This window comes from Nocardioides zhouii, from assembly GCF_004137345.1.
Classification (GTDB): domain Bacteria; phylum Actinomycetota; class Actinomycetes; order Propionibacteriales; family Nocardioidaceae; genus Nocardioides; species Nocardioides zhouii.
This window is the reverse complement of sequence record NZ_SDWV01000015.1, coordinates 56,739-111,968: the sequence shown is the minus strand read 5'-3', so window position 1 is coordinate 111,968 and position 55,230 is coordinate 56,739. Positions and strand designations below refer to the sequence as shown.

49 protein-coding genes and 1 pseudogene (1 of these 50 cut by a window edge) are annotated in these 55,230 nt (G+C 71.9%); 25 read left to right on the top strand and 25 right to left on the bottom strand.

Features of this window, described 5'->3' with window-relative positions; all coding sequences use genetic code 11:
• Positions 1–73 precede the first annotated feature (73 nt).
• The gene (locus tag EUA94_RS15025) at positions 74–607 is read right to left on the bottom strand and encodes a hypothetical protein (RefSeq protein ID WP_129427697.1); all 534 of its coding nucleotides are present in this window, start codon (positions 605–607) and stop codon (positions 74–76) included.
• A gap of 114 nt (positions 608–721) precedes the next feature.
• On the opposite strand from EUA94_RS15025, the gene EUA94_RS15020 reads away from it, so the two are divergent.
• From EUA94_RS15020 to EUA94_RS15010, 3 genes are all read left to right on the top strand, one after another.
• Positions 722–1,516 carry a hypothetical protein gene (locus EUA94_RS15020; protein ID WP_129427696.1) on the top strand — a complete coding sequence of 265 codons (795 nt, stop codon included), beginning with the start codon at positions 722–724 and terminating at the stop codon, positions 1,514–1,516.
• 69 nt (positions 1,517–1,585) lie between these two features.
• Entirely contained in the window at positions 1,586–1,888 is a 303-nt protein-coding gene (locus EUA94_RS15015; protein ID WP_129427695.1) for a hypothetical protein, read from the top strand.
• Positions 1,885–2,889: a hypothetical protein gene (locus EUA94_RS15010; protein ID WP_129427694.1), complete on the top strand. Its 1,005-nt coding sequence runs from the start codon at positions 1,885–1,887 to the stop codon at positions 2,887–2,889. The genes EUA94_RS15015 and EUA94_RS15010 overlap by 4 nt, the downstream gene beginning before the upstream one ends.
• Here EUA94_RS15010 and EUA94_RS15005 read toward each other — a convergent pair.
• From EUA94_RS15005 to EUA94_RS14990, 4 genes are all read right to left on the bottom strand, one after another.
• On the bottom strand, positions 2,886–3,788 hold the full coding sequence (locus EUA94_RS15005; protein ID WP_129427693.1) for a sucrase ferredoxin: 903 nt from the start codon (positions 3,786–3,788) through the stop codon (positions 2,886–2,888). The genes EUA94_RS15010 and EUA94_RS15005 overlap by 4 nt on opposite strands.
• Positions 3,785–4,801, bottom strand: coding sequence for a cupin domain-containing protein (locus EUA94_RS15000; protein ID WP_340640862.1), 1,017 nt, complete (start codon positions 4,799–4,801; stop codon positions 3,785–3,787). The genes EUA94_RS15005 and EUA94_RS15000 overlap by 4 nt, the downstream gene beginning before the upstream one ends.
• Before the next feature lie 101 nt (positions 4,802–4,902).
• On the bottom strand, positions 4,903–5,124 hold the full coding sequence (locus EUA94_RS14995) for a hypothetical protein (RefSeq protein WP_129427691.1): 222 nt from the start codon (positions 5,122–5,124) through the stop codon (positions 4,903–4,905).
• Between the two features lie 95 nt (positions 5,125–5,219).
• Positions 5,220–7,364, bottom strand: a complete 2,145-nt coding sequence (locus tag EUA94_RS14990; RefSeq protein WP_129427690.1) for an amylo-alpha-1,6-glucosidase — start codon at positions 7,362–7,364, stop codon at positions 5,220–5,222.
• Positions 7,365–7,520: 156 nt separating this feature from the next.
• Here EUA94_RS14990 and EUA94_RS14985 point away from each other — a divergent pair, with 156 nt between their 5' ends.
• The 4 genes from EUA94_RS14985 to EUA94_RS14970 are packed head-to-tail and all read left to right on the top strand — an operon-like array spanning position 7,521 to position 11,792.
• On the top strand, positions 7,521–8,534 hold the full coding sequence (locus tag EUA94_RS14985) for a LacI family DNA-binding transcriptional regulator (protein WP_129427689.1): 1,014 nt from the start codon (positions 7,521–7,523) through the stop codon (positions 8,532–8,534).
• Positions 8,535–8,575: 41 nt separating this feature from the next.
• Positions 8,576–9,832, top strand: coding sequence for a sugar ABC transporter substrate-binding protein (locus EUA94_RS14980; RefSeq protein ID WP_129427688.1), 1,257 nt, complete (start codon positions 8,576–8,578; stop codon positions 9,830–9,832).
• Positions 9,829–10,932 carry a carbohydrate ABC transporter permease gene (locus EUA94_RS14975; protein WP_207210564.1) on the top strand — a complete coding sequence of 368 codons (1,104 nt, stop codon included), beginning with the start codon at positions 9,829–9,831 and terminating at the stop codon, positions 10,930–10,932. Before EUA94_RS14980 ends, EUA94_RS14975 begins: the two co-directional genes overlap by 4 nt.
• Complete coding sequence (locus tag EUA94_RS14970; protein WP_129427687.1) at positions 10,929–11,792, top strand: carbohydrate ABC transporter permease; 864 nt, start codon at positions 10,929–10,931, stop codon at positions 11,790–11,792. Before EUA94_RS14975 ends, EUA94_RS14970 begins: the two co-directional genes overlap by 4 nt.
• Positions 11,793–11,876: 84 nt before the next feature.
• Here EUA94_RS14970 and EUA94_RS22965 read toward each other — a convergent pair whose 3' ends face one another.
• The 7 genes from EUA94_RS22965 to EUA94_RS14940 all read right to left on the bottom strand — a co-directional run bounded on the left by EUA94_RS22965 (position 11,877) and on the right by EUA94_RS14940 (position 20,417).
• Entirely contained in the window at positions 11,877–12,632 is a 756-nt protein-coding gene (locus tag EUA94_RS22965; protein ID WP_129427686.1) for a sucrase ferredoxin, read from the bottom strand.
• Between the two features lie 23 nt (positions 12,633–12,655).
• Complete coding sequence (locus EUA94_RS14960) at positions 12,656–13,429, bottom strand: PASTA domain-containing protein (protein ID WP_165356911.1); 774 nt, start codon at positions 13,427–13,429, stop codon at positions 12,656–12,658.
• A 37-nt stretch (positions 13,430–13,466) separates the two neighbouring features.
• Positions 13,467–16,406, bottom strand: a complete 2,940-nt coding sequence (locus EUA94_RS22960) for a helix-turn-helix transcriptional regulator (RefSeq protein ID WP_165356910.1) — start codon at positions 16,404–16,406, stop codon at positions 13,467–13,469.
• A 53-nt stretch (positions 16,407–16,459) separates the two neighbouring features.
• A complete protein-coding gene (locus EUA94_RS22955) occupies positions 16,460–16,591 on the bottom strand; it encodes a hypothetical protein (RefSeq protein WP_277986118.1) in 132 nt (43 codons plus the stop codon).
• Positions 16,592–16,744: 153 nt separating this feature from the next.
• A complete protein-coding gene (gene hutI / locus EUA94_RS14950) occupies positions 16,745–17,920 on the bottom strand; it encodes an imidazolonepropionase (RefSeq protein ID WP_129427683.1) in 1,176 nt (391 codons plus the stop codon).
• Positions 17,917–19,212 carry a formimidoylglutamate deiminase gene (locus EUA94_RS14945; protein WP_129427682.1) on the bottom strand — a complete coding sequence of 432 codons (1,296 nt, stop codon included), beginning with the start codon at positions 19,210–19,212 and terminating at the stop codon, positions 17,917–17,919. The genes hutI and EUA94_RS14945 overlap by 4 nt, the downstream gene beginning before the upstream one ends.
• Positions 19,209–20,417: an allantoate amidohydrolase gene (locus tag EUA94_RS14940; protein ID WP_242494896.1), complete on the bottom strand. Its 1,209-nt coding sequence runs from the start codon at positions 20,415–20,417 to the stop codon at positions 19,209–19,211. The genes EUA94_RS14945 and EUA94_RS14940 overlap by 4 nt, the downstream gene beginning before the upstream one ends.
• A gap of 96 nt (positions 20,418–20,513) precedes the next feature.
• Here EUA94_RS14940 and EUA94_RS14935 point away from each other — a divergent pair, with 96 nt between their 5' ends.
• The 3 genes from EUA94_RS14935 to EUA94_RS14925 are packed head-to-tail and all read left to right on the top strand — an operon-like array spanning position 20,514 to position 23,931.
• Positions 20,514–21,128 carry a nitroreductase family protein gene (locus EUA94_RS14935; RefSeq protein ID WP_129427681.1) on the top strand — a complete coding sequence of 205 codons (615 nt, stop codon included), beginning with the start codon at positions 20,514–20,516 and terminating at the stop codon, positions 21,126–21,128.
• Positions 21,125–22,474 carry a M20/M25/M40 family metallo-hydrolase gene (locus tag EUA94_RS14930; RefSeq protein WP_129427680.1) on the top strand — a complete coding sequence of 450 codons (1,350 nt, stop codon included), beginning with the start codon at positions 21,125–21,127 and terminating at the stop codon, positions 22,472–22,474. Before EUA94_RS14935 ends, EUA94_RS14930 begins: the two co-directional genes overlap by 4 nt.
• Positions 22,471–23,931, top strand: coding sequence for an MFS transporter (locus tag EUA94_RS14925; protein ID WP_129427679.1), 1,461 nt, complete (start codon positions 22,471–22,473; stop codon positions 23,929–23,931). Before EUA94_RS14930 ends, EUA94_RS14925 begins: the two co-directional genes overlap by 4 nt.
• Before the next feature lie 15 nt (positions 23,932–23,946).
• Here the strand turns inward: EUA94_RS14925 and EUA94_RS14920 are convergent, their stop codons facing one another.
• On the bottom strand, positions 23,947–24,198 hold the full coding sequence (locus tag EUA94_RS14920; RefSeq protein WP_129427678.1) for a PspC domain-containing protein: 252 nt from the start codon (positions 24,196–24,198) through the stop codon (positions 23,947–23,949).
• Positions 24,199–24,335: 137 nt separating this feature from the next.
• Between EUA94_RS14920 and EUA94_RS14915 the strand changes: the two genes are divergently transcribed.
• The 5 genes from EUA94_RS14915 to EUA94_RS22175 all read left to right on the top strand — a co-directional run bounded on the left by EUA94_RS14915 (position 24,336) and on the right by EUA94_RS22175 (position 32,513).
• On the top strand, positions 24,336–24,905 hold the full coding sequence (locus tag EUA94_RS14915; RefSeq protein WP_242494895.1) for a DnaJ family domain-containing protein: 570 nt from the start codon (positions 24,336–24,338) through the stop codon (positions 24,903–24,905).
• Positions 24,906–25,026: 121 nt separating this feature from the next.
• Positions 25,027–30,240, top strand: coding sequence for an Ig-like domain repeat protein (locus tag EUA94_RS14910; RefSeq protein ID WP_129427677.1), 5,214 nt, complete (start codon positions 25,027–25,029; stop codon positions 30,238–30,240).
• Between the two features lie 55 nt (positions 30,241–30,295).
• Positions 30,296–31,393 carry an HpcH/HpaI aldolase/citrate lyase family protein gene (locus EUA94_RS14905; RefSeq protein ID WP_129427676.1) on the top strand — a complete coding sequence of 366 codons (1,098 nt, stop codon included), beginning with the start codon at positions 30,296–30,298 and terminating at the stop codon, positions 31,391–31,393.
• Between the two features lie 3 nt (positions 31,394–31,396).
• Positions 31,397–32,266: an HpcH/HpaI aldolase/citrate lyase family protein gene (locus tag EUA94_RS14900; protein ID WP_129427675.1), complete on the top strand. Its 870-nt coding sequence runs from the start codon at positions 31,397–31,399 to the stop codon at positions 32,264–32,266.
• A gap of 103 nt (positions 32,267–32,369) precedes the next feature.
• Positions 32,370–32,513 (top strand): hypothetical protein, encoded by a 144-nt coding sequence (locus tag EUA94_RS22175; protein WP_165356909.1) that lies wholly within the window; start codon positions 32,370–32,372, stop codon positions 32,511–32,513.
• A gap of 67 nt (positions 32,514–32,580) precedes the next feature.
• On the opposite strand, the gene EUA94_RS14895 is transcribed toward EUA94_RS22175, so the two are convergent.
• Together EUA94_RS14895 and EUA94_RS14890 are read right to left on the bottom strand one after the other, a co-directional pair.
• Positions 32,581–33,612 carry a M48 family metallopeptidase gene (locus EUA94_RS14895; RefSeq protein ID WP_129427674.1) on the bottom strand — a complete coding sequence of 344 codons (1,032 nt, stop codon included), beginning with the start codon at positions 33,610–33,612 and terminating at the stop codon, positions 32,581–32,583.
• A 58-nt stretch (positions 33,613–33,670) separates the two neighbouring features.
• Positions 33,671–34,540, bottom strand: coding sequence for an aminoglycoside phosphotransferase family protein (locus EUA94_RS14890; protein ID WP_207210562.1), 870 nt, complete (start codon positions 34,538–34,540; stop codon positions 33,671–33,673).
• Positions 34,541–34,633: 93 nt separating this feature from the next.
• Between EUA94_RS14890 and EUA94_RS14885 the strand changes: the two genes are divergently transcribed.
• Together EUA94_RS14885 and EUA94_RS14880 are read left to right on the top strand one after the other, a co-directional pair.
• Positions 34,634–35,893 (top strand): sulfatase family protein, encoded by a 1,260-nt coding sequence (locus EUA94_RS14885; protein ID WP_129427672.1) that lies wholly within the window; start codon positions 34,634–34,636, stop codon positions 35,891–35,893.
• A 103-nt stretch (positions 35,894–35,996) separates the two neighbouring features.
• Entirely contained in the window at positions 35,997–37,472 is a 1,476-nt protein-coding gene (locus tag EUA94_RS14880) for a hypothetical protein (protein WP_129427671.1), read from the top strand.
• A gap of 42 nt (positions 37,473–37,514) precedes the next feature.
• Here the strand turns inward: EUA94_RS14880 and EUA94_RS14875 are convergent, their stop codons facing one another.
• The 3 genes from EUA94_RS14875 to EUA94_RS14865 all read right to left on the bottom strand — a co-directional run bounded on the left by EUA94_RS14875 (position 37,515) and on the right by EUA94_RS14865 (position 39,859).
• Entirely contained in the window at positions 37,515–38,492 is a 978-nt protein-coding gene (locus tag EUA94_RS14875) for a CPBP family intramembrane glutamic endopeptidase (protein WP_129427670.1), read from the bottom strand.
• Positions 38,493–38,684: 192 nt separating this feature from the next.
• Positions 38,685–39,347, bottom strand: coding sequence for a GAP family protein (locus tag EUA94_RS14870; RefSeq protein ID WP_165356908.1), 663 nt, complete (start codon positions 39,345–39,347; stop codon positions 38,685–38,687).
• On the bottom strand, positions 39,344–39,859 hold the full coding sequence (locus tag EUA94_RS14865; protein ID WP_129427668.1) for a hypothetical protein: 516 nt from the start codon (positions 39,857–39,859) through the stop codon (positions 39,344–39,346). Before EUA94_RS14865 ends, EUA94_RS14870 begins: the two co-directional genes overlap by 4 nt.
• A gap of 27 nt (positions 39,860–39,886) precedes the next feature.
• Here EUA94_RS14865 and EUA94_RS23140 point away from each other — a divergent pair.
• Positions 39,887–40,459: pseudogene (locus tag EUA94_RS23140) on the top strand (GNAT family N-acetyltransferase); the annotation flags it as partial.
• Between the two features lie 231 nt (positions 40,460–40,690).
• Here EUA94_RS23140 and hutU read toward each other — a convergent pair.
• Together hutU and hutH are read right to left on the bottom strand one after the other, a co-directional pair.
• On the bottom strand, positions 40,691–42,427 hold the full coding sequence (gene hutU, locus EUA94_RS14855) for a urocanate hydratase (RefSeq protein WP_129427667.1): 1,737 nt from the start codon (positions 42,425–42,427) through the stop codon (positions 40,691–40,693).
• The gene (hutH, locus tag EUA94_RS14850; RefSeq protein ID WP_242494894.1) at positions 42,424–43,992 is read right to left on the bottom strand and encodes a histidine ammonia-lyase; all 1,569 of its coding nucleotides are present in this window, start codon (positions 43,990–43,992) and stop codon (positions 42,424–42,426) included. Before hutH ends, hutU begins: the two co-directional genes overlap by 4 nt.
• Positions 43,993–44,150: 158 nt before the next feature.
• On the opposite strand from hutH, the gene EUA94_RS14845 reads away from it, so the two are divergent.
• From EUA94_RS14845 to EUA94_RS14835, 3 genes are all read left to right on the top strand, one after another.
• Positions 44,151–44,513 carry a hypothetical protein gene (locus tag EUA94_RS14845; RefSeq protein ID WP_129427666.1) on the top strand — a complete coding sequence of 121 codons (363 nt, stop codon included), beginning with the start codon at positions 44,151–44,153 and terminating at the stop codon, positions 44,511–44,513.
• Positions 44,514–44,590: 77 nt separating this feature from the next.
• On the top strand, positions 44,591–45,118 hold the full coding sequence (locus tag EUA94_RS14840) for a hypothetical protein (RefSeq protein ID WP_129427665.1): 528 nt from the start codon (positions 44,591–44,593) through the stop codon (positions 45,116–45,118).
• A gap of 28 nt (positions 45,119–45,146) precedes the next feature.
• On the top strand, positions 45,147–45,914 hold the full coding sequence (locus EUA94_RS14835) for an IclR family transcriptional regulator (RefSeq protein WP_129427664.1): 768 nt from the start codon (positions 45,147–45,149) through the stop codon (positions 45,912–45,914).
• Here the strand turns inward: EUA94_RS14835 and EUA94_RS14830 are convergent.
• Positions 45,886–46,413, bottom strand: a complete 528-nt coding sequence (locus EUA94_RS14830) for a class F sortase (protein WP_129427663.1) — start codon at positions 46,411–46,413, stop codon at positions 45,886–45,888. The genes EUA94_RS14835 and EUA94_RS14830 overlap by 29 nt on opposite strands.
• 105 nt (positions 46,414–46,518) lie before the next feature.
• Between EUA94_RS14830 and EUA94_RS14825 the strand changes: the two genes are divergently transcribed.
• Positions 46,519–49,107 (top strand): amidohydrolase family protein, encoded by a 2,589-nt coding sequence (locus tag EUA94_RS14825; RefSeq protein WP_129427662.1) that lies wholly within the window; start codon positions 46,519–46,521, stop codon positions 49,105–49,107.
• Here the strand turns inward: EUA94_RS14825 and EUA94_RS14820 are convergent.
• The 4 genes from EUA94_RS14820 to EUA94_RS14805 are packed head-to-tail and all read right to left on the bottom strand — an operon-like array spanning position 49,087 to position 52,244.
• Positions 49,087–49,944 carry a hypothetical protein gene (locus EUA94_RS14820; protein WP_129427661.1) on the bottom strand — a complete coding sequence of 286 codons (858 nt, stop codon included), beginning with the start codon at positions 49,942–49,944 and terminating at the stop codon, positions 49,087–49,089. The two genes, EUA94_RS14825 and EUA94_RS14820, sit on opposite strands and share 21 nt — an antisense overlap.
• On the bottom strand, positions 49,941–50,285 hold the full coding sequence (locus EUA94_RS14815) for a hypothetical protein (RefSeq protein WP_129427660.1): 345 nt from the start codon (positions 50,283–50,285) through the stop codon (positions 49,941–49,943). The genes EUA94_RS14820 and EUA94_RS14815 overlap by 4 nt, the downstream gene beginning before the upstream one ends.
• Positions 50,282–51,919 carry a putative T7SS-secreted protein gene (locus EUA94_RS14810; protein ID WP_129427659.1) on the bottom strand — a complete coding sequence of 546 codons (1,638 nt, stop codon included), beginning with the start codon at positions 51,917–51,919 and terminating at the stop codon, positions 50,282–50,284. The genes EUA94_RS14815 and EUA94_RS14810 overlap by 4 nt, the downstream gene beginning before the upstream one ends.
• Before the next feature lies 1 nt (position 51,920).
• Positions 51,921–52,244: a hypothetical protein gene (locus tag EUA94_RS14805; protein WP_129427658.1), complete on the bottom strand. Its 324-nt coding sequence runs from the start codon at positions 52,242–52,244 to the stop codon at positions 51,921–51,923.
• Positions 52,245–52,370: 126 nt separating this feature from the next.
• Between EUA94_RS14805 and EUA94_RS14800 the strand changes: the two genes are divergently transcribed.
• The 3 genes from EUA94_RS14800 to EUA94_RS14790 form a co-directional block, all read left to right on the top strand.
• Positions 52,371–52,691, top strand: a complete 321-nt coding sequence (locus tag EUA94_RS14800; protein ID WP_129427657.1) for a WXG100 family type VII secretion target — start codon at positions 52,371–52,373, stop codon at positions 52,689–52,691.
• Positions 52,688–52,987 (top strand): WXG100 family type VII secretion target, encoded by a 300-nt coding sequence (locus tag EUA94_RS14795; RefSeq protein ID WP_129427656.1) that lies wholly within the window; start codon positions 52,688–52,690, stop codon positions 52,985–52,987. The genes EUA94_RS14800 and EUA94_RS14795 overlap by 4 nt, the downstream gene beginning before the upstream one ends.
• Positions 52,988–53,114: 127 nt before the next feature.
• Positions 53,115–55,230, top strand: partial view of a (Fe-S)-binding protein gene (locus EUA94_RS14790; RefSeq protein WP_129427655.1) — the 5' portion only. The gene runs 1,373 nt beyond the window's last position; only the first 2,116 of its 3,489 coding nucleotides appear in the window; it begins with the start codon at positions 53,115–53,117; the stop codon falls past the right edge of the window.

Genomic DNA, 55,230 nt, shown 5'->3' with positions numbered 1-55,230 from the left:
ACCACCGGCCCCACTCAGCAATCGGGAAGCAGGCACCCATCACCAGGTTGGACAACCTGGCTGGGCATCACACCTAGCCGACGGTGACGGTGACCTCGTTGGACATGACCTGGGAGTCGGTGTCGACCACCCGGAACTGGTTGGGGCCGAGATTGCCCGTCTGGACGTACGTCGCGAACGTGCCGCCCGAGACCGACATGGTCACCGGGAAGTTCGACCAGGCGCCGCCCTCGAGCCGCTGCACCTGGAGGACCGCGCCCTCGCCGGCCGGGTAGGTGCCGGTGAGGTCGATCTGCTGCATCGGGCTGACGGACTGCTGCGTCGCCGACAGGGAGATGGCCTCGGCGGGAGCCTCGGACGTCTCCTCGCCGGTGCCCGGCTCGACCTCGTCGGAGGGCTCCGGGACCAGGCTGCTGGTGTCGGTCGGCTTCGGCAGGTTGAAGCTGGAGGGGGTGGCGCTCTCGTCGGTGGCCGTCGAGGTGCCGTCGAGGCCGGTGGCCTTCACCCCGACCATGACGGCCAGCCCGCCGAGCAGCCCGATGACGACCGCGACTCCGACGAGCGCGATCAGGCCGGTCAGGACGGGACGGTGCTGATCCTTGTCCATGAGGTCCTCTCGACGGGTGCTGGCACCGCCATTGTCCAAGACGGACGGCTGGCTTGGCGAACCGACGCCGGTCGGGGTGGTCCCCTGCACGCACCCGGCAGGCAGGATGGGGCCATGCAGTCACCGTTGCGACACGGCCGCGCGGCCCTCGGCACCACCATCGCCGGGGGTGCGCTGGCCGCCCTCTCCCAGGCCCCCGAGCGCGCCTCGCGGGTGCTCCGGCACCGCTACCCGACGGTCGCGGTCACCGGGATGACCGGCGTCGGCAAGACCCGGCTGGCCGACCGGCTGTCCCGCCGCGCGAGCTCGCAGTCGTCGGAGGAAACCGGCAAGGAGGTCGGCTCGGCGGTCATGGAGCGGCGTACGCGTCGCACCACGCGGCTGCGCGGCTACCGGTTCCGCGTGGTGCCGGGCGAGAACGCCGCGACCCGCCTCGGCGCCCTCGACGAGGTGTTCCACGACGAGCCGGTCGACGGCGTGCTGCACGTCGTCGCCCACGGCTACGCCACCCCGCGACGTACGGCCGGGACGAGCGGCGCGGCGATGGCCACCCGCGACGAGCAGCTGGCCGCCGAGCTGGAGGACTGGTCGATCACGGCGCACCGGATCGCGAGCATGGCCGTCCGCCGCGAGCGACCGACCTGGCTGGTCATCGCGGTGACCAAGGCCGACCTCTTCGCCGACGACATCGCCGCCGCCGTCGACTACTACTCCCCCGGCAGCGGCTCGCCCTTCGGCGACAAGCTCGACGAGCTGCGCGCGCTCGCCGGCGGCGCCAAGCTCTCCATCGACGTGCTGCCCGTCTGCGCCCAGGGCGGCGGCCGCAAGTCGCCCCTGCCGGACAAGGTGGCCACCGAGATGCTCGGCCGGCTCGAGCTGCGGCTGGCCCAGCTCAGCGGCCACGTCTGAGCCGGGCGACGTAGTTCACAACTTCTTGACTTCACGTTTCGCGGGCGTCCATCGGGGCAGAAGGTCGCCATGAGGCCGATTGCCATCAACCAGCGGGCGCTGCGCGGCGCCAAGGGAGAGCTGGACTCCGCCCGTGAGGACCTGCGGTCCGCCCTGGGCGACATCGACCACCCGGCCGATGACTTCCCCTGGCGCGACCTCATGGTCGAGGGCGTCCGCAGCCTCGTGGACGACGCCGAGCAGGTCGCCAAGCGCTGCCGCAACATCGCCCAGGCGATCGACGACTCCGTCATCGACTTCGACGAGCTCGACTCGATGGTCGAGCAGGCCGCCCTCGTCGCCACGAAGCTCGACCAGGTGAGGCCGTCGTGACCAAGGTGCTCGTCGACCGCATCGAGACCCAGCAGGACGGGCTCCGCTTCGGCGACCCGATCGGGTGCCTCTACCACTGGACCGACCCGCGGGAGGTCGACTCCTACGGCGACTCCGTGCGCCACCTCGCCAACAAGGTCGAGCTCGCCGTCGACGCCTTCGAGCGCACCGCCTCGATCTCCGAGGACGTCTTCGCCGGCGAGGCCGCCGACACGCTGCGCGAGCGGGCCGGCCGTCGCCACGAGGAGTCGGTGACGGTCCGCGACAACCTGCGCGGGCTCGGTCGCGCGATCAACGCCTACTCCGAGGTGCTGCAGCGTCACCGCAAGGGCCTCGAGCAGCTGCGCGCCTCCGCCGTCGCACAGGGCCTCGAGGTGCGCGACAACCGCATCTGGCCGCCGGTCGAGACCATCCCCGGCGACGCCCCGCAGAAGGAGATGGACGCCTGGGAGCGCGACTGGAAGTCCTACCAGGCGTGCTTCGACACCAAGATCGCGCTGCGCGACGCCCGCCGCGCCGCCACGCGCGAACTGGTCAAGGCGCTCGCGGAGTACGCCGACGTGCACCCAGACAAGGACAAGCAGAAGCTCGTCGCGGCCCACGCGAACCAGGTGAAGTTCGGCGACCTCAGGCGCGACGCAGCCGAGGAGGCGATGGAGGCGGTCAACGCCAACGACGCGTCCGACGCCGCCCGCCGCACCGTCGATGCCCTCAAGCGCCGCGAGCAGGGAGCGCTCGACGACCTCGAGAAGATGGTCATCGCGGAGAAGTCGCCTGACGAGATCCAGGCCCAGGCCACGAAGGTGCAGGCACTGCACCGCGAGCTGGTCGAGGCCCGCGTCGAGGCCCGCGAGGCGGAGGCGGTCGCCGACCGCGAGCAGGCCCAGGCCAACCGCGCCGCGCGCAACCTCGAGGCCGCCGAGGAGGGCCGTCCCCGGCTGGTCGCCGAGCAGTCGTCGTGGGAGCCCGCGCCGACCAACCTCAAGGACCGGCTCGGCTAGAGGCCGTCGAGGTCCTCGACCTCGAAGCGCGGCACCGGGTCGTCGCGCCGCGCGCCGCAGGTCAGCCGCTGCGGCGCGCCGAGCAAGCGACGCACCTGCACGGCGACGCTGCGACCCGCGGCGTCGAGGACGACGGAGGTCAGGTCGCCGTGCGTGCGCGCCGACGTCGGGCGTACGTCGTCCAGGCCGACGAGGCCGAGGCGGCGCCGCACCGCAACCTCGGCGGCCTGCACCGGCATGGCCAGGTCGGAGCGGCCGCGCAGGTGGTCGAGCTCGAGTAGGCCGGCGTCCAGTCCGTCGGCGACCGCGAGCGCCGATTCGGGGTCGAGGCGGCCGTAGTAGAGGCCGCGCGGCAGGACGAGCAGGTTGCCGGCGAACCGGTCGCCGCCGATGTGGGAGCACTCCCAGACGGCGTCGGCGTGAGAACTCGAGGCGAGCGCCGCCGCGAGGGGGCGGCCGCGCTCGGCGCAGCAGGCGTCGTGCCGGCCGTGGGTGCAGACGGCGAGGAGTGGGCCGTTGTACGCCTCCAGCCCGGCCGAGTGGCCCGCACCCAGGGCGGCCAGGTCGACGTCACGGACGTCGTCGACGCTGCTGAGGGTGGCGGCCTGGAGCCACGAGTCGGCGCCGGCGGCGCGGGCGGCGAAGACCCGGGTTCCGCCGCTGTCGTCGCCGCGGCCGTGGCGGCGTACGAGCAGCACCCGGACCCGGTTCCGTCGGCCCTGCTCGGCGAGGTGCGCGCCGAGCCCGTCGGGGAGGCGGGCGTCGCGCAGGGCATCCGCACCCCAGGGACCGGCGTGCTCGAGCAGGAGGAAGCTGCGGACCGTCGAGGCGGTGCCGACGAGGTCGTCGCCCCGGTCCTCGCTGGCTGCCGCGCACCGGAAGGCCTGGAGATCTGTCACCGCACGACCTCGAGCAGGCCCTCCCGCACCAGCCGTCGGCACAGGACGAGGGAGCTCGCGGCGTCGAGGGGCAGGTCGGCGGGCGTCAGCTCGACCTTTGCCGCGACAACGTCGATCGCCTCGCGCAGCCGGGCCGGGACACGCAGCACCCGGTCGCCGAGCAGCAGGCGGAGAGTGTCGCCGTCCGCGACGACCACGCACGGGTGGCCGGGACGACGCCGCAGCGGGGTGTCGTCCGCGAGGCCGCGGACGAGTGCCTCCCGGTCGAGCAGGGCACCGGCCATCCGCGGCGGCCGGTTGCCGAGGAAGCGCTCCGCCTCCGCCCGTGCCGCGGCAGGCGCGTCGAGACGACGTACGCCCTCGGCCACGGCGTCGAGCCGGGAGCCGAGCTCCTCGACCAGCCGAGCCGGGTCGTCGAGGTAGCCCGACGGAAGGTGCTCGTCGGGGACCTCGGCGAGGACGTCGCCGACGAGCCGGGAGACCAGCTGGCGCCAGGTGAGCTGGTTGATCCCGATCGTGAGGTGGAGCGACACCGCCTCCTGCGCCCGGGCGGCGTGTGGTGTGCCGGTGGGGAGATAGGCGACGACACCGGGCTCGAGGAGCAGCTCGCCGGGTCCGCCGTCGCCGTGGATCTCCCAGAGCTTGGTGCCGTGGGTCTGCAGGACGAAGACGTCGTGGGAGTCGGTGTGCACCGCGAAGCCCTGGGCGCCGGGAGGCGTGAGGTAGGCGTTGGCCTGGCAGGGGTGGCCGAGCTCGAGCTCGAGCTCGGCGACGAGGTCCGAGACCGGGGTCCAGTAGCGCTGGAGCCCCTGCAGAACGATGGTTGCGCCCTCGTCGTGCAGGCGCATCAGCTTCACCGGGTCGACCAGCCCGGTGAGCGGCCTGCCGGCCAGGCTGCCGCCGCGGGTGAAGGCCGACTCGGCGAGCACCGTCCCGTTGTGAGCGACCCGGACGGCCGGGGTGCGGATCGCCGTCTCGGTCAGCAGGTGGTCGACGTCCGCGAGCGAGAGCACCGCCTCGCCGAGGGCAGGGTCGGTGCGATGGACGTGGACCGACGACGCCCAGACCTTGTCGATGAAGGTCTGGGCGTCACCGGTCAGCCGGTCGAGTGCGCTCAGGACGCGCCGTCCGTGCCGTCCGCGTCAGCACCGTCGGTGCCGTCGGCGTCGGTGGAGTCACCGTCGGTCGCGTCGGTCGAGTCGCCGTCGGTGCCGTCCGCGTCAGCACCATCGGTGCCGTCGGCGTCCGCGCCGGGCGCTGCAGGGACACCCGAGGGGTCGACGCCCTCGGTGGTCATCTCGTCGTCGCCGAGCGGGGCGTCGGGAGTCGTCGTCATGGTTCCTCCTCATGGGCCGCGACGGACGATCCGTCCCGGGATGTACGTCGAGTGTGTGCCGCCACCCGACACCGTCCCACACCCCGGCGGGCGGGTCAGCGCGCGGAGATGGACCCCGCGCCGTCGGCCGTGACCTCGATGTCCACCGGGCGGCCGCGGGTGCCGAGACCGGAGACGTGGGTCGCCCCGAACGACCAGGGCTGCACCGGGGCGACCGCCAGCGAGTCCCGGTCGGGACGCAACCCCAGCACCGAGCCGACGAGCGAGACCGCCGAGGCGGCGGACCAGGCCTGGGGCCGGCACGCGGCCGGGTAGGGCAGCGGCACCGGCTGGGTCGAGCGGGCGTCACCGGCGAAGAGCTCCGGCGGCCGGCCGTCGAACGCGGTGAGCGCGGACAGCAGCGCCTCGGCGACGGGAGCGGTCTCGGAGCGTTGCTCGGCGGCGAGCCCGGCCAGGCAGATCGCGGTGTCGTGGGGCCAGACCGAACCGACGTGATAGCCGGTCGGCGAGTAGCCGGCGGCCTGCGTCGACAGCGTGCGGATGCCGAAGCCGGAGAGCATGTCGGATCCCACGAGCCGGCGGGCGACGACGTCGACGCCGTCCTGGTCGAGGATCCCGGTCCCCAGCAGGTGGCCGATGTTGCTGGTCAGCGAGACGACCGGGCGCTTGTCGCGGTCGAGCGCGATGGCGGGGAAGGCGCCGAGGGCGTCCTCGACCCAGAAGCGCCGGGCGAACTCCGCGCGCAGCTGCTCGGCCCACTCCCGCCACCGGTCGGCACCGGGCCGACCGAAGGCCTCGAGCAGGTCGGCACCGCGGGTCGCGGCGGCGTACGCATATCCCTGCACCTCGGCCAGCGCGAGCGGCGAGGTGGCGCGCGAGCCGTCGCTGCGGCGTACGGCGTCACCGGAGTCCTTCCAGCCCTGGTTGGACAGCCCGTGGCCGGAGCGGTCGACGTACTCGAGGAGCAGGTCGCCGTCTGCGTCGCCGTGCTCGACCTGCCAGGCGAGAGCGCGCTCGAGGGCCGGCAGCAGCTGCTCGACCTCGTCGGCAGGCGCCCCCCACCGCCACGCGTCGTGCAGGGTCATCGCCCAGAGCGGGGTCGCGTCGATCGTGCCGTAGTAGACGGGCGGGAGGTGGCGGTCGGCCCCGTCGTCCTCGCCGAGGCTGAAGCCGGCCGAGCGGACCTCGTGGAGGATCTTGCCGGGCTCCTCCGCGGTCACGTCGTCGGTGCGGGTGCCCTGGTGGTGGGCGAGCAGGCGGAGCGTCGACATCGCCAGGTCGGTCGTGACCGGAAGGAGCATCCGCGCGGTCCAGAGGCTGTCGCGGCCGAAGAGGGTGAGGAACCATGGCGCACCCGCGGCGACGAACTCCTCCTCGACGTCGTCCATGCCGCGCGCCGTGAGTCGCAGCAGCCGCAGGTCGTCGAGGCTGCGCTCGAGCACCGGCGCCAGCCGCCGGTCGGCGCTCTCCACCTCGACCGGGCTCCACCCGGCACGCCGGCTCGGAGCCGAGACGGCGGCACCCGTGTCGTCGACGGTGAGCAGGAGCTCGTGGCTGACCGACTGGCCGGGAGGTACGACGACGTCCCAGGTCGCGAGGGTGTGGTCGCCCTCGTCGGTGGTGCGCGCCCCCGGGAGCCGGAGCACGCCGCGCAGGCCCGCCTCCTGCCAGGTCAGGACATGGCCGCCGACGCCCTCGGGAGCGACGACCGGTCGGCCCGTGCCGCCCTTGACACCGTCCATCGGGGCAAGGTCGGCGGCCACCCGCAGGCCGAGCGTGCACGCGACCGGCTCGGCCGCCGTGCTGGAGATCGTGTAGCGCTCGCGCACCAGGCCCGGCTCGACGTCGCGTCGGCGCTCGACCCGCACCGTGGGGTCCGGGCCGGGGTCGCCGAGGTGGCGGGGGACTGCGACGAAGGTGTGCGTGTCGCCGCGTACGCCGTGTCCCGCGACGGGAGTCGGCTCACGTCCGTCGACCTCGAGCCGGAGCAGGCACAGCACGCGACGCTCGCCGTGGTGCACACCGGCCAGGCCCGACAGCGGGACCTCGCCGCGCGACGCGGGCTGCCCAATCTGGCCGTCCGGGGCCGACCACACCTGGGTGGGCGCGGCCAGCGTGAGGGACAGGTCGTGCAGCCAAGGCTGCTCCGGCTGCTCCGGTGCGTGCGCGTCGTCGTGGTCCATCGAGAGGTCCTTCTGGTCGCCGGTCGGGTCGAGGATCTGGTGCCCGGGATCTGTCACCGCCGTTCGGGGGGTGACACCCAGTGTGACGTGCGTTACGGTTTGAGCGCTCAAACATTTGAGCGCTCAAACACCCTAGTGGGCCGCAGCCCGACCCCGCCACCCGTTCCACCCAGCCAGCCCCAGACCCGTTCCGGACCGCGAAGGAGGACCCCCATGGCCCAGAACGACCCGGCCACCCTGGACTCCGTCGCCGCCCGCGCCGGCGTCTCGCGGCAGACGGTGTCCAACGTGCTGCGCCACCCGACCCGGGTCGCCGACGCCACCCGCGACCGGGTGCTCGACGCGATCCGCGAGAGCGGCTACCGCCCTTCCCTGCCCGCCCGCCAGCTCGCGACCCGACGCGCCCACGCGATCGCCGTACGCGCCGAGCGGCAGCAGGACGGCATCTCCGGGCTGGTCCTCGACGCCTTCTACCACGGGCTTGCGGAGGCGGGTCAGCACAACGGACTGCGCGTGCTGCTCTACCCGCAGCCCGAGGACGAGGCAGCCGAGGTCGCCACCATCGACGAGCTCGTCCACACCGGCGCCGCGGACGCCGTGGTGCTCACCGCGACCAGCGCGGACGACGAGCGCCCCGCCCACCTGCGCGACAACGGCACGACGTTCTGCGCCTTCGGCCGGCCCTGGGGCCACGACGATGCGCCGCACGACTGGGTGGACGTCGACGGCGCGGTCGGCACGTCGCTCGCCGTACGCCACCTCCTCGACTCCGGCCGCCGGTCCATCGCCTACCTCGGCTGGCCCGGTGACGGCGCGGAGCCCAGCACCGGGAGCGACCGGCGTCGCGGCTGGCTCGAGGTCGTCGGCCACGCAGCCCTCGGCGCCCCTGTCGAGGCGCACAGCCTCAACGACGCCGCCGCCGCCCAGGCCGCGGTGGCCGAGCTGCTCGGCCGGCCCGACGCACCGGACGCCATCGTCTGCGCGAGCGACACCCTCGCCCTCGGCGCGCACCGCGCCGCCCTGGCCGCTGCCGGCGCAGGCGCACCCGTGACCGTCGTCGGCTTCGACGCCACCCCCGTCGCGGCTGCCCTCGGCCTGGCCTCAGTCGCCCAGCCGATCGACCAGGTCGCCCACCTCTGCATCGACCTGCTGACCGGCCGCTTCGAGACGCCCGACCGGCCCGCCCGCGGGCTGCTGGTCCCGCCCGTGCTCCGCCTCCCCAGCTGACGTACCCGCCCCCGTTCCCCGCCACCACACAAGGAGTCACCATGTTGCCCACGTCCCGACGCCGTCGCGCGTCCCTCGTCGCCCTGGCCCTCGGGTCCTCGCTCGCCCTCGCCGCGTGCGGAGGCGGCGGCTTCGAGGAGGACGGCTCCGACGAGCCGGCCTCGTCCGGTGACGGCCCGGTGACGCTGGAGGTGCTCATCGGCTCCAGCGGCGACGCCGAGACCAAGGCCGTCGAGGACGCCGCAGCCGCGTGGGCGGAGGAGAGCGGCAACGAGGTGGAGGTCATCGTGGCCAACGACCTCGCGCAGCAGCTGTCCCAGGGCTTCGCCGGCGGCAACCCGCCGGACCTGTTCTACGTCGACGCCGGTGTCTTCGGCGACTACGCCGAGGCGGGCAACCTGTACCCCTACCTCGACCAGATGGCCGATGCCGACGACTTCTACCCCAACCTCGTCGACTCGTTCACCCTCGACGACGAGGCCTACTGCGCCCCCAAGGACTTCTCGACGCTGGCCCTCGAGATCAACACCGCGTCGTGGAAGAAGGCCGGCCTGACCGACGCCGACATCCCCACGACCTGGGACGAGCTGCAGGCCGTCGCGAAGAAGCTGACCACCGCTGACCAGGCCGGACTCGTGCTCGGCATCGGTCGCGACCGCGTCGGCGCGTTCCTCGTGCAGAACGGCGGCTTCTGGGTGGACGGCGAGTCCGGCGAGGCCACCGCCACCGAGTCGGCCAACGCCGAGGCGCTGGAGTACGTCCAGGGCATGCTCGAGGGCGGCGAGGCCGTGCTCGCGCCGGACGTCGACGCCGGCTGGGGCGGCGAGGCCTTCGGCACCCAGAAGGCCGCGATGACCATCGAGGGCAACTGGATCCGCGGGGCGATGGAGAACGACTACCCCGACGTCGACTACACCGTCGCCGAGCTCCCGGAGGGTCCGGCCGGCAAGGGCACGCTGCTCTTCACGCAGTGCTGGGGCATCGCGGCCGAGTCGGAGAACCAGGAAGCGGCTGTTTCCTTCGTCGAAGCGATGACGACCCCCGAGCAGCAGCTCATCAACGCCGATGCCTTCGGTGTGATGCCGAGCCGTGAGGCCGCCCAGGCCGACTACGTCGAGCAGTTCCCGGAGGACGCGCCCTTCATCGCCGGTGGTGACTACGGCCAGGGCCCCGTGAACCTGCCCGGTCTCGGCCCGGTCGTGGCCGACCTCGACTCGCAGCTCGAGCAGCTGAAGAGCGCCGACGTCACCACCATCCTCGAGTCCTTCCAGAAGAACGCCGAGGCGGAGCTGCAGTGAGCAAGCCCCGGAGCATCCGCCGGGGCCAGGCCCTCGCAGGGTGGACGTTCGTCTCCCCCACGCTGGTCGTGCTCGGGCTCTTCCTCGTGGTGCCCGTGCTGATGGCGCTGTGGGTGTCCTTCACCGACTGGAACGGGCGCGGCAGCCCGTTCGCGCCCGGCATCGGATTCGTGGGCGCCGACAACTACCGCGAGCTGGTCGGTGAGCAGGGCGGGCTGACGAGGTCGGACTTCATGACCTCGCTGCGCAACAACTTCTTCTACGTGCTCCTCGTGGTGCCGTTGCAGACGGCGTTCGCGCTCTTCCTCGCCCTGGTGCTCAACCAGCGGATGCTCCGGGCGGTCGGCTTCTTCCGGACCGCCTTCTACTTCCCGTCGGTGGTCAGCTCGGTGGCCATCAGCCTGGTGTTCCTGTTCCTCTTCAGCGGCGGCGGCGTCATCAACTCGATGCTCGACGCGATCGGGGTCGACGGGCCGACGTGGTTCAACGACTCGCGCGGGTTGCTGCACCTCGTCGGTGACGGCCTGGGGCTGTGGAACGCCTCCGACCCGCCGGGAGCACTGGCCGACAACGGCGTGCTCGGCCTGACGTGGTGGCAGTGGCTCGCCGGCCCGAGCGTCGCGCTGTCGGTGATCATCATGCTGGTCATCTGGACGACCGCCGGCACGTTCATGCTGATGTTCCTCGCCGCCCTCCAGGACCTCCCCCTCGAGGTCGAGGAGGCCGCCCGCATCGACGGCGCCGGGAGCTGGGGCGTGTTCCGCAATGTCACGCTCCCCCACCTGAAACCGACGATGCTTCTCGTGACCACGCTCGGCCTGATCGGCACGTGGCAGGTCTTCGACCAGGTGTACGTCATGACGCAGGGCGGGCCGGGCAAGTCGACGCTGACCCCGGCGTACCTGTCGTACTCCTACGCCTTCGACAACCAGAAATGGGGGATCGCCGCGGCCATGGCGTTCGTGCTGTTCCTCATCATCTTCGCGATGACCTCACTGCAGCGGTTCCTGTTCCGCGACAAGGACGCGATCGCCACCAAGCGGGCCGAGAAGCGTTCGAAGCGTGACCGGGCCCGCGTCACCGCCGGAGGTGCCGCATGAGCTCGTCCACGCACGCCAAGCCGATGGTCCGCAACCGGACCGCCCTGTGGTTGTTCCTCGCGTACGCCGTGCTGCTCTTCTTCGCGTTCGTCTACCTCTACCCGTTCCTGGTGCAGGTCACGACGTCGGTCAAGACGAACACCGACGCGGTCGCGAACCCGCTGTCCCTCGTCCCCGACCCGTTCTCCACGGGTGCCTACAACGAGCTCGCCGAGAAGGACTTCCCGCTCTGGTTCCGCAACTCGGTGATCGTCACCGTGCTGGTGACGGCGGGCCGGGTGTTCCTGTGCTCGCTCGCCGGGTACGCCCTGGCGCGGATCAAGTTCCGCGGGCGCGGGGCGGTCTTCACCGCGCTCCTGGCCGTGATGGCGGTGCCGGGTGTCATCCTGCTGATCCCGAAGTTCCTCGTGCTCAACTACCTCGGCATCTACAACCACTGGCCGGCCCTGGTGCTGCCGCTGCTGGTCGACGCCGCGGGCGTCTTCATCATGAAGCAGTTCTTCGAGACCATTCCGGAGTCCGTCGAGGAGGCGGCGCGCATCGACGGCGCCAGCACCTTCCGGATCTTCTGGTCCGTCGTGCTCCCGATGGCGCGGCCGGCGCTCATCCTCCTCACGATCCTGTCGTTCCAGGGGTCGTGGAACGAGCTGCCGCACTTCCTCGTCGCCAGCCAGGACCCCGACCTCTTCACGCTGACCAAGGGTGTCGGCACGCTGACCAGCGGCCAGCTCGGGTCGGGCAAGCAGTACCCGATCTCGATGGCCGCGGCGCTGCTGATGACCATCCCGGTCGCCCTCGTCTTCCTCTTCTTCCAGAAGTACCTCGTGCGTGGAGGTACGGCAGGGGCGGAGAAGGGCTAGGGGGCCCCACGATCTGGCGTCGGGCGGGGTCCGCCTCCTAGCACCCGCCCGACGCCGGCACACCGATCACCATCGGGGTCGAGCTCAGCTGCGACGGACCTCGAAGCGCGTCGTCCCCTTGACCTTGTCGTCGCCGCACGACTGGCGGCGGGGCGGACCGGGCACGGCCGTGACCTGGTCGGACGGGTCGCCCCCGCCGAGCACGTGGAGCTCGCGCGCCTGGTCGACGGGCGAGCGGCCGGCACGGCCACGGACGAACTCCAGCGGCACCTCACCGCGGTCAACCGCCTCGCACGCGGCAAGCGCCGTGGCGGTGTCGAGGCGGCCGAGCGTCAGCCCGCTGGGCAGGGCGAGCAGCGTCCCGGAGAACCGGTGTCCGCCGAGGTGCGTCGTCTCCCAGGTCCCCTCGGGCCACTCCTGGCTGAGCAGCCCGGCGATCGGGCGGCCGAGCTCGGCGCAGCAGCGGTCGCGCTTGCCGTTGGTGCAGACCAGCCAGAGCGGACCGTCGTACGCCGGCAGGCTCGCGAGGTCGAGGCCGAGGAGGTCGTCGGGCCGGTCGAGCACCGTGCCCCGGACGTCGTACCCCTCCTCGGTGGCGCTGGCGAGGAAGACGCGCGTGCCCGGGCCGGCGCTGCCGTCGTACCTCCGCAGCAGGAAGACCTTGAGGTCCAGGCTGCCGAGGTGGTCTCGGACGGCGTCGGGCAGGCGGTTGTCGGTGAGGGCCTCGCGGCCCCACGGTCCCGGGCACTCGACGAGCAGGATCTCGGTGTCGGTCGGTGCGGTGCCGATGCTCGGCTCGGCGTCCTCGACGCTCGCGAAGGAGCAGCGGAAGTCAGGCACCGCACCAGTCTGTCGGACGGGTGTCAGGGAGTGCCCAGCAGGATGTTGACGTCGGTGATCCGGCCGCCCGCTCCGGCCCACACCTGGACCGCGACGACCTCCAGGCAGGCCCGCGGGCTCCGGGTCACCAGGGTCGACGACCACGGCAGCCGGCGGAGCAGGTCGGCCGGCAGGGCCTGTCCGCGCTGGGGACAGAAGTAGTGCGGGACGCCGGTCTCCCGCATCGGGGCCTCGGCGAGCGCCTCGAGGATGCGTACGTCGCGGCGCTCGGCGTAGCCGATCGGCAGGTTCCAGCTGGTCCGGTCGGCGGCCTCGTCGTCCGACAGCGTGCGGGCGGGGATGTTGGCGACCAGGAGTCGTACGCGGTCGGCGAAGGCCGGCGGCGGCCCGTCGCCGAGCGCCCAGTCACGCAGGGCACGTACGGCGGCCGCCCCCGGCGGGACGATGCAGGTCGCCGCGGCCGGAGCCTCGGACACCACGAGGTGGAGGGTCGCGCCGCGCTCCACCTTCGTGCCCGGCACGGGGCTCTGCTCGAGGACGACTCCGGGGGCGCACCGGGCGCGACGGCGTACGTCGATCGTCAGCCCCTCACCACGCAGCGCCCGGCGTACGTCGCGCAGGCTGGACCCGACGAGGACCCCGACCTGGTGCGGACGCCCCGGGTGGTCGTCGACCGCCGTGTCATCGGCGGTGGGTTGCGCGGACGTGGGCTGGGAGGTCGGCTCGCTCGGCCCCGAGGACGGCGTCGAGCTGCACCCGGCCAGCAGGAGCACCACGGCGACCACGACGAGCTTCACGGCAGTGGGACGCGCGAGGTTGCCGATCAGTTGCCCCTCAGATCAGGCCGCGGCGGCGGGCCACCGCGGCCGCCTCGGTGCGCGAGGCGGCGTCGAGCTTGGCGAGGATGTTGGAGACGTGGACCGACACCGTCTTGGTGCTGATGAAGAGCTGCTTGCCGATCTCGCCGTTGCTGCGCCCCTCGGCGACGAGGGCGAGGATCTCGGACTCGCGCGGGGTCAGGCTCACGCCGCCCGTCGCCGTCACCGGGGCAGGCGCCGAGCCCTGGGCGGTCAGCTCGGCCAGCAGCGGCTTGGCGCCGATCGCGTGCGCGACCTCGCGGGCGAGGTCGGCCGCCTCGCGTGCTCCGGCCGCGTCGCCGGTCGCCCGCAGGACACCGGCCAGCCGCACCCGGACCTGGGCGATCTCGGGCACGCTGCCGTAGGCGACGGCGGTCTCCTCGGCGGCGCGCCAGGCGCCCACGAGCTCGTCGCTGGACGGCGGGTCGTCCTGCGCGAGCCAGCGCCACCGGAGGTGCTCGGCGGTGCGGCGGGCGGTCCACATGACGTACTCCGGACCGCGGCTCGCCTCGTAGCGGGCGTAGAAGTCCATCACCCGTCCGCCGTCGCCCACGAGCCGTTCGACGCTCGCGGCCGCGACGTCGCGCTCCTCGGCGGACTGGTGCGCCGCGGCGCCGGCGAAGGCACCGACGACGAGGGTGGCCAGCCGGAGCCGGGCCTGGAACCACTCGTGCCACAGGGGTACGACGCTGGCCAGCACGTCGTCGTACGCCGCGAGCGCGGCCTCCGGGTCGGCGGCCGCGGCGGCGCGCATCAGTTCGGCGCTGCCGGCGGAGATCGCGGTGAGGCCGTCGGCGCCCCAGTGCTCGCGGAGCCGCTCGAGACCCTTGCTGTGGGTGTCTCCGCGGATGCCGATGATGACCAGCATCTGGTGGGCGAAGTAGAGCCACTCGTAGACCATCGGCGGGTCCTGACCGGTGACGTCGAGGAGCTGCCACGCCTCGTCGAGCCGCCCCTGGTGGGTCAGCGCGACCGCGAGAAGCAGCCGGGACTCGGCGGGATAGGGCGACCAGGTCAGCCCGCCGATCTCGCTGCGCTCGATCACCTCGCGGTAGACCGCGACGCCGGCGTCGAGGTCGCCGCGGTCGTGGTGGAGACGGCCGAGGAAGTAGAGGGCGCGGAGCTCGGGCTCGATGAGACCGGCCGCCCGCGCGCGCTCGGCCGCCGCCCGCCAGCCGGCACCGGCGTCGTCGCCCGCATCGGGGTCGAGGCCGGCCAGCGTGGTGTGCAGCTCGACAGCGAGGCTGGTGAGGTCGTTGCGCTCGGCGAGGTCGAGGGCCTCCAGCGCGGCCGCGCGCGCCTCATCGGCGTGCCAGTTGCCGAGGCTCTCCGCGTGCACGAAGAGTGCGCGGGCCAGCAGCTTGGGCGGCCCGTCGCGCAGCAGGGCGACGGCCTCGGCCGCCGCCTCGTGCGGGGAGTCCGTCGTGTCGGTGAGCATCAGTGCCGAGGCAAGGGCGGTCAGCAGCTGGCCGCGGTCGAGGGCGGACCCGTCGAGCGGCAGGGTCGCCAGTCGCGCGCGGAGCACCTTCACCGCCTTGGGCACGCGTCCCGCCGCGACCAGTGCCTCGGCACATCGGCGCGCCAGCGCATGGGCGTCGACGTCGGGCACGGGCGTGCGCGAGGTGTCGATCAGCTCGAGGGCGTCGAGGAAGTGGGTGGCGGCCTCGGACGGGCCACCGACGGCCAGCGCCTCCTCGCCCGCCTCGATCGAGGCGCGGATGGCGACGGGCCGGTCGTCCGCGCGGCGGGCGTGCTGGGCGAGCTCGGCCGCGGTGCCGACGGCGCGACCCTCGCCCAGCGCCGACGCGAAGGCGGCGTGGAGGCGGATCCGCTCGCCGGGCAGCAGGTCGTCGTAGACCGCCTCCCCGAGCAGCGCGTGCCGGAAGGCGTACGTCCCGCCCCGCGAGGCCACGAGCACGTGGGCCTCGACGGCGTTGCGGAGCGCGGCCTCGAGCTCGGCCGAGCCGAGGTCGGAGACGGCGGCCAGGAGGGCGTGGCCGACCTGTCGCCCGGCGACGGAGACCAGGCGGGTGACCGTGCGGGTGGTCTCGTCGAGGCGGTCAAGGTGGACCAGCAGGACGTCGGCCAGCTCGCCGGGGACCTGCCCGGACCACGCGGCGCCGACCAGCTCCTCGATGAAGAAGGGGTTGCCCTCGGCGCGGTCGACGATCGAGACGTACTCCGCCTCGGACATGGTGGCCGGGTGCAGCGCGCGGACGAGGAGGCGTACGTCGTCGTCGTGGAGCGGCTCGACCTGGAGCCGGTCGACGCCGCGCAGCCGCATCCACTCGGCCGCCTGGCGGCGCAGCGGGTGGCGGCGGTGGAGGTCGTCGGAGCGGTAGGACACGACGAGCGAGACGCCCGGGACCGGGCGGGAGAAGAGATAGCTGAGCATGTCGCGGGTGGACTCGTCGGCCCAGTGGGCGTCCTCCACGACGACGAGGACCGGGGCCTGCTCGGCGACGGCGGCGAGGAGGTCGCCGAACGCGTCGTAGACGTTGCCGCGGTCGAGGGCCTGGTCGCCCGACGCGGTCTCGCTGCTGCGGATCCGGCGGCCCGGCTGGAGGCGGGCGAGCGTGGGGTGCTGCTCGAGGACGCGCGCGGCGATCGCGGGCTCGTCGGCCATCACGCGCCCGAGGATCTCGGAGAAGGGGAGATAGGGCAGCGAGCTGTCGGCGAGGTCGAGGCAGTGCCCGGCCACGACCTGCCACTCCGCCTCGATCGCGGCGTCGCGCAGGGCCATCAGCACGCGGGTCTTGCCGACCCCGGCGTCACCGGCGACGAGCATCGCGCGGACCGCCTGCTCCGTGGGCCGACCACCTCGTTGACCCCCGGACGCACGAATGCCGAGCTGGGAGCTCAGCTGCTCCAGCTCGGCATCGCGTCCGATGAGATCGGTGGTCCTCAGGGCCGGCACGGACGACATTGTGTCGTGCCGCTCCGACACCTCGGTGCCGATCGCGCCGCGGGTCACTTCTGCTTGTTGGTCGCGGCGGCGTCGGCGGTGCGGGACCGGACCCAGCGGCGGGTCCCGTAGTCCTGGCGGACCTTCTCCTGGCGGTAGCGGATCTCGGCACCCAGGAAGCTGTCGGTGGTGAACATGTGGTGCTCCTCTTCTCGGTCGGCCCCGTGGTGGGACCGTGAGTAGAGATTCCGTCACTGAGGTAGGCCCGGACATCGGGCGCGTGCCCTATCTACGCCCGGCCGGCTACCTCAGATGCGGTCCTCGGCGGCGTACGCGGGCGTCTGAGGTAGCTAGACGACGACCGGGCGGCCGTGCTGCCAGACCCCCGCCACGAGCGGGACGCCGGGGCGATAGGCGAGGTGGACGTACGACGGCGCGTCGAGGAGGACGAGGTCGGCGGCCTTGCCGGGGGCGAGCACGCCGATGTCGTCGCGGTCGAGGGCGGCGGCGCCCATGGCGGTCGCGGCGTGGAGCGCCTCGGCGGGGCTCATCCGCATCTCACGGACGGCCAGCGCGATGCAGAGCGCCATCGACGAGGTGAAGCACGAGCCCGGGTTGCAGTCGCTGGCGAGTGCAACCCGTACGCCCGCGTCGAGCAGCCGGCGGGCGTCGGGGTAGGGCTGCCGGGTGGAGAACTCCACACCCGGCAGGAGCGTGGCAATGGTCCGTGAGTCTCTGAGCGACTCGACGTCGAGGTCGGAGAGGAAGGTGCAGTGGTCGACCGCGACCAGGCCGAGCTCGCAGGCCAGCTGCACGCCTCCGCCGTACGTCAGCTGGTTGGCGTGGAGCCTTCCGCGCAGGCCGCTGTCGGACCCCGCGGCCAGGATGGTGCGCGCCTGGTCGACGTCGAAGGCGCCGTCCTCGCAGAACACGTCGATCCACCGGGCGTGCGGCGCGGCGGCCGCCAGCATCGGACCGGTGACGAGGTCGACGTAGTCCTCGGGGGTGGTGCCGGCCGGCACGACGTGGGCACCGAGGAACGTCGTCTCGTCGGTGAACTGGCGGGCCACCGCGAGGCTGCGCGCCTCGTCGTGGACCGACAACCCGTAGCCGCTCTTGATCTCGAGCGAGGTGGTGCCCTGGGCCCGCATCTCGGCGACGAGCCGGGCGACGTGTGACGTGAGCTGTTCGTCGGTGGCGGCACGGGTCTTCGCGACCGTGGTGCGGATCCCGCCCGCGGCGTAGGGCTCGCCGGTCATCCGCGCCTCGAACTCCGCCGCGCGGTCGCCGGCGAAGACGAGGTGGCTGTGGCTGTCGACGAAGCCCGGGATGACCGCGCGGCCGCCGGCGTCGACCTGTACGTCGGCGTCGGGCGCCTCGTCCGCCGGGCCGACCCAGGCGATCCGGCTGCCCTCGACCACGACGGCGGCGTCGGCGAGGAGGCCGAGGAGCCCGCCCTGCTCGGCGCGGGCCGGGTCGTTGGTGACCAGCTCGCCGATGCCGGTGATCAGTGTGGTGGCTGTCATTCCCAGATCCTCCCGATGACCTCGTCGAGCGCGCGCCCGATGGCGGCCCGGTCGCCGTCCTCGACGATCCAGCGGCCGTCCGCCATCACCCGGCGTACGTCCTCCGCTGCGGCGGCGAAGACCACCGTGTTCTCGTCGCGGCCGGTGCCGGCTGTGCGTGCGGACGTGGGGTCGAGGACGACGAGGTCGGCCCGCTGGCCCACCGCGATCGCGCCCGCGTCGTCCCAGCCGAGGGAGGCGTGGCCGTCGGTGGTCGCTGCCGTCACCAGCTCCGCGGCGGTCCAGTGGCCGCGCTGCTGGGTGGCGAGCCGCTCGTCGAGCTCGACGGCCCGCATCTCCTCGAAGAGGTCGATCACGGCGTGGCTGTCGGAGCCGAGCGTGAGTCGGGCGCCTGCGTCGTGGAGCCGGCGCGACGGGCCGATGCCGTCGCCGAGGTCGCGCTCCGTGGTCGGGCAGAAGGAGACGAAGGCGCGCGCCGCACCGATGAGTGCGATGTCGTCGTCGGTCAGGTGGGTGGCGTGGACGAGCGTCGCCGCCGGGCCGAGCAGGCCGTGGTCGTCCAGCAGCCGCGTCGGCGTGACGCCGTACGCCTCGAGGCAGCCGTCGTTCTCGGCGACCTGCTCGGAGAGGTGCACGTGGAAGGGACGGTCGCCGACCACCGCGGCGACGGCGCCGAGGTCGGCCGCCGGCACGGCCCGCACCGAGTGGACGGCGGTGCCGACGTGCGCCGCCTCCAACCGGTCGACCCGCGCCGCCCACGCCCCCACCGACCCGTCGCTGTAGCGCACCTGCGCGCCCTGGGGCGGCGCCCCGAAGCCGGAGGAGAGGTAGAGCGTGTCGAGCAGGGTGATCCGGATCCCGGCCTCGAGCGCCGCCTGCACCAGCGCCAGTCCCATCTCGTTCGGGTCGGCGTAGGGCGTGCCGTCGGGCTGGTGGTGGAGGTAGTGGAACTCCCCGACGCAGGTGATCCCGGCCGCGGCCATCTCGCGGTACGTCGCCCGCGCGACGGCGAGGTAGGTCTCGGGGTCGAGCCGCGCAGCCACGTCGTACATCTGGTCGCGCCAGGTCCAGAAGGTGCCGCGCTCGCGCTGGGTGCGGCCGCGCAGCGCGCGGTGGAAGGCGTGGCTGTGGGTGTTGGCGAGGCCGGGCACGACGAGGCCGCGCACGGGGACAGCGCGCGGCGGATCGGCGTCAGGCGTCACCGCGGTGAAGCGACCCTGCTCGACCTCGACGAGCACGTCGTCGCGGAACGAGTCGCCGAGCCAGGCGCGCTCGAGGAGGTACGCCGTCATGGGCCCGCCAGCTCGGCCAGCACGTCGGCGAGCGCCTCGACGCCGGCGAGGCAGTCGGCCGTGTCGGCGTGCTCGTCGGGCGAGTGCGAGATGCCGGTGGGGTTGCGGACGAAGACCATCGCGGTCGGGATGCCGGCGTCGGACAGGATCCCGGCATCGTGACCGGCCTGGGTCGGGATGATCGGCCAGTCGCCCAGCAGGGCCAGCCGTGCGGCGAGCTCGGGGTCGAACGCGACCGAGCCGGACACGGACTCCGCGGTGACCGTCAGCGCGGTGCCGTCACGGCCGGCGCGGTCGCCGGCCTGGCGCCCGATCTCCCCCACGAGCGAGGCGAGCGCGTCGTCCGACGAGGCCCGGGCGTCGAGCCAGGCGGTCACCAGAGACGGCACGGCGTTGGTGCCGTTGGGCTCGACGGAGATGCGACCGAAGGTGGCGCGCTGGCCGGCCAGCCGGGCCTGCTTGCTGGCGGCGAGGGCTGTCATCGCATAGGTGAGCATCGGGTCGTGCCGGTCCTCCATGCGGGTGGTGCCCGCGTGGTTGGCCTGCCCGGCGAAGTCGAAGCGCCAGCGCCCGTGCGGCCAGATCTCGCTCGCCAGGCCGACCGCGAGGTCGCGGTCGACGAGGTCGCGACCCTGCTCGACGTGCAGCTCGACGAAGGTGCCGACCCGCTCGAGCGACAGCAGGCCGGCGGACGGGTCGAGCCCCGCGTCGGCGACCGCGTCACCGAGGAAGACCCCGTCGCGGTCGCGCAGCTCGCGTGCCTCGGCCCAGGTCGTCGCGCCGGTGACCAAACGCGAGCCGAGGCAGGCCCGACCGAAGCGCGACCCCTCCTCCTCGACGAAGACGCCGATCCCCACGGGTCGGTCCGGCGCGAAGCCCCGGTCGCGCAGCACGTCGATCGCCGCCAGCGCCGACGCGACGCCCAGCGGCCCGTCGTACGCCCCTCCGTCGAGGACCGAGTCGAGGTGCGAGCCGGTGAGGACGCCCGGCCCCGACGCCGACTCCGGCGACCACCAGGCGACCTGGTTGCCGATGCCGTCGGTCTCGACAGTGAACCCGCGGGCGGCGCACTCCTCGGCGAACCACGACCGCAGCTCGGTCTCGGCCGAGGCCCATGGCTGCCGGAAGTAGCCGCCCGACGTGGCCGACCGCCCGACCGGCGCGAGGTCGCGCCACATCTGCTCGAAGTCGCGACTGGGGGCCATGGCGCCAGTCCATCGGCAACGCCGACCCCGGTCAACGCACGGCCCCGGCAAGTCGTCTCGGATCCCAGACGAGTCGATCCGTGGCACGCTCGGGCCATGGAGTTCCGTGACGTCGTACGCCGCCGCCGGATGGTCCGCCGCTACAGCGAGGAGCCCGTCGACCCGACCGTCGTCGACCGGATGCTCGAGCACGCCCAGCGCGCGCCCAACGCGGGCTTCACTCAGGGGTGGGCGTTCCTGGTGCTCGACACCCCCGAGGACCTGGCGCGGTTCTGGGAGTCGACCGGCGCCGAACCGGACACCCACAACGCCTGGCTCGACGGCATGCGTACGGCGCCGGTGGTGATCGTGCCGCTGACGTCGAAGGACGCCTACCTCGAGCGCTACGCCGAGGCCGACAAGGGCTGGACCGACCGGCGGGACGACCGCTGGCCGGTGCCCTACTGGTACGTCGACGCCGGCATGGCCGCGCTGCTGATCCTCCAGACGGCGGTCGACGAGGGCCTGGGTGCCTGCTTCTTCGGCATCCCGGCCCAGCACACCGACGCGTTCCGGACGGCCTTCGGGATCCCGGCCGACCACCGGCCCGTCGGCGCCATCACGGTCGGGCACCGGGCGACCGACACCGGCGCGAAGGGCTCGCCGGCGCGGCGCGAACGACGCCAGGATCTCGTCCACCGCGGCCGCTGGGGCACTACGGTCAGCCCATGACCGCTGTGCCCGTCGAGAGGCGTGTGGTGAGCGCCCTGCAGGCCCTCGTCCGCATCCCGACCGTGTCCGATCGCGACGCGAGCCTGGTGGACGCTTCAGCCTTCGACCGCCTCCTCGCCGAGCTCGCGGCCCAGTTCCCCCTGCTGCACGAGCGGCTCGCGCTGACGATCGTCGGCACCCACGGGCTGCTGTTCCACTGGGCGGGCGCGAGCGCTGAGCGGCCGGTGGTGCTGATGGCCCACCTCGACGTCGTGCCCGTCGACACCGAGGCGCCGTGGCAGCACGACCCGTTCGGCGGGGAGATCCATGAATCCCCCACCGGGCCGGCGATCTGGGGTCGCGGGACCCTCGACGACAAGGGCTGCGTCGTCGGCATCTGCGAGGCGGTGGAGACGCTCCTCGAGGCCGGGCACGTGCCGGCCCAGGACATCTGGCTGTCCTTCGGCTGCGACGAGGAGGTCAGCGGCACGGCGGCGATCGAGGCAGTGGCCGTGCTCCGCGACCGCGGCGTGACGCCCTGGCTGGTGCTCGACGAGGGCGGCGCGATCGCGAGCGGCGCGTTCCCCGGTGTGAAGGCACCGCTCGGCGTGATCGGCGTGACCGAGAAGGGCACCACCTCGCTCGAGCTCGTCGCCGAGGGACGCGGCGGGCACGCGTCGACACCGGCGAGGAACGGCCCGACCGCGCGCATCGCCCGCGCCATCCTGCGGGTCGAGAAGTCGCCGTTCCCGGCCTCCGCGCCCGCGCCCACCCTCGAGCTGATGCGCCGGCTCGCACCTCATGTGCCGCTGCCCCTGCGTCCGCTGCTGGGGCGCGCCGACCAGCTCGCGCCCGTCGTCACCCGCGCCCTCCTGGCGGCCGGCCCGGAAGCGGCGGCCATGACGCGTACGACGGTCGCGGCCACGACGCTGAGCGGATCGCCCGCCCTCAACGTGATCGCCTCGACCGCCAAGGCGGGGCTCAACATCCGCGTGATGGTGGGCGACACCGTCGCCGGCGTCGTCGAGCACATCCGCAAGGCCGTCGCCGACGACTCCATCCGGATCGACGTCATCGAGTCCGGCGAGCCGTCGCCGATCTCTCCGATGGACGAGGCCTTCGAGCTGCTCGAGGACTGCATCGGGGAGGTCTTCCCCGAGGCCGTCGCGACGCCCTACGTGATGATGGCCGCGACCGACTCGCGCCACTTCACCGCGATCAGCGCGCACGTCTACCGCTTCGCCCCCTTCCGGATGACCAAGGCCCAGCGCCAGGCGATCCACTCGTACGACGAGCACCTCGGCGTCGCCGACCTCGTCGACGGCGCCCGGTGGTACCAGCTGCTGATCGAGAGGCTTCCCTCATGACGACGACCCGGCCCGCGGCCCCGACCGCCGTGAAGGGACTCGCCGCCATCGTCGGGTTCCTCGTGATGGTCGAGTTCGCCAGCGGCATCCTGCAGGGCTACTACACGCCGATCTATCCGCAGATCGCCGAGCACCTGTCGATCGCCGAGGGCGACATCAACTGGTTCGAGGCCGCGCAGCTGATCGTCAGCGCGCTCTGCATCCCGCTCCTCGCGCGGCTCGGCGACCTCGTCGGGCACAAGAAGGTGCTGCTGATCTCGACCGCCGTCACGGCGCTCGGCTCGTGGTGGCTGGCCTTCGCGCCCGGCTTCACCACGTTCCTCATCGGCTGGGCGATCCAGGGCGCGTACGTCGTGTGGCTGCCGCTGGAGATCGCGATCATCCACCGGCGCACGCGCGACTCCGGTCGCCAGGAGCTGCTGACCCGGCGCGGGGCCGCGATCCTCGTGGGCTCGCTCGAGCTGGCCGTCATCATCGGCGCGGTGACGAGCGGGCTGCTCGTCGAGTCGATGGACATGAACCTCCTGCTGACGTTGCCCGCGATCGTCGTGACCGCCGTCTTCTTCGTCATCCTGGTCGGGATCGAGCAGGCGCCGGGCGACGACAGCGGCGGCATCGACTGGACCGGACTGGGCCTGATCAGCCTGGCGCTCGGCATCCTGATGGGCGGCCTGGTCTGGCTGCGGCTCGACGGCGCCGGCTCGCCCTGGGGGTGGCTGACGATCGCAGTGTCCCTGGTGGCGTTCACGTACTTCTGGCGCTTCGAACAGCAGCACCCCGAGCCGATCGTCGACGTGAGGCTGCTCTCCAGCCCGGCGCAGTGGCCCGTGCAGGTCACGGCCTTCCTGTTCGGCATCCCGGTGCTCGGCGGACAGATCCCGCTCTCCACCTATGCGCAGGCCGATCCGGCCGTGCGCGGCTACGGCCTCGGCGCCGACTCCGCCTTCATCTCCACGCTCATCGGGCTGTACGTCATCACGCTCGCGATCGGCGCATTCACCCTCCCGCTCACGACCCGCCTGCTGGGTGGCGTACGCCGTGCGCTGATCGTCGCGTGCATCCTCGTCGGCGTCGGCTACCTGCTGTGGCTGCCCTTCCACGACGAGACCTGGCAGGCGCTCATCAACATGGGCATCGCCGGCCTCGGCTCGGGCGCCCTCGTCGCCGCACTGCCGGCGGCCGCCGCCGCGGCCGCACCGCCGGAGCGCACCGGCATCGCGACCGGCATGACCAACGGCACCAAGACCGTCGGCGGTGCGATCGCCTCGGCGATCTTCGCGATCGCCCTGACGGCGACCGGTTCGCTGGACGCGACGGCCGAGAAGGTCGCGCCGCTGAGCGGCTACCTCACCGTGTGGGCGGTCTGCGCGGGTGCCTCGTTCCTCGCCGCGCTCGCGCTGATGGCCGCGCCGAAGCACGCGTTCAGCGACGCGCCGACGGAGCCCGCCGCCCACTGAGGGCGGCCGCGGGCGTCAACGGGCCGCGTACGGCGCGTGCGTGGTCGCCACGACGCTGTCGTCGGCCGGCATCAGGAACCAGAGCACGGGATAGATCAGCAGCTGGCTGCCCGGGATCGCGAAGAGCGTCACGAGGAAGAGCAGCCGCGTGATCCACGGGGTGAGGCCGAGCCGACGCCCGACGCCGGCGCAGACCCCGCCGAGGATGCCGCGATCGGACGAGCGGACGAGGCCCTGACGGGCGAAGGAGGAGCGGATGTTGTCCATGCCTCCAGCCTGCGGGACGTCGACGCCGGACACCATCGGGATCTCCCCCGGTCCGACCCCGAGCCCCCCGCGGACCGAACGGTCGCTGGAACGTGGCCGCCGGCCGACCTAGGGTGGACGCACCGGAGGTGACCTCGATGTCCGACCTGACCCCGCACCGTGACGAGCCCGGCGACGAAGCCGCCCGCAGGATGCCCGCGCGCGACGAGCGCACCGGCGCGTCCGCCGCGGCCGCGCGGATCGCGAACCAGTCCAGCTGGGTCGACCAGCAGCTGCGCATCGCGATGGAGCGCGGCGACTTCGACGACCTGCCCGGCTACGGCAAGCCGATCGAGGGCCTCGGGGTCGAGCACGACCCCGACTGGTGGATCAAGAAGCTCGTCGAGCGCGAGCAGATCGCGATCCTGCCGCCGGCCCTCCAGCTCCGCAAGGACGACGCCGAGCTCGACGCGCGGCTCGACCGGATCAATGTCGAGTCGGAGGTACGCCGCGAGGTCGAGGACTTCAACGCCCGGGTCCGCAAGGCGATCTACACCCCACCGACCGGTCCGTCGGGGCCGCCGGTGATCACCCAGCGGCGCGACGTCGAGGCCGAGGTCGTCGCGTGGCGGGAGCGGCGTACGGCGCGGGTCGAGGCGCAGCACGCAGCACGGGAGGCGGCCCGCGCGGCCGAGCCACCGAAGCGCCGGTGGTGGCGCCGGAGCTGACGCTCTGACCGATCGGGCAGAGCGCATAGTCCGAACGGGCTACTTCTGGGTGATCGCGGCGTGTGCGCTGGCCATGACGCATAGCGTCCGTCAGGTTCACGTTGACGACGTCGGGGGAATCATGTCCACGCTCTGGTCCGGTGCTGTCGTGCGCCGTTCGGCAAGCATCGTCGTCGCGGTGGCGGTCGCCTCCGTCACGCTCCAGGCCGCGCCGGCCAGCGCCGCGCCGGCTGCTCCGGAGATCACCGGGCCGACTGGCGAGACCGGCCCGTCGGTCGAGCTGACGTGGCAACCGGTCGAGGTGGCCACGGGCTACGAGGTCCGCGTCGACAACGACCCGGCCTTCGCCAGCCCCGAGTGGACGTCGTCCACGGTCAACACGGTGTCCGTGCCGACGAAGCTCCTCGCCAAGGGACCGCAGTACGTGCAGGTCCGCGCCAAGGACTCCGCCGGCACCTTCAGCGACTGGTCCTCCACCAGCGGCTTCGTGGTCGGCGCCGTCCCCGGCCCCACCCTCACCGGTCCCGTCGACGGTGCGCCCCTGGCCCAGCCTGCGGACCCGCCGCTGCTGAGCTGGATCCCGGTCGCCGGCGCGATCTCGTACACCGTCGAGGTCGACACCGAGACCAACTTCGTCAGCCCGGCGACGTACACCACCGAGGCGACCTCGCTCGTCGTCCCCGACAACCAGGCTCCCGACGTCGCGTACGTGTGGCGCGTGCGCGCCGACCTCGGCGACGGCTTCTCCACCGAGTACTCCGACGTCCGGTCCTACACCGTGCTGCCGATCGAGCAGCCCGGGATCCTCGGCCCCGGGAGCGACGAGGACGTCACGGACGTCGTGCTCGACTGGACGCCGGTCGCCGGTGCGAAGTACTACGAGCTCGAGGTCGACGACGACGTCAGCTTCGGCTCGCCCGAGGTGGTGCCGGACAAGATCTTCGGCACCAACTTCTCGCCCAAGACGACCTTCGGCAACGACCAGTACTTCTGGCGGGTCCGGGCCATCGACCTGGACGACAACCCCACCGCGTGGGTCAAGCTCGGCAGCGACAACTACTCCTTCGACCGCGTGTGGCGCGACGTCCCTGCCCCGGTCCACCCGGTCGAGCAGCTCGGCGCGCCGGCCCTCGCCGGGGACGACTTCTACTACGAGTGGACCCCGGTCCCGCACGCCTCCCACTACGAGCTGTGGCTGAGCACCGACCCCAACTTCACCGAGCCGACCACCCAGACCGTCCAGTGCCTCGTGGCCGGTACGACGTACACCCCCGGCGAGCTGGGCATCCCGCTCGACGCGTGCATGCCCGCCTCCGAGGGCACGGTCTACTACTGGAAGGTCCGGCCGATCGACCGTCCCTACGGACCCAGCGGGGTGGCCGGGATCTTCTCGGCGACCAACCGCGTCGTCTACCGCGACCAGCAGGCGATCGACGTCGTCGCGCCGGTCAACTTCTCCACCGTCTCGATCCCCACGCTCGACTGGGAGCCGGTGCCCGGCACCGAGACCTACGAGGTCTCCCTCTACCGCGGCAACGGCGCGCTCGTGACCCAGAAGCAGACGCACTCGACCTCGTTCACGCCGATGGGTGTCGTGATGAAGCCCGAGGAGGGCCCGTACCGCTACGTCCTGCGCGCGCTCGACGCCGGCGGTCGCACCTCCGAGGCGGTGCAGCGCAGGTTCGACCTGTCCACCGTGCTCGACACCAGCTCGCCGCTGCAGCCGCTCGTCTCCCCCGTCACCTACGACGCCCCGAACCTGCGCTGGGGCGCGGTCGAGGGTGCCGTCAGCTACCGGATCGAGATCGGCAACGTCCTCACCGGCAACCTCTACGCGTCGTCCTACGCGCCGATCCTGGCCGAGAAGCTGCCCTTCCCTGCCGCGACGGACATCTCGACCGCGTTCCTGGCGACCGGCAACTACCGGTGGCGTGCGTCGGCCTTCGACAAGGACGGGTTCCAGATCGGTGTCGGTCCGTTCGGCACCTTCGAGGTGCTCCCCCTCGCGCCCGTCACGGGGCAGCGGCTGGCCCTGACCGGCTCAGCCCTCGACGCCGGTCGGGTGTGTGCCGCGACCACCAGCGACAACGGCGCGCTGTGCGACGACGTGCCGGCCACGCCGGTGCTCGACTGGGACCCGCTCGCGTACGCCTCGGAGTACCGCGTGCACGTGTCCCGCGACGGCGACTTCACCACCGGTGCGCTCGACACGACGCCGCCGCGCACCACGAACACCCGATGGACTCCCAACTGGACCTACCCGGTCAAGGCGCTGGCCGAGAGCCAGGCGCAGACGCCGTACTACTGGTTCATCCAGCCCTGCAAGTCGGCCACGCAGTGCGGTCCCGACCCCAGCTCGACGGTGAACCCGGCGCGCCACGCGTTCCGCAAGACCTCGCCGAAGGTGGCACTGCAGAAACCCCTCGCCGGCGCCGAGATCACCGGCACCGAGGTCACCTTCGAGTGGAAGGACTACTACGAGACCAACCGCGCCACGACGTACGTCGACGAGGCGGGCTACCAGTCGGGGATGCGCTACCAGGTCCAGGTGGACGACGAGCCGACCTTCGCCTCGACGCTCGACGACGTCCTCGTCGACCAGCCGACCTACACGGCGTTCGACCGGTTCTACCCCGAGGGCCCGCTCTACTGGCGGGTCCAGGCGATCGACGTCCAGGGCAACGCGCTCGGTTGGTCCGGCGCGCGCACCCTCACCAAGAAGAGCCCGCCCCCGGTCCTGACCTCACCCGTCGCCGACGGCAGCAGCGTCCCGGTCGTCACCGGCGCGGTGCCGTTCCGGTGGGAGGCGCAGGCGTTCGCCTCCGGCTACGAGATCCAGGTCGCGAGCAACGGCGACCGGAACTTCTCGGCGGGCAACCTGAAGGTCAACACCACCGTGAAGCAGTCCGCGTTCACCACCGGCGCGACGACCTTCCCGGCCGTGGCCACCCTGCAGGCCTCCGACGCGCCGTACGTCTGGCGTGTCCGCCGGGTCGACACGTACCTCAAGAAGGGCCCCTGGTCGTCGGTCGGCGAGTTCAAGGTCGCCCTCCAGCAGCCGACCCTGCTCGCCCCGGACAGCGGGGCCACCATCGGCCCGCGCGCGGTCGTGCTGCGGTGGGGCGCGGTCCCCGAGGCGGCCAAGTACCGCGTCGAGATCCGCAAGCAGGGCACCGGCATCGTCACCACGACCACCACCCCGGCCACCGCCTGGGCGCCCCTCACCGCGTTGGTCATCGGGTCGACGTACGAGTGGCGCGTGGCGGCCGTCGACGTCGACGGCAGGTTCGCCGACCCCGGCGCCTGGCGCCCGTTCACCATCGGTGGCGTTCCGTCGGCCACCACCCCTGTGGGCATCAACGGGACCGGCGTCTACGACACCACCCTGACCGCCGTGCCTCCTTCGTGGAGCGTCCCGGGCGTCACCACCTCGTACCAGTGGCGGCGCAACGCCGTCGCGATCCCTGGAGCCACCGGCACGACCTTCGTCGTCCGGGCCGAGGACGTGGACGCGTCGATCACCGTCGTTGCGACCGGCTCGTCCTCCGAGTTCGGCACGGGCACCTCGACGAGCTCCGCCGTCGTCGGCAAGGCCGCGCCGGGACCTGTCGCGACGACCGCGACGGAGATCGCCGGCAGCGGCAAGGTGGGCACCACGCTCACCTCGACCGGGCCGACGTGGAGCCTGGCCGGGACGCAGACGGCGCTGCAGTGGATGCGCAACGGCGCCACCATCTCGGGCGCCACCTCGGCGACGTACGTCGTCGTGCCGGGTGACCTCAACGCCTCGATCACCCTGCGGGCCACCGGAACCCTTCCCGGTCGTGCGCCGACGGTGTCACTGAGCAACGCGATCACCGCGACCGAGGGGTCCGCCGCCACGGCGACGACCCCGCCGTCCATCCAGGGCACGCCGAAGGTCGGGATGGTGCTCACCAGCACCGCTCCGACGTGGGACCAGCAGGGCGTGCAGCAGACCGTCCAGTGGCTGCGTGGCGGCCAGCCGATCACCGGCCAGACGGCAACGTCGTACACGGTCCGCCCCGAGGACGTCGACGCCTCGCTGACCGTGCGCTACACCGGCACCCTGCCGGGGCGGGCGAACGCCGTCGTCGCCAGCGCGCCCGTGACCGGTCTCCTCGGCGACGCGCCCCAGGCCGTCACCGCGCCGGTCATCTCCGGGAACCGGAAGGTGGGCACCGTGCTCACCACCTCCACGCCCACCTGGAACACCGCCGGCGTGCAGCAGAGCATCGAGTGGCTCCGCGACGGCCAGCCGATCGCCGGGCAGACCACCTCCGCCTACACGGTCCGGGCCGAGGACGTCGGCGCGTCCGTGACCGTCCGCTTCACCGGCACGCTGCCCGGCCGCACCCCCGGCACGAGCACCAGTGCCCCCGTGGTGGGCCTGATCGGCGACGCACCCCAAGCCCTGTCGGCACCGGTCGTCTCCGGCCCGCGCAAGGTGGGGACGGTCCTGACGAGCACCTCCCCGAGCTGGAACGTCGCCGGCGTCGTGCAGACGATCGAGTGGTTCCGCAACGGACAGCCGATCGCCGGCGAGACCGGGTCGGGCTATGCGATCCGTCCCGACGACGTGGGCACCGTCCTCACCGTCCGCTACACCGGCACCGCCCCCGGCCGTGCGATCGGCACCGCCACCAGCGTCGGTGCCACCGCCCTCCAGGGGGACGCGCCGACAGCGCTGCCGCTGGCCGCTCCGGCCGGCTCCGGCCAGGTCGGCACGACGCTCGTGGCCGGGGACGCGGCGTGGACGCCGTCATCGGTCCAGCAGTCGCGCCAGTGGCTCGTCGACGGGCAGGCCATCGCTGGCGAGACCGGCCCGACGTACGTCGTCCGCGCGGCCGACGTGGGCAGGCGGATCGCCGTACGGGTCATCGCCACGGTGCCCGGCTACGCCACCGGCACGGTGACCTCCGCGAGCGTGCTGGCCTCGGCGGTCACGACGACGCCGACGCCCACCCCCACGCCGACTCCCACCCCGACCCCGACGCCCACCCCGACGCCGACCACGACGACCGCCGCGACCAGGACGGTCCTCAAGGCGCCGAAGACGGCCAAGGTCGGCAAGCGCGCCAAGGTCACGGTCAAGGTCGCCGCCACCGGCGTGCCCTCGCCGCTCGGCGTGGTGAAGATCTACGCCGGGAAGAAGCTCGTCGGCACGGTCAAGCTGACGGCGAACTCTGGCGGGGTCGCGACCGTACGCCTGGCCAAGCTCGCCCTGGGCACCTACAAGCTCAAGGCGAAGTTCGTCCCCGGGACGGGCGTCGCCGCGTCGAGCTCGAAGGTGGTCACGCTCAAGGTCGTGCGCTGACGCCGCGAGACATCCGTCATATCGACGGATGCCCGCGCGGCGGTAGTTTGCGCCCATGACACGCCCCGCCAAGGACTTCTTCGCCCCGCTCGCTGTCGGCGCTCCGGCGCCGCTGCGCGACATCCCGGCCCGGCCCAGCCGGGCGATCCACTTCTTCGACCCCGGCAACGAGAAGATGGCGGCCAAGGTGCCCGACATGGTCGGCACCGTCGACGTGCTGCTCGGCAACCTCGAGGACGCCGTCAAGGCGGAGAACAAGGAGAAGTCGCGCCAGGGCCTGGTCGACATCGCCAAGGCGACGGCCAATCTCGGAAGCACCAGCGGTCCGACCCAGCTCTGGACCCGGGTCAACTCGCTCGACAGCCCGTGGGGCCTCGACGACCTCGTCACGCTGGTGACCGAGATCGGCGACAAGCTCGACGTGATCATGGTGCCGAAGGTGCAGGGCGCCGAGGACATCCACTACGTCGACCGGCTGCTCGCGCAGCTCGAGGCGAAGGCCGGTCTCGACCGGCCGATCCTGGTCCACGCGATCCTCGAGACCGCGCGCGGCGTGGCCAACATCGAGGAGATCTGCGGGGCCAGCCCGCGCATGCAGGGGCTCTCGCTCGGTCCCGCCGACCTCGCGGCGGACCGCCGGATGAAGACGACCCGCGTCGGTGGCGGCCACCCCGGCTACCTCGTACGGCAGGACCCCACGCGCGACGACCTCGGCGTGCCGCAGTACGACGCCGAGCGGACGACGTACCAGCAGGACCTGTGGCACTACACGATCGCCCGGATGGTCGACGCGTGCGCGATGCACGGGATCTACCCCTACTACGGGCCGTTCGGGGACATCAAGGACGTCGTCGCGTGCGAGGACCAGTTCCGCAACGCGTTCCTCCTCGGCTGCGTCGGCGCCTGGAGCCTGCACCCGGTGCAGATCGCCATCGCCAACCGGGTCTTCTCCCCCAGCGTCGAGGACGTCGCGCACGCCCGCCGGGTGATCGCGGCGATGGGCGACGGCACCGGCGCGGTGATGATCGACGGCAAGATGGAGGACGACGCCTCGGTCAAGCAGTGCCAGGTCATGGTCGCGCTCGCCGACGAGCTGGCAGCGATCGACCCCGAGCTGAAGAAGCAGTACGACGCCATCGAGCTGGAGGCCTGAGAGATGACTGACTTCACCCCGCTCCGCTCCGTCCTCTACTTGCCGAGCTCCAACGAGCGCGCCCTGGAGAAGGCGAAGACCATCGCCTGCGACGCGCTGATCCTCGACCTCGAGGACGCGGTCGCCCCCGACGCCAAGCCCGCGGCCCGCGAGGCGGCCGCTGCTGCGGTCGCGAGCGGCGACTACGGCCGGCGTACGGTCACCATCCGGGTCAACGGCATCGGCACCGAGTGGCACGAAGCGGACCTCACGGCGGCCAGCCAGGCAGGTCCCGCCGCGATCGTCGTCCCGAAGGTCGACAGCGCCGCGCAGGTCGTCCACCTGGTCGACATGATGGAGAAGGCAGGCGCGCCCGACCACACGCGGCTGTGGGCGATGGTCGAGACGCCCGAGGCGATCTTCAACGCGCGCGAGATCGCCGCCGCGTCCCCGCGCCTGCAGGCCCTGGTCCTCGGCACGAACGACCTGGTCAAGGAGCTGTACGCCGAGCACGTCCCCGGCCGGGCGCCGATCGTCCCCAGCCTGCACACCGTCCTGCTGGCCGGACGCGCCGCCGGCATCGCGGTGATCGACGGCGTCTACAACGACGTCAAGGACGCCGACGGATTCCTCGCCGAGTGCGAGCAGGGCCGCCAGATGGGCTTCGACGGCAAGACCCTCATCCACCCCGGACAGGTCGAGGGCGCCAACGCCGCCTTCGCGCCGAGCGCACAGGCCGTCGAGGACGCCGAAGGCCTCATCGCCGCGTTCGAGGCCGGCAAGGGCGCCGGCGTGGTGACGTACAACGGCAAGATGGTGGAGAACCTCCACGTCGAGTCAGCACGACGCACGCTCTCGATCCACGAGTCGATCCGGGCGCTCTCGGCGGAGTGACGAGTCGCCCACCCGAAAGGATGCGGCCGACTTTCCAAATGCCTGTACCACCGACAGAGTGGTCCGGCCGCCCACGGTGGGCGCCTACAAGGAGGCAAAACACATGGTTGTCCTCGGACTGATCCTGCTCATTCTCGGTCTCGTGCTCCCGCAGAGCATCCTCGTCACGATCGGCATCATCCTGATCGTCGTCGGCCTGGTGCTCAACTTCGTCCCGATCGGCGGCTCGAGCCGCCGCGTCTTCTAGCGGCACACCACCACGCAGCTCGGGCCCCGGACACCGCATGGTGTCCGGGGCCCGATCGCGTGGTGGGTCAGGCGCCCTCGTTGGGGCGCCGGAACCGGTCGTTGATCCAGGTGCTGGCGGTGCCCATCCAGCCGGCCAGGTCGTGGACGAGCCGGCCGAGCGTGTCCTGCGTACGCTCGAAGGCGATCGCATAGCTCGCGGCGGCCTCCTGCGCGGCTTCGCTGACCGAGGCGTCGTCGTCGCCCTCCCGGCGCGGGTAGGTGCCCGCGAGGATCGCGGTGTAGGCACCCGAGTCGACCCAGCGCCGCAGCTCCGTTGCGCGTACGACCGCGAACGGGTGCGACTGCTGCTGCAGGAGCGACAGCTTGATGAGCGACTCGCGCACGTCGCCGCCCTCGTCGTACTCGGCTCCCTGCGCGAGGAACGAGGTGACGTCGAGCTCCTCGAGCGTGCCGCCGCTGGCGAGCTTCATGTGCGTCCGCAGCGCGGCGGTGGGGTCCTGGCTGGCGAGCAGGCCGGCGCGGTCGGCCGACAGCTCGGCCTTGCGCGACCACTCGAGCAGGCCGACGGTCACCATCCGGATGCCGAGGGCGCCGCCGGGGACGGCGTTGAGCAGTCCGCCGAGGCCGAGCAGGCGCAGCAGGAGGGTGCGGTAGACCGCGTGACCGCTGACCGCGTGGCCGAGCTCGTGGCCGATGACGAAGCGCAGCTCGTCGTCGTCGAGGTGGTGCACCATGCCCGACGACAGCATGATGATCGGGCGCTCCATCCCGACGGTCTGGGCGCTCAGGGTCGGGTCGGCCTGGACGTACATCTCGGGCAGGACCGAGACGTCGAGGCTGCGGCCGACCTCGGCGAGCAGCCGGTGCAGGCGCGCGAACTGGCGCTCGTCGACGCGCACCGCGGAGCCGAGCAGCGTCAACCGCCAGGCCCGCTCGCGGAACACCCCCGACATGGTCTTGAGCAGCACGTCGAAGCCCTTGAGCTTGCGCAGCGCGACCAGCGCGCCCTTGTCGGCGGGGTGCTCCCACGCCCGCGAGCTGATGTCCGTCAGCACGACGCGCGCACGCACCGGCTTCTTCTTGTCCCCCGTTGCCATGGAGGGATCCTGACCTACGAACGCGCGAATGTCAGGGATTCCGTGACACCGATTCGGATCAGGTGCCTGACCGCTCGCCGATCAGCTGGTCGAGGGCGCGCGCCTGGTGGGCGTACAGGTGGCTCTCCGGGTGGCACACGGTCACCAACGCCTTCCACAGGGCCCATCCGCGTGCCCGCGCCCACACGTCGTCGGGCAGTCCGACCGCGTCCCGGAACACCCCGCGCTCGGCCTCGGAGAGCACGGTCCACGCGATCACGAGGTCGCACGCGGGGTCACCCACGCCGCAGGTGCCGAAGTCGATCACGGCGGCCAGCCGCCCATCTCGGGTGAGCAGGTTCCCGGGGGCGACGTCTCCGTGGAACCACACCGGCGCCGCCGTCCACGCCGTGCGCACGGCCTCGTCCCAGATGGCCCAGCAGGCCGCGACGTCCACCCTGTCTGCGAGCTGCGTCAGCGCCTCCTGCACCCCGTCGCCGTACGCACTGGGGTGCGCGCCGCGGTGGAACGAGTGGGCACCGGCCAGCGGCCCGTCGCCGGGCGGCACCGACCTCAGCTCGCGCAGGAACTGGCCCAGGTCCCGGGCCAGCGCGACCCGGTCGAGAGCGGGGTCGCGGTCCGCCGTGGTCCCGGCGATCCAGCGCCGCACCGACCACGGGAACGGGTACGCCGCCCCGGGCGCACTGGTCGCGATCGGCACCGGCACCTCGGCGGTCACGTGGGCCGCCACCAGCGGCAGGCAGCGGTCCTCCTTCGCGATGCCGGCGACGTACCCCTCACCGCTGGGGAGCCGCACCGCGAGGTCGTCGCCGAGGCGGAACGTGCGGTTGTCGTTGCCCTGGTCCGGCACCGGTGACACCGGGAGCTCCGACCACTGCGGGAACTGCTCGGCGACCAGGCTTCGGACGGTCTCGGTGCTGATCTCCACGGGCGCGAGTCTCCCCCACGCACCACCCGTCGTCATCCGGGTTTCCGCGCCGGCCGCCCGTGGGTCCCGGCTCGGCGTACGTAGGGTGTGGAGGTGGCCGACAACGTGCTGTGGATCATCACGGACGACCAGATGCGCTCGACGCTGAGGTCGATGGATCGCACCTGGCGGCGGCTGGTGCGCAAGGGAGTGCACTTCCGGCAGGGGTACAGCGCGATGCCGTTGTGCGGGCCGGCGCGCGCCTCGATCCTCACGAGTCGCTATCCCCACAACCACGGCTGCGCCACCAACATGACCCATCAGCCGTTCGTGGCCCAGGGGCACGACCAGGACACGGCGGCGACCCGGATGAAGGAGGCCGGCTACGACACCGGCTACTTCGGCAAGTACATGAACGGGGTCGCCCAGCAGCCGGCGTACGTCGCTCCCGGCTGGGACCGCTGGGTGACCCTGCTCGACGGGATGATCGACCACCCCCGGGTGAACGTCGACGGCACGGTCCGGAAGGTCGACTCCCAGCGGGAGTTCGACCGGTTCGCCGCCCGGCGGCTCCGCCGCTTCATCCGTCGCCACCACGACACCGGTCCGTGGTTCGCGGTGTACTCGCCGACAGCGCCCCACGGCCCGTCCACACCGAGCCCCGAGCACGCCGATGACTTCGACGACGTGCCGTGGGACCCGCCGGCGTTCAACGAGCCCGACATGAGCGACAAGCCCACGTGGCTGCGAGACCTCCCGCCGCAGGACCGTCGGAAGATGCAGAAGCTCTACGAGGGCAAGCTGGAGGAGCTGCAAGACGTCGACGACCAGATCGGTCAGGTGCTGGACGTCCTGCGGGAGACCGGCCAGCTCAAGCGGACGTGGATCTTCTTCGTCTCCGACAACGGCTACCTGCTGGGCGAGCACCGACTGCTCCACAAGTCTCAGCCCTACGAGGAGGCGGCGGGCATCCCGTTCGTCGTACGCGGACCGGGGGTCGAGCCGCGCACCACCGATGCGCTGGTCTCGCAGGTCGACCTGATGCCCACCACCCTCGACATCGCCGGCCTCGACCCGGACACCGGGCGCGAGCTCGATGGCCGCTCCATGCTCGAGCCGCTCAGGTCCGGCGACTGGTCCGCCTGGCGGCGCCGCCTGATCATCGAGAACACGAACCTCGACTGGGCGCTGCTCCGGGAGGGCTCCCATGCGTACGTCGAGCACCACGGCACCGACGAGTGGGAGCTCTACGACCTCGAGCGCGACCCCCACCAGCTCGCGAGCCTGCGCGATGCCGACGTGTCCGAATGGAGCCGGAAGGCCGGACAACTCACGGGCTCGCAGGGGGTCGCCATGCGGGGGCTCGAGCAGTAGCCACACCCGCCCTCGCCCAGGGGTCGGAGAGGCCACAAATAGGTGGCCCACTCAGCGTCCACAGGCCTTCCGGGTGTGGGTGGGCATCGGTAGACTCGAACGCATGTTCGATGACCTGTCAGACCTCGACACAACCGGCCTCCTGGCCCGGTCGTCCGAGACCGTGCAGGCGCGTCGACTCGCAGAAGTCGACGACCTCGAGGTGCTCGCCCAATGGGCGGCCGTCCACACCAACGACCCGACCCAAGGTCCCGACGGCCACATCGCCCGCCGCGTAGGCAACGTGCTGGTCCAGGTCGGCGGCGACGGCACCCCCGGCGTGCAGGACTTCTGCCTCGGCGAGATCGCCCTGGCCCGCGGCACCGGAGTGATGGCCTCTCGCCACGCACTCGCCGACGTCCTCGACCTGCAGCACCGACTGCCCCTGACCTGGGCCGTGACCCGCCGCGGCGAGTGCGAGGCGTGGGTGGCCCGGCGCGTCGCCAGACTCTCCCGCCACCTGCCGGTCGACAACGTCTCCCTGGTGGACTCCGCGGTCTCCCGGATGATCGCCACCGAAGCAACTGGACGGGTCCTCACGGTCGCCGAGGCCAAGGTCATCGAAGCCGACCCCGAACTGCACGACGAGCGGTGCGAGGCCGAGCGCCAGCGCCGCTACCTCGGCCTCGGCCGCACCGATGAGTACGGACTACGCACCCTCATCGCCCGACTCGAAGCCGGCGACGCGGTCGCCGTCGACGCCACCATCCACCGCGTCGGGGAGATCATCGCGCCCCGCCACCCCGACGCCAGCCCCGACGAGCTCCGCGCCCTCGCGTTCGGCTGGCTCGCCCGTCCCGCCGAGCTCCTTGCCCTCCTCGTGGAACACCTCACCCCCGAGGCCGAGCCCGAGCCGGACCCGGACCTGGACCTCGACCTCGGCGAGCCGGACCTCGACGAGCCGGACCCCGAACCCGGTCCGTCGCGAGCCCTCGCGTTCCCCGCCGACCTCCTCGACGCGCTCCGCGAGATCGACCTCACCCCGCTCGCACCGAAGGTCGTCCTGCACGTCCACCTCCACGAAGCCGCACTCGGCAACACCGGCGGCGTCGCCCGGGTCGAAGGGTTCGGCCCCGTCACGCTCTCCCGCCTCGCCGACCTCCTCCGCGGCTGCGTCGTCAAGGTCCAGCCCGTCAAGGACCTCTCCGATCGGGTCCGCTACACCGCCTACGAACACCCCGAGTCACTGCGCGACCAGGTCCACCTCGTCACCGGCGGCGACTACTGGCCCTGGGCCACCTCGACCAGCCGCACCGTCGACCTCGACCACCCCACCCCCTACGACCACGGCGACGAGGGCCGAGAACCCCCGCCGGACCAGACCGGCTCCCACAACTCCGGCCCCCTCGGCCGACGACACCACCGCTGGAAGACCCACGCCGGCTACCGATCGCGCCAGTGCGGCGAAGGCCGCTACGTCTGGCTCACCCCCCACGGCCTCGGGTTCCTCGTCGACCACACCGGCACCCACCGCATCCACCCCGAGAAAGCCCGGATCATCCTCGACGCACCCCTCGGAGTGGACATCTACCCGGCATAGATCGGGGGCGCTGCAGGCAATGGCGGCGGTAGGTGCTGATGGTCATTGGGCGGTGAGGTCACGCAGGTCGCCCCACCCTCTGCGGTTGGCGTAAGGGACCAGCACGAGCGCAAGCACGACGAAGGGAAGGGCCAGGTTCCATTCGCTGAGCGCGGACGCTTGCCACGTTGCTCCGTCCACGAGACCGCCGACCCTGGCCACGTCGTTCGACATGCCGTGCATGACGACGGCCAGCAGGGTGGCTTGTCCGGCTCGGGCCCAGAAGAACGTCATCACCACGGAGATGGCGACGATCTTGACGGTGAAGGCGCCGAGGTACGCCACGGCTCCCCAGAGTCCGTAGTCGAGGAAGGCGTCGAACTTCACCGGGAAGTGCCATGACGCCCAGGCGAGACCCACGATGACAGAGGCGGCCAGTGGCCCTCGGGTCCGGAGCAGCACCGGGAGCGCGAACCCGCGCCACCCGTTCTCCTCCAGCAGGGCCCCGGCATCAAGAAACATCGCCACCGGGAGCAACGCCAGCATGCTCCAGGAGAAGTGCCAGACGAAGTCCTGCGGCACGAGTGCCCGGTGCAGCAACCCGCTGGCCAGGTTGCAGGCAGAGAACACAACGACAACGACCAGCCAGATCCTGAGTCCCTGGCGTGCGCCGACCTCCTTCGACCACGGACGGAACCGTCTGCCTACCCCACGCACGAGGGCACGTCCGCCCCGGATGCGCGCGACGACCAGCACCGCAAGGTCCGGCGCTGCGACCTGAGCAAGCGCCAGCGTGACGCCGAGAAGTGCGGCGGGGTAGACCACGATGACCCGTCCGGCTGTGAGCAGGTCAGAGCCGAAGTCGAGTCCTGCCCTCGACAGCCCGTCGTCGATCGCAGTCTCCGCGCCGCTGACGAGGAAAGCCACCCCCAACGCGACTTCCAGCGCTACAGCTATGAGCCAGAAGGTGAGGACCAGGCGGCGCGGAAGGACGACCTCCTCGACGCCGGGCGTCTCCCTTCTTGAGTCTTCGATTCCCACAGGGGGAGGTTCTCAGTCCGACGAGCCCGCTCCCATCCGGCAAGACCCTGACGCACCCCGGACCATCAACCGCTCGTCGGAGCCATCGGTGGACCCGCGGGTGGCGGCCAGTTCTGGCCTCGACGTCGTGTGCCACGTCCATCGGTTGGCTGGCGGAGGCCGAGGCTGCCGCGGGGCAGCGATCCTTCGGGACTATGCCGTGACTGCCACCGCGGCGAGGCCGGCGGCAAGGGCCGCGAGGCCGGCGGCGCGCACCTTGCTAGCGGGGATGTCGGCCTCGGTCCCGAAGCGGTCGTGCAGTCGTCGCAGGTGCCGGGTGACCGGCCCGCCGCGTAAGCCGATGGCAAGGAGGACGAGGCAGGGCAGGCAGTAGATGACGGCGTAGGCAGCCAGGAGGGCGAGAGCGACCGGGGCGCCGACGTCGGCGCTCACCAGGCGCTCGATCGCGATGAAGTAAGGGAACGCGTTGGGCAGGTCGGCACCTGTCATCAGCACCCCGAGGCCGGCTGCGGTGCCGGGGTTGAACCAGGACGGGAGGACGAGCTCACGGCGTCTCCGGGGTCCTAGCGCCTGGATCGCCGACACCAGAACGACCGCGGCGGCGAACCCGAACGCGCCCCGTCGTACCCACACGAGGCCGTTCGCGACGCCGTCGGTCGCCGCGTCGGCGCCGAGGTAGACCATCACGCCCACACTCAGGACCGTCAGGAAGGCGCCGGCGACGAACCCCAGGGTGTCGGCGACGGGGTTCCTCCTCGACCCCAGCAGGATGAGCGTCACCGCGACGAGCGTGGCCGGGTTGAGTGAGTCCAAGGCCGCCAGCCCGCCGAGACCGGCCACCAGTGGCCACGTCACTTGCTCGATCCCTTGTCGTCGTCACGCCCGACCAGGTGGGCGACGAGGTCCTCGATCCGCTGTGCTGACGGCGCTTCGCCGAAGAGCGACTCGACAAAGAGCCCGTCGCCGACGAGCCTGATGACCTCGGCACGCAGCGGGTTGCCGAGCTCCGCAGCGATGAGTCCCTCCCACCGCTCGATGGCGGCGTCGATGTCACTGGGGAGCGAGTCACGCGTGCGCAACGACGCCAGCACCAGCAGGGCCACAGCCCGGTCCTCGGTCGTCGGCAGGGAGAGGCGGAGGTACGTCGCCGCAGCATCGCCACGCCGGGCAGCGGCGGTCATCGCCTCGTCCACCCGGGCGACAGCCCGGGCAGCCAACGCTGCCTCCAGTGCTCCCCGGTCCGGGAAGTAGTGCAGGACCGCCTGCTTGGTCCGGCCCAGCGTCCCGGCGATCGCCTGGATGCTGGGCGGTTGGCCCTCACTGATGATCAGGTCCTGCATGGCGTCGAGGACGTCGTCGGCATTCATACCTACAGCCTACCTTCCGGTAGGTAGGTGTGTGCGGCGGGAGCCCCAACCTCGTCGCGGCATGACGGGGTGCGTTCCTGCCACGTCGCGGGCCTGCAAGGATCGGACCATGAGCCATCCTGGTGGCAACGAGGGCGTGGTCACGCTCTCCGACGGCAGGGTCCTGCTTCGGCCCTGGTCGAGAGACGACGCGCCATTCATGGCGGCGGCGAGTGCCGACCCAGCGATACAGCGCTACAACGTCCTCACGACCGCCAGGGACGTCCTGCTCCACCACCGTCAGTCTTCGAGGCCGAGGCCGCGATCGACCAGTTCGTGCTGGGTTGGCAAGCGTTTGCTGCAAGTGGCAATCCTCGTGGGACCGCGTTCGCGATCACCGACGCGGCGTCCGGCGATCTCGTCGGCTGCTGCGGCGTTGACGATTGGACCGACGAGGATGTGGTGAAGTTCGGATACTGGATCGCGGACGGGGCGAGGGGGCGCGGCTACGCCACGCGAGCGGTGATCCTGATGACGCGGTGGCTGTTCGACCTGGGAGCGGCGCGTGCCTTCCTGACGATCGTCGCCGACAACGAGGGCTCAGTCGTGGTGGCCCGTCGAGCCGGGTTCACTCATGAGGGCACGATGCGTGCTCACAGTGTCTGGCAGGGCGAGCGTCATGACGTGCTGCTCTACGCTGCTCTACGCTGCGCTACCGCTCGAGTGGTCAGGCTGAGCCAACCACTCATCCGTGGATCCAGTCGCGCGCACCGCGACATGTCAGGACCGACGAGGACCCGCGTGACCAGCGAGACACCGCCAGCACCCGAGGGGAGAGCGGACGTCCGCTCCTCAGCCTTCCCGTACCGGGATCCGCACCCCACGCTCGTCGGCCACCTCGATCGCGCGGTCGTAGCCTGCGTCGACGTGGCGGATGACGCCCATGCCGGGGTCGTTGGTGAGCACCCGCTCGATCTTCTCGGCTGCCAGCGAGGTGCCGTCGGCGACGGTGACCTGGCCGGCGTGGAGCGAGCGGCCGATGCCGACGCCGCCGCCGTGGTGGAACGACACCCACGTCGCACCCGACGCGGTGTTGACCAGCGCGTTGAGGATCGCCCAGTCAGCGATGGCGTCGGACCCGTCGAGCATCGCCTCGGTCTCGCGGTACGGCGAGGCCACCGAACCACAGTCGAGGTGGTCGCGGCCGATGACGACCGGCGCCTTGAGCTCGCCGCTCGCCACCATCTCGTTGAACTTCGCGCCCGCCTTCGCTCGGTCGCCGTACCCGAGCCAGCAGATCCGCGCCGGCAGTCCCTGGAACTGCACGCGCTCGCGAGCCATGTCGAGCCAGGCGTGCAGGCGCGCGTACTCCGGCTTCTCGTCGACCGGGAACAGCTCCTTGATCGCGCGGTCGGTGGCGTAGATGTCCTCGGGGTCACCCGACAGTGCGGCCCAGCGGAACGGGCCCTTGCCCTCGCAGAAGAGGGGCCGGATGTACGCCGGCACGAACCCGGGGAACTCGAAAGCCCGGTCGTAGCCGCCCTTGCGGGCCTCGTCGCGGATCGAGTTGCCGTAGTCGAAGACCTCGGCGCCGGCGTCCTGGAACTCCACCATCGCGCGCACGTGGCGGGCCATGGACTCCTGGCTCCGCTTGGTGAACCCGCGGGGATCTTGCGTGCGCTCGCGCTCCCAGTCGACGTACGCCGTCCCGGCCGGGAGGTAGAACAGCGGGTCGTGCGCGGAGGTCTGGTCGGTGACGATGTCGACGAGGGGACCGTCCGCGGAGTCGTCGCCGGCCCGGTCGAGGTGGCGCTCCAGCAGCTCGGGCAGCACGTCGGCCGCATTGCCGAGGACGCCGATGGACAGGCCCCGGCGCTCGTCGCGCGCCTCGAGGGCCAGCTCGATCGCGTGGTCGAGGTCGCGCGCCTGGACGTCGAGGTAGCGGGTCTCGAGGCGGCGGTCGATGCGGTGCTGGTCGCACTCGATGCAGATCGCGACGCCGTCGTTCATCGTGACGGCCAGCGGCTGCGCGCCACCCATGCCGCCGAGCCCGGCGGTGACGGTGATCGTCCCGGCGAGGGTGCCGCCGCAGTGCTCATACCGGCCAGAGGCCGCGAGCTTGTCGGCGATCGCGGCGAACGTCTCGAACGTGCCCTGCAGGATGCCCTGCGTGCCGATGTAGATCCACGAGCCGGCCGTCATCTGGCCGTACATCGTCAGCCCGAGGTCCTCGAGCCGGCGGAACTCCTCCCAGTTGGCCCAGTCGCCGACGAGGTTGGAGTTGGCGATCAGCACCCGCGGCGCCCACGCGTGCGTGCGCATGATCCCGACCGGCTTGCCCGACTGCACCAGCAGCGTCTCGTCATCCTCGAGGTCGCGCAGCGAGCGGACGATGGCGTCGTACGCCTCCCAGTTGCGCGCCGCCTTGCCGGTGCCGCCGTAGACCACGAGGTCCTCGGGGCGCTCGGCGTTGTCGGGGTCGAGGTTGTTCATCAGCATCCGCAGCGGCGCCTCGGTCTGCCACGACTTCGCGGTCAGCTCGGTGCCGTGCGCGGCGTGGATGGGCAGGCGGGGGTTGGTGGCGTTCACTGCAGTTCTCCGATCACGGACTCGGCGGCGGCGAGGACCGCGCCGGACTGGACGAGGCCGACGGCGGCCTCGATCTCGGGCGAGAGGTGGCGGTCGGGGCCTGGCCCCTGGATGCCGGAGCCGCGCAGCAGCGCGACGACCGCGGCGGTGGCGGGCGACGGCGTGAGAGGGGCGCGCAGGTCGAGCGCGCGAGCGGCGGTCAGCACCTCGATGGCGACGACCCGCGACAACCCGTCGACGGACGTACGCAGCTTGCGGGCGGCGTTCCACCCCATCGAGACGTGGTCCTCCTGCATCGCGCTGGACGGGATCGAGTCGACCGACGCCGGCACGGCGAGGCGCTTCATCTCGGAGACGATCGCGGCCTGGGTGTACTGCGCGATCATGTGGCCGCTGTCGACGCCGGGGTCGTCGGCGAGGAACGGCGGAAGCCCGTGGCTGCGGGCCTTGTCGAGGAACCGGTCCGTACGCCGCTCGCTCATCGACGCGACATCGGCGGCGACGATCGCCAGGAAGTCGAGGACGTAGGCCACCGGAGCACCGTGGAAGTTGCCGTTGGACTCGACCGTGTCACCGATGACGACCGGGTTGTCGATGGCGCTCGCCAGCTCGCGTCCAGCAACCAGGGCCGCATGCTCGACGGTGTCGCGCGCGGCGCCGTGCACCTGCGGCGAGCACCGCAGCGAGTACGCGTCCTGCACCCGGTTGCAGTCCCCCGTCTGGTGCGAGGCGACGATGGCGGAGTCCGCCATCAGGGCCGTGAGGTTCGCCGCCGACAGTCCCTGCCCGGGATGCGGCCGGATGGCCTGCAGCGCCGGGGCGAAGACCCGGTCGGTGCCGAGCTGGCCCTCGACGCTCATCGCGGCCGCGATGTCGGCGGTGCGCAGCAGCATCCGCAGGTCGGCGATCGCCATGACCAGCATGCCGAGCATCCCGTCGGTGCCGTTGATGAGGGCGAGCCCCTCCTTGGCGACCAGCTCGACGGGCACGAGCCTGGCAGCGGCGAGCGCCTCCGCCGCAGGCATCAGCTCGCCCGAGGCGTCGCGGACGTCGCCCTCGCCCATCAGCGCGAGCGCGCAGTGCGACAGCGGCGCGAGGTCACCGGAGCACCCGAGGGAGCCGTACTCCCGCACGACCGGCGTGATGCCGTGGGACAGCAGGCCGGCCAGGAGCTGCGCGGTCTCCCGACGTACGCCGGTGTGTCCCGTCGCCAGCGTCGACAACCGCAGCAGCATGAGGGCGCGCACCACCTCGCGCTCGACCTCGCGGCCGGAGCCGGCCGCGTGCGAGCGGACGAGCGAGCGCTGGAGCTGGGCGCGCATCTCGGCGGGGATGTGCCGGGTGGCGAGCGCGCCGAACCCGGTGCTCACGCCGTACGTCGGCGTCTCGGCCGCCGCGAGCGTCTCGATGACGCCGCGGGCGTGGTCGATCGCCTCGAGTGCCTCGTCGGTCAGGTCGACCGCGGCCCCGTCGCGGGCAACGCGGACGAGGTCGTCGAAGGAGACGGGGCCGACGCCCACCTCGATGGCTCCCCTGACGGTGCCGATGCTCTGCATGTCGCTCATCAAACCCCGGTGGATCGGCCCCCACCAGAGGTCTCAGCCCGTCCAGGGTCTCGCATACGAGACCGTGCCACCCACCCGAACGGGGGACACCAACCGTCGGCACGTGTGGCACGGTGAAGGCGGAGCGACCCGTCGCGGTCGCAGGGAGAGAGATCCGCATGAGCACCACCGCTTGGATCATCATCATCGTCGTCGTCCTGGTCGCGGCAGCCGTCGCCGCGTGGCTCGTCACGAAGCAGCGCGAGAACAAGCAGCACGAGCACGCCGAGCAGATCCGGCAGGAGGCGCACGAGCACGCGGCCGCCGTCCCCCAGGCGCACGACCACGCCCAGGAGGCCGAGGCCAAGGCGGAGGTCGCCCGCCTCGAGGCGGAGCGCGCAGCGCGCGAGGCTCGCGAGGCACAGGTCGCCGCGACCCAGCAGGAGGCCGTGCACGAGGACCACCTGCGGACCGCCGACGAGGTGGACCCGCGCGTCGACACCAGCGCCGACGGGACGACGGGCGACACGCACCGCCCCTGAGACCGCCCACTACCTCTGGACACAGGGGCCAGTGCTGGAAGACTGGCCCCTCCCTGTCCACTCGAAAGAGGAATCTCGTGACCCCGTTCATCCTCATCGCAGTCATCCTCCTGGTCGTGATCGGCGGTGCTGCGTACGTCATCCGCCAGCGGAACCGCGAGGCCAACATCGCCCGCGCCGACCAGTTGCGGACCCAGGCCGCCACCCAGGCGCAGAGCACCCTGCCCCCGACCCAGGACCGGGCCGCCGAGGCGGAGGCGAAGGCCGAGGAGGCACGCGCAGCGGCGGAGCGCGCCGAGGCAGAGGCCGAGGAGGCGCGCGTCGCCGCCGCACAGGCCGAGGCCCAGCACGAGGGCCAGGTCCGCGCGGCCGACCGCCTCGACCCGCGGGTCGACGACAGGTCGGACGACTACGCGGCGCAGGTCGGCGGGACCGTCGACCAGCAGCCCACCCCGCCCGCCGAGGCCAACCCCGCCCCGCAGCCGGAGCCGCAGCCGGAGACCCCGGCCACACTCCCACAGCGCACGCGCGGCGCCCAGGAGATGCCGGGAAAGCCGATCGAGACCGACGGCAGCGGCGGCTGGTTCACCCGCAAGGACTCCTGACCGGCCCGGACGTGCCACGATCTGCCTCGTGAGCCAGGTCCCAGCCGCCACCCGTGCCCTGAGGGTCCTGCGGTTCCTGGCCACGCAGGCGGACCCGGTGCCCCTCGACCGCGTGATGCGGGCCTGCGACCTGCCGCGCAGCACGGCGTACCACCTGCTCAACACGATGATCGACGAGGGCTTCGTCGTGCACCTGCCCGACGAGCACCGCTACGGCCTCGGCGTCGCGGCCTTCGAGGTCGGCAGCGGCTTCACCCGCCAGGAGCCGCTCGCCCGGCTGGCGCGCCGGCCGCTGGCCGAGCTCGTCGACCGCACCAGGCACGGCGCCCACCTCGCGGTCCTGCACGGGCGCGACGTGCTCTACGTCATCGAGGAGCGCGCGCCCGGACGGCCGCCGCTCGTCACCGACGTCGGCGTACGCCTGCCGGCACACCTCACCGCGTCGGGCCGGACCATCCTGGCGGCCCTGCCGGCCAGCCAGGTGCGGGCCCTCTACCCCGACCGAAGCGCGTTCGTCGACCGGCACGGCAAGGGACCCGCCTCGCTGAGCGCCCTCCGCACGCTCCTCAGCGAGACCCGGCAGCGCGGCCACGCGACGGAGGACGGCGAGGTGACGCCGGGCCTGCAGAGCGTCGCCGCGGCAGTGCTCGACCACAACGGCCACCCGGTGGCGGGCGTGGCCGTGACGTTCCCGAGCGACGACGTCGCCGACGTGCCGGCGATCGCGGCCGCCGTGACGGCGACGGCCGTACGCCTGACCCGACGGGTCAGCGGCGCGGCAGCAGCTTCGCGTTGACGATGATGCGGGTGCGGTAGACGCCGGTGCGGTTGTTGCGGTCGCCACAGGTGATCAGCACCAGCCGCGGCCTGCCCTCGTCGGAGAACAGCGCCGCCACCGCGCGCCGCGACAGGTCCCTCACCCGGCGCACCCGCGTCACCTCGAAGCGGCTCGTGCCGACGTGCACGCGATCGCCGGGCTCGAGCCCGCCCAGGCGGTCGAAGACGCCGCGGCCCTTCGACCAGGTGTGACCGGCCAGCACGGCGCTGCCCGACTGGCCCGGGAGCACGCCGTCGCGCCAGCGGTAGACGTCGCGCACGCTCGTCCCGACGGCGAGCTGACCTGACCTCGTGACGCCGACGGGGAGGATCCCCGCATTGACGCCGCTCGCCGGGATCCACAACCGGCTGACCATGGCGGTGCGCGCGTGCTCGTCGCCCCCCACCGGTCGCGCTCCGGCGGGCGCGGACACCAGCACGGTGGCGATCGCCACGAGGATCACCAGGCACCTGCGCATGCCCGGAACGCTACGCCTCCGAGCGTTGCCACGTGACCTGTCATGGGCGAGGGTCGTTGAGCAGCCGACGACGCCGTCGACCGACCACGACTCTCGAGGACCGCCGTGACCACGACCCCACGCCACCTGCAGCGCACCGTGCTCTCCCTGCTGGCCGCGTGCGGCCTGCTCGTGGGCGGGGTCCTCTCGGCCGCGCCCAGCGGCAGCGGATCAGGTCCCCTTCCCTCGACGTACGACGCCGAGGCGCGGCAGCGGGCCGAGGTCGTCGCCGAGCGGCGCCCGCACACCCACCCCGGGCAGGCAGCATCGGCGGCCGCCTTCGGGGACGGCCACGGCCACGTGCACAACGACCCGACCACGAAGAACGCGATCAGCCGCAGCGGCGAGGCCGCGCAGGGGCCCGACCGCACAACGCCGGCCCAGCGCGCCGCGAGCCGCGCGCGGGTCGCCGCGCAGCGCACCCTGCGCGAACCCCGACTGGTCGGCGTCCCGCTGCGCAGCAAGCGCCGCCTCGTGCCGGAGGACGTGTACGCCATGGCAGGCGGCTGCTACCGCCTCGGCGGCCAGTCGCTGACCTTCCAGGCGACCGGCCTCGGCAGCTACCTCCTCTACGCGCCGGACCGCACGTTCCTCGCCGCGTCCGGCGCGGGCGCCACCTGGGCGGCCGCCCCCTCTCCGGAGTCGGACTGGACCGTCCGCCAGGCCGGCACCGGCCGCTTCACCTTCACGCTCGCCGACGGGCGCGCGCTGCGGCGTACGTCGGGTGGGTTCGCGACCGGCGCGGCCGAGTCGTTCGCGCTGCGTCGCACCGACGGCTGCACGGCGTTCCCCGAGGTCGAGACCAACGTCAGCGGCCGTCCCTTCGGCGGCGTCACGCCGTTCCAGGAGGTGCGCGGCTACGTCGACCCGCACGTCCACGGCCAAACCCACGAGTTCCTCGGCGGCCGGGTGATCTGCAGCCCGCCGTTCCACAAGTACGGCGCCGCCGCCGCGCTCGTCGACTGCCCCGACCACCAGGTCGCCGACGGCCGCGGCGCCGCGCTCGAGGACGTCCTCGCCGGCAGGACGCCCGGCAGCGGGCACGACCCGGTGGGCTGGCCGACCTTCTCCTACTGGCCCAACCCGCACTCGCTGACGCACCAGCAGGTCTACTACAAGTGGCTCGAGCGATCGTGGCGCGCCGGGCTGCGGATCCACACCAGCCTGCTCACCGAGAACCACATCCTCTGCACGATCTACCCGCTCAAGAAGAACTCGTGCGACGACCGCGACGCCGTACGCCTGCAGGCCACGGACATGCGCGCGATGCAGGACTACATCGACGCGCAGTACGGCGGCCCGGGCCGCGGGTGGTACCGGATCGTCACCGATCCGTTCGAGGCCCGCCGGGTCATCAACCAGGGCAAGCTCGCGGTGGTCATGGGCATGGAGACGTCGGTGCCGCTGGGCTGCAACGTCCAGCTGGGACGGCCCACCTGCACCGAGGAGCAGATGCTGGCCGAGCTCGCCGAGATGAAGAAGCTCGGCGTCAGCCAGATGGAGCTGACCAACAAGTTCGACAACGCGTTCACCGGTGTGGCCGGCGACGCCGGGACGATCGGGCCGCTGACCAACAGCGCCAACTTCCTCAGCACCGGCTCGTTCCTCCGCATGCAGACCTGCCCGACGACGTACGCCCCCGGCACCGAGGACCGGCTCCAGTCGCCCAACCTCGGCGACCTCGGCAGCCCACCGCAGGGCACGCCTCCCCTGGAAGCGGCACAGCAGGACGCGATCTTCGGCGCCATCTGGAAGCTCTTCGGCGACCTGGGCGTGCAGCCTGCACCGATCTACCCGAGGGGTCCGCACTGCAACCAGCTCGGCCTCAGCCCGCTCGGCAAGCGGCTCATCTCGGCGATGATCGACAGCCGGATCCTCTTCGACCCCGACCACATGAGCGTCGCCGGCCGCAACGCAGCGCTTGACTACCTCGAGGAGCAGCAGGCAGCCGGACGCCCGGTCGGCGTCGTGTCGTCGCACTCGTGGTCGACCCCGGACGCCTACCCGCGCATCTACCGGCTTGGCGGCTTCGTCGCGCCGTACGCCGGCGACTCGACGGGCTTCGTCGAGAAGTGGCGCCAGCACCTCGGCTGGACCGACGAGCGCTTCTACTTCGGCTTCGGCTTCGGCTCGGACATGAACGGCTTCGGCGCGCAGGGCGACCCGCGCGGGGCCGGCGCACCCGCCCCGGTGACGTACCCCTTCACCGGGCTCAACGGCGTCTCGATCAGCCAGCAGCGCAGCGGCGAGCGCGTCTTCGACATCAACACCGACGGCGTCGCCCACTACGGCTTGTACGCCGACTGGGTCGAGGACGTCGAGCACGTGGCCGGCACAGACGGTGCGGCGCTCGGCGCCGACCTGGGCCGGGGCGCGGAGGCCTACCTCCAGACGTGGGAGCGCTCGTGGGGCGTGGCGCCCGACTCGTGCCGCAACCCGGATCAGCGCCGGTCGGTGCGCGCCTTCACCCGCGCCGCCGGCACGGGCTTGAGGGTCCGCGCCCTGATGCAGCGCGTCGGCCAGCCGTGGCAGCGGCTGGGACGCGAGTTCACCTACTGCGCGAGGAAGCCGGGCAAGCAGCGGGTGCTGATGACCGTCGAGCTGTCGCGGGCCGGCAAGGTGACCGGGGTGCGGTCAGGAGTGGGTCGCTCGTGACCGGGTGGGCATCGGGTCCGACCGGACGCCCTCGCGGTCGGTGAGCTCGGCGGCCGGCACGGTCGCCTGGAAGATCCCCGGCTCGGCCTCGGTGGCACCGAGCTCCTCGGCCTCGGCGAGGGAGCCGGGGGTGACCAGCACCAGCGCCTCCTCGCCCGCCTGCTGCAGGACGCGTACGCGGTGCTCGCGCCAGCGCGCGAGCAGCGCGATGTCGAAGACCTCGCACTCGGAGACCGGGAGGACGCGCGCGTGGACCATCGGCCGGACCTGCTCGAAGCCCTCGGGGGCCCGCTGGTCACCGACCCACACGAGCTCGACGGACTGCTGGTCGGAGGTGTACGAGCACGGCAGGTCGAGGACACCGTGCTTGGCGCGCGGACCGATCAGGTGCAGCGGCGGGAAGTAGCCCTTGGCGCCCTGCCACCCGCGGGCGGCGCCCTGGTAACGGGAGAACTCCCGCTCGGTGCCGTCGAGGTCGACCCGGATGTAGCGCGCGCTCACCGGCATCCGCGTCAGGGTCAGGGTCCAGACCGCTGCAGCGTTGCGGAGGAAGCCGGTGGGGAAGGTCGGCCACGGCACCTCGGCATGGCCGGGGGCGTTGGTGGGGACGCGGAGGTCCATGAGCGGATGGGTGGGGAAACGGATCACGTCGACGTGGTCGGGGGCCTCGCCGAACGGGCCGTCCTCACCGTCGAGTCCCAGCGCCGCGACCCGCTCGACCGGGGTGAGGCCGATGAGGTCGTCGGGACGGTAGACGGGACCGGTGAGCCAGTCGTAGCCCTCCTCGACGACGCGACGCGACGCCTCGGGGACCAGCAGCTTCTCCAGGACTGTCATGCTCCGCGCCTCCTCGGGTGGATGGAGGTCACCTTCTCATTGACGTCGGTGAGCTCGTCGACGGAGGCCGCACCGTGCCACCCGTTGTGGAAGTCGCCGGCGAGACCCTCGCGCTCGGCGAGCGCGCCGTCGTTGGTGAAGAAGCCGCACTCGTCACCGGAGACGGCGTTGATCGCGATGGTGCCCCCGCGCCAGGTGGCGGTGGTGGCGACCGACACGAAGTCGTCGAGCTCATCCATCTCGTGGCGGGTGCCGGCGACCCGTACGAAGTCACGGGCGTGCGAGTCGACCCGCACCTCCTGGCCGTCGATGACGGCGTACATGCCTGGTGGTCGGATCATTCGACGGGCATCCACATCTTCTTGCCCATGTAGTCAGTGAGCACGGCGACGAGCTCCTGACCCCCTGAGCTGTCCATCCGCCAGATCTGCGAGCCCTCCGGCATCGTGGTCGGCGTGTCCGTTCGGAACTCCGGGATGCCACCGGAGGTGTAGCCGTTGCCGGTGAACGGGTTCTCCGGGTCGACCGCGTTCGCGTCGAAGGTGCCGTCGCCGTCGAACTTCGAGTGCCGGGGCACGACGAGCTCGCTGGGGTCGGCCTGGTCGTAGCGGAGCACGTGGATGTCGGAGCCGGTCGGGTTGAACTGGGTCGACCCGTCGTCGAGCTTGTAGTCGAGGCCGAGCTTGTCGTGCATCTCCCGCGGGGTGTGCAGCTGGTCGACGTCCTCGGCGCGCGAGGTGAACCCGAAGGTCTGGTCGCTCTGGAAGTAGGGGTTGGTGTCGGACGACCCGCGGAGGTAGTCGTCGACCGTGCCCTCGGGGATCACCCGCTGCATCGGGGTGCCGGGCTCGACGCGGATCGCGTCGCGCGCCTCCGTCAGGCGCTCGATCTCACTCGGCGAGAGGTCGCCGATCGGCTTGTTGACCAGGTCGCGGAGGTCGTCCGGGAGGTCGTCGAGCCGGCGCAGCCCGGTGAGCTCGTCGAGCCGGTCGAGCTTGCCGAGGTCGGCGAGGTTGTCGAGGCGGTTGAGGTCGCCCAACGCGTCGATCGCGTCGAGGCCGCCCTTGGCGCCGCGGGTCGCGAGCGCGCCGGTGCCGGCCGTGGCGATGGCGATGACCGCGTCGGGGACGAGGTGCCCGAGGGCGCGGGCCGGGTCGTCGGCCCAGGTGTCCCAGTCGAGCAGGCTCTTGCCGAGCTCCTTGCCGAAGCCGATCGGGTCGGTCGTGAGGCCGGTGTAGATCCCCTTGGCCATCTCCCAGGCGTTCTCGGCGGACAGCTCGTACTTCTTCATCAGCTCCTCGGGCGTGAGGTCGCCCGTCGCGAGCTTGTAGGCGTCCATCACGAGGTTGACCGGGCTGAACGGCACCATCGTGAGCAGGTCCCACACGGCCTCGCCGGCGCCCTCGAGGATGCCGCCGACGAACTTCAGTCCCGACTCGAGCCAGTTGGGCTCCTCGGGCGCATCGGCGCAGCCCGCCTTCACCTGCCCGGCGCAGACGTGCGCGGCGTTGTCGAGGTCGGCCCGGGCCGAGGCGAGCTCCTGCAGCGCCTCCTGCTGGATCGGGTCGCCCCAGTCGACGAACGGCTCGGCCTGGTCGGTGCCACCGGTGCTCCAGTAGGACCGCATCCGGCCCATGTACGAGTCGTACTGGGTGCGGGCGCTCTGCGACTCCTGCTGACCGCGCTCGTACTCCTTGCGCGCCGCTTCGGCCCGCCGCTGTGCGTCCTCGAGCTCGCCGGCGTACGTCGTCAGGCCGGCGGCGGCCTTCTTGAAGCCGTTGCCGGACTTGATCCAGCGGTCGGGCTCGAGGTCGTGGGCCTCGCGGAACTCGTCGGCCGCGCGGCCGGTCCACCCCGAGACGTCGATCTTCGACAGCGCGTCGCCGGTGTCGAAGAAGAGCTGGCCCTTCTGCTCCATGGTGAGGGCCTTGGACCGGACGTTGCCCGGGTTGCCCTCGATCTCGAAGTCCGGCACCTCACATCACCTTGACCGCGGCGATCGTGCCCTTGAGGGCGGAGAGGGCGTCGTAGCCGGCCTTGTCGGTCTCGAAGTAGTTCATGGCGATCTTGCCGAGCCGACCGGCCATCTCCTCGACGTCCTGGCACAGGTTGTTGACGCCTTCCTCCCACCGGCCCTTGAACTCGTCGAGCGCGTCCCACACGACGTCGCTGCCGACGTCGCCCTTGGAGGGGACCAGGTCCTCGACGTCCTTGTCCTTGAACAGCTTCAGGGTGTCGTTGAGCCCCTGGGCGGCCTTGCCCATGCTCTCGAGGTCCACTTCATAGTCGTACGACGGCATGGCTCCTCGATTCCCCGGGACGGGCTTCCTCAAACCGGATTCTCGACCCTGTCGCGTGGGTGTGAAGATCGCGGGGTGGGGTAGGAGGCCGGTGACCACCCGGGACACGAGGAGAGGGGGCGGCCCGTGGCCGTCGGACTTGTCTACGCCGAGATGCAGGCGGCCGCCCAGGCCGTCGCCGAGGCGATCGAGCCGCTGCAGACGACGCTGAGCGACCTCGGCGCCACCATCGAGAGCGAGGCCGGCTCCGGCTTCAAGGGCCAGGCCGCCGCCGGCTTCGGCGAGGCGATCACCGCCTGGTTCGACGTGGCCGTCACCATCGGCCCGATCCTCGAGGGCTACTCGCAGAACCTGATGTACGTCGCCCAGGAGCACGCGACCAACGACGTCGAGCAGGCCGTACGCGCCGGCCAGCTGGCCGACCGGCTCGGCGGAGGCCCGCGATGAGCGAGCGCGGCCTGGTCGTGCACCACGGATCCCTCTCCACGATCGAGACCGCCCTGGCCGACGCGACGACGGCGATCACCACCCAGATCGACGAGCTCCTCGAGCAGGTCGAGACGCTCACGCCCGGCTGGGACGAGACGAGCGACTCCCACGCCGCCCACCTCGAGCACCAGCAGAAGCTGCGCGACGGGGTCCAAAAGCTGACCGAGGCTCTGGACCAGGTCAAGGCCAAGCTCGCGACCTATCGCGAGGACGCCCGCGAGATCGAGGTGGAGAACGTCGCGATCGTGAACTGATCGCACCTCGCTGTCGGCTCAAGTTACCTGCGGGTAGGATTCTTCTCACGCGCGGGAGACCTGCCGTCGGTGTGCACGGCGGCCATATGCTCCGGCTCAGTACGCCCGATCCGAGGAGCAGCCCTTCATGCAGATGTTCGCGATCGTCGTCTCGTTCGCCCTGACCGTCGCCGCGCTGGCGCTCCTGGTGCCGGCCGTACGACGGATGCTGCGCGTGATCCGCAGTGGTCAGCCCGACACCAGTCGCGGCGCGAACCCGGCGGGGCGCGCCGTCACGATGCTCAAGGAGACGTTCCTCCACACGCGGATGCTCCAGTGGCACTGGGTCGGCATCATGCACTGGTTCGTCTACGCCGCGTTCCTGTTCCTCAGCACGGCCGTGCTGGCGGCGTACTTCCAGCTCTTCTCGCCGTCGTTCGCCTGGCCGCTCGTCGGGCACTGGTATCCGTTCGAGTGGTTCAGCGAGCTCATCGGCCTGCTCAGCACCGTCGGCATCGTCTTCCTGATCGTCTACCGCCAGACGCACCACCCGCGCTCCGAGGGGCGCAGGAGCCGGTTCTTCGGCTCGAACTTCTGGCAGGCCTACTTCGTCGAGGCGCTGGCGCTGCTCGAGGGCGCCGCGATCCTGTTCGTGCGGGCCGCGGAGTGGAAGCTCGACGAGGACGCCGGTCGCTCGCACTACCCGATCGCCTCGTGGATCGGTGACGCGTTCTACTCCAACGACACCGCGACGCTCGAGAACACGATCTACGCGATCGCCGCCTTCAAGATCGCGCTGGCGATGATCTGGCTGATGGTGATCGCCCGCAACATCACCATGGGCATCGCGTGGCACCGCTTCACCGCCTGGTTCAACATCTTCTTCAAGCGCGAGTCCGACGGCAGCACCGCGCTCGGCGCCATGAAGCCGCTGACGTCGGCGGGCAAGCCCGTCACGCTCGACGACCTGGACGACCTCGACGAGGACTCGGTCCTCGGCGTCGGCAAGGCCGAGGACTTCTCGTGGAAGGGCATCCTCGACTTCACGACCTGCACCGAGTGCGGCCGCTGCCAGTCGCAGTGCCCGGCCTGGAACACCGAGAAGCCGCTGTCGCCCAAGTTGCTGATCACCGCGCTGCGCGACCACACGTACGCGAAGGCCGCCGGCGACGAGGCCCACACCGACCGGCAGCTGGTCGGCGTCGGCTCCAAGGGCGAGAGCGCCGGCGCGGGCGCCGACGTCCTCGACTACTTCTACAACCCCGCGGACGGCGACTTCGTCATCGACGCCGACGTCCTCTGGAGCTGTACGTCGTGCGGCGCCTGCGTCCAGCAGTGCCCCGTCGACATCGAGCACGTCGACCACATCATGGACATGCGCCGCCACCAGCTGCTGGTGGAGTCGAACTTCCCCGCCGAGCTCAACCAGCTCTTCAAGGGCCTGGAGAACAAGGGCAACCCGTGGAACATGTCGGGCACGGCCCGGATGGACTGGGCCAAGGGCCTCGAGTTCGACGTGCCGGTCGTCGGGGAGGACCTGGAGTCCCTCGAGTCGGTGGACTGGCTCTTCTGGGTCGGCTGCGCGGGCGCGTACGAGGACCGCGCGAAGAAGACGACCCGTGCGGTCGCCGAGCTGCTCAACATCGCCGGCATCTCCTTCGGCGTGCTCGGCAACGGCGAGACCTGCACCGGTGACCCGGCCCGTCGCGCCGGCAACGAGTTCGTGTTCCAGGGCCTGGCTCAGCAGAACGTCGAGACGTTCAAGGAGTACAAGGTCAAGAAGGTCGTCTCGACCTGCGCCCACTGCTTCAACACGCTCAAGAACGAGTACAGCTCCTTCGGCATCGAGCTCGAGGTCGTGCACCACACCCAGCTCCTCAACCGCCTCGTGCGCGAGGGCAAGCTGACGCCGGTCAAGGACGGCGCGGGCGCCGCGAAGCGCTCGATCACCTACCACGACCCGTGCTACCTGGGCCGCCACAACGAGGTCTACTCCCCGCCGCGCGAGCTGCTGCAAGTGCTGCCCGGCGCCGAGGTCATCGAGATGGAGCGCAACTCCGAGCGCTCGTTCTGCTGCGGCGCCGGCGGCGCGCGGATGTGGATGGAGGAGAACCTCGGCGAGCGGATCAACGTCAACCGCACCCGCGAGGCCGTCGGCACCGGCGCCGACCAGATCGCCGTCGGCTGCCCCTTCTGCCGCGTGATGCTCTCCGACGGGCTCACCGCGCAGCAGGCCGCGGGCGAGGCACGCGAGGAGGTCGAGG

Bases quoted from the DNA above. Each gene is read 5' to 3' on its own strand.
- EUA94_RS22955 (WP_277986118.1), bottom strand. From the start codon at position 16,591: ATGTTCACCACCGACAGCTTCCTGGGTGCCGAGATCCGCTACCGCCAG.
- EUA94_RS14805 (WP_129427658.1), bottom strand. From the start codon at position 52,244: ATGCCGTCGTACGACTATGAAGTGGACCTCGAGAGCATGGGCAAGGCC.
- hutH (WP_242494894.1), bottom strand. From the start codon at position 43,992: ATGAGCGACATGCAGAGCATCGGCACCGTCAGGGGAGCCATCGAGGTG.
- EUA94_RS14920 (WP_129427678.1), bottom strand. From the start codon at position 24,198: ATGGACAACATCCGCTCCTCCTTCGCCCGTCAGGGCCTCGTCCGCTCG.
- EUA94_RS14815 (WP_129427660.1), bottom strand. From the start codon at position 50,285: ATGATCCGACCACCAGGCATGTACGCCGTCATCGACGGCCAGGAGGTG.
- EUA94_RS14915 (WP_242494895.1), top strand. From the start codon at position 24,336: ATGTCCGACCTGACCCCGCACCGTGACGAGCCCGGCGACGAAGCCGCC.
- EUA94_RS14940 (WP_242494896.1), bottom strand. From the start codon at position 20,417: ATGGCCCCCAGTCGCGACTTCGAGCAGATGTGGCGCGACCTCGCGCCG.
- EUA94_RS14795 (WP_129427656.1), top strand. From the start codon at position 52,688: ATGAGCGAGCGCGGCCTGGTCGTGCACCACGGATCCCTCTCCACGATC.
- EUA94_RS14830 (WP_129427663.1), bottom strand. From the start codon at position 46,413: ATGCGCAGGTGCCTGGTGATCCTCGTGGCGATCGCCACCGTGCTGGTG.
- EUA94_RS14910 (WP_129427677.1), top strand. From the start codon at position 25,027: ATGTCCACGCTCTGGTCCGGTGCTGTCGTGCGCCGTTCGGCAAGCATC.
- EUA94_RS14895 (WP_129427674.1), bottom strand. From the start codon at position 33,612: ATGGCAACGGGGGACAAGAAGAAGCCGGTGCGTGCGCGCGTCGTGCTG.
- EUA94_RS14865 (WP_129427668.1), bottom strand. From the start codon at position 39,859: ATGAATGCCGACGACGTCCTCGACGCCATGCAGGACCTGATCATCAGT.
- EUA94_RS14820 (WP_129427661.1), bottom strand. From the start codon at position 49,944: ATGACAGTCCTGGAGAAGCTGCTGGTCCCCGAGGCGTCGCGTCGCGTC.
- EUA94_RS14935 (WP_129427681.1), top strand. From the start codon at position 20,514: ATGGAGTTCCGTGACGTCGTACGCCGCCGCCGGATGGTCCGCCGCTAC.
- EUA94_RS14945 (WP_129427682.1), bottom strand. From the start codon at position 19,212: ATGACGGCGTACCTCCTCGAGCGCGCCTGGCTCGGCGACTCGTTCCGC.
- EUA94_RS22175 (WP_165356909.1), top strand. From the start codon at position 32,370: ATGGTTGTCCTCGGACTGATCCTGCTCATTCTCGGTCTCGTGCTCCCG.
- EUA94_RS14845 (WP_129427666.1), top strand. From the start codon at position 44,151: ATGAGCACCACCGCTTGGATCATCATCATCGTCGTCGTCCTGGTCGCG.
- EUA94_RS14985 (WP_129427689.1), top strand. From the start codon at position 7,521: ATGGCCCAGAACGACCCGGCCACCCTGGACTCCGTCGCCGCCCGCGCC.
- EUA94_RS14900 (WP_129427675.1), top strand. From the start codon at position 31,397: ATGACTGACTTCACCCCGCTCCGCTCCGTCCTCTACTTGCCGAGCTCC.
- EUA94_RS14925 (WP_129427679.1), top strand. From the start codon at position 22,471: ATGACGACGACCCGGCCCGCGGCCCCGACCGCCGTGAAGGGACTCGCC.
- EUA94_RS14980 (WP_129427688.1), top strand. From the start codon at position 8,576: ATGTTGCCCACGTCCCGACGCCGTCGCGCGTCCCTCGTCGCCCTGGCC.
- EUA94_RS14905 (WP_129427676.1), top strand. From the start codon at position 30,296: ATGACACGCCCCGCCAAGGACTTCTTCGCCCCGCTCGCTGTCGGCGCT.
- EUA94_RS14880 (WP_129427671.1), top strand. From the start codon at position 35,997: ATGTTCGATGACCTGTCAGACCTCGACACAACCGGCCTCCTGGCCCGG.
- EUA94_RS14970 (WP_129427687.1), top strand. From the start codon at position 10,929: ATGAGCTCGTCCACGCACGCCAAGCCGATGGTCCGCAACCGGACCGCC.
- EUA94_RS14995 (WP_129427691.1), bottom strand. From the start codon at position 5,124: ATGACGACGACTCCCGACGCCCCGCTCGGCGACGACGAGATGACCACC.
- EUA94_RS15020 (WP_129427696.1), top strand. From the start codon at position 722: ATGCAGTCACCGTTGCGACACGGCCGCGCGGCCCTCGGCACCACCATC.
- EUA94_RS15025 (WP_129427697.1), bottom strand. From the start codon at position 607: ATGGACAAGGATCAGCACCGTCCCGTCCTGACCGGCCTGATCGCGCTC.
- EUA94_RS14930 (WP_129427680.1), top strand. From the start codon at position 21,125: ATGACCGCTGTGCCCGTCGAGAGGCGTGTGGTGAGCGCCCTGCAGGCC.
- EUA94_RS15015 (WP_129427695.1), top strand. From the start codon at position 1,586: ATGAGGCCGATTGCCATCAACCAGCGGGCGCTGCGCGGCGCCAAGGGA.
- hutI (WP_129427683.1), bottom strand. From the start codon at position 17,920: ATGACAGCCACCACACTGATCACCGGCATCGGCGAGCTGGTCACCAAC.